Origin of the sequence: Streptomyces sp. H27-H5, assembly GCF_026627505.1 — a bacterium.
Classification (GTDB): Bacteria; Actinomycetota; Actinomycetes; order Streptomycetales; family Streptomycetaceae; genus Streptomyces.
On the sequence record NZ_JAPNLK010000001.1, the window covers coordinates 111,612 to 168,451 of the forward strand.

At 72.6% G+C, this 56,840-nt stretch carries 50 protein-coding genes and 1 pseudogene (2 of these 51 cut by a window edge); 14 read left to right on the forward strand and 37 right to left on the reverse strand.

The genetic code is table 11. From position 1 onward, the window contains the following. The 10 genes from OTB19_RS00580 to OTB19_RS00625 form a co-directional block, all read right to left on the reverse strand. Window positions 1-1,236: the 5' portion of a cytochrome P450 gene (locus OTB19_RS00580; protein WP_267795904.1), read on the reverse strand. The gene continues 12 nt to the left of window position 1, outside the view; 1,236 of the gene's 1,248 nt are visible here — the first part of the coding sequence; it begins with the start codon at window positions 1,234-1,236; its stop codon lies beyond the left edge, outside the window. A 24-nt stretch (window positions 1,237-1,260) separates the two neighbouring features. After that, complete coding sequence (locus OTB19_RS00585; RefSeq protein WP_267795905.1) at window positions 1,261-2,652, reverse strand: NAD(P)/FAD-dependent oxidoreductase; 1,392 nt, start codon at window positions 2,650-2,652, stop codon at window positions 1,261-1,263. Next, the gene (locus OTB19_RS00590; RefSeq protein WP_267795986.1) at window positions 2,645-2,887 is read right to left on the reverse strand and encodes a ferredoxin; all 243 of its coding nucleotides are present in this window, start codon (window positions 2,885-2,887) and stop codon (window positions 2,645-2,647) included. Before OTB19_RS00590 ends, OTB19_RS00585 begins: the two co-directional genes overlap by 8 nt. 106 nt (window positions 2,888-2,993) lie before the next feature. Next, complete coding sequence (locus OTB19_RS00595; RefSeq protein WP_267795906.1) at window positions 2,994-3,626, reverse strand: hypothetical protein; 633 nt, start codon at window positions 3,624-3,626, stop codon at window positions 2,994-2,996. A 153-nt stretch (window positions 3,627-3,779) separates the two neighbouring features. Further along, on the reverse strand, window positions 3,780-4,862 hold the full coding sequence (locus OTB19_RS00600; RefSeq protein WP_267795907.1) for a polyprenyl synthetase family protein: 1,083 nt from the start codon (window positions 4,860-4,862) through the stop codon (window positions 3,780-3,782). A 127-nt stretch (window positions 4,863-4,989) separates the two neighbouring features. After that, the gene (locus OTB19_RS00605) at window positions 4,990-5,808 is read right to left on the reverse strand and encodes an anti-sigma factor (RefSeq protein WP_267795908.1); all 819 of its coding nucleotides are present in this window, start codon (window positions 5,806-5,808) and stop codon (window positions 4,990-4,992) included. Beyond that, window positions 5,805-6,413, reverse strand: a complete 609-nt coding sequence (gene sigK, locus OTB19_RS00610; RefSeq protein WP_267795909.1) for an ECF RNA polymerase sigma factor SigK — start codon at window positions 6,411-6,413, stop codon at window positions 5,805-5,807. The genes OTB19_RS00605 and sigK overlap by 4 nt, the downstream gene beginning before the upstream one ends. Window positions 6,414-6,556: 143 nt before the next feature. Continuing rightward, window positions 6,557-7,054 (reverse strand): hypothetical protein, encoded by a 498-nt coding sequence (locus OTB19_RS00615; RefSeq protein ID WP_267795910.1) that lies wholly within the window; start codon window positions 7,052-7,054, stop codon window positions 6,557-6,559. A 97-nt stretch (window positions 7,055-7,151) separates the two neighbouring features. Next, entirely contained in the window at window positions 7,152-8,999 is a 1,848-nt protein-coding gene (locus OTB19_RS00620) for a VanW family protein (RefSeq protein ID WP_267795911.1), read from the reverse strand. A gap of 269 nt (window positions 9,000-9,268) precedes the next feature. Further along, window positions 9,269-10,876, reverse strand: coding sequence for a phospholipase D-like domain-containing protein (locus OTB19_RS00625; protein ID WP_267795912.1), 1,608 nt, complete (start codon window positions 10,874-10,876; stop codon window positions 9,269-9,271). Between the two features lie 255 nt (window positions 10,877-11,131). On the opposite strand from OTB19_RS00625, the gene OTB19_RS00630 reads away from it, so the two are divergent. Beyond that, window positions 11,132-11,455: a hypothetical protein gene (locus tag OTB19_RS00630; RefSeq protein ID WP_267795913.1), complete on the forward strand. Its 324-nt coding sequence runs from the start codon at window positions 11,132-11,134 to the stop codon at window positions 11,453-11,455. A 215-nt stretch (window positions 11,456-11,670) separates the two neighbouring features. Here the strand turns inward: OTB19_RS00630 and OTB19_RS00635 are convergent, their stop codons facing one another. From OTB19_RS00635 to OTB19_RS00670, 8 genes are all read right to left on the reverse strand, one after another. Beyond that, complete coding sequence (locus OTB19_RS00635) at window positions 11,671-12,378, reverse strand: formyltransferase family protein (protein WP_267795914.1); 708 nt, start codon at window positions 12,376-12,378, stop codon at window positions 11,671-11,673. Beyond that, window positions 12,375-15,536, reverse strand: coding sequence for a non-ribosomal peptide synthetase (locus tag OTB19_RS00640; protein ID WP_267795915.1), 3,162 nt, complete (start codon window positions 15,534-15,536; stop codon window positions 12,375-12,377). The genes OTB19_RS00635 and OTB19_RS00640 overlap by 4 nt, the downstream gene beginning before the upstream one ends. Next, window positions 15,533-16,756: an NAD-dependent epimerase/dehydratase family protein gene (locus OTB19_RS00645; RefSeq protein ID WP_267795916.1), complete on the reverse strand. Its 1,224-nt coding sequence runs from the start codon at window positions 16,754-16,756 to the stop codon at window positions 15,533-15,535. The genes OTB19_RS00640 and OTB19_RS00645 overlap by 4 nt, the downstream gene beginning before the upstream one ends. Then, on the reverse strand, window positions 16,741-18,777 hold the full coding sequence (locus OTB19_RS00650) for a fatty acid CoA ligase family protein (RefSeq protein WP_267795917.1): 2,037 nt from the start codon (window positions 18,775-18,777) through the stop codon (window positions 16,741-16,743). Before OTB19_RS00650 ends, OTB19_RS00645 begins: the two co-directional genes overlap by 16 nt. A 4-nt stretch (window positions 18,778-18,781) precedes the next feature. Next, a complete protein-coding gene (locus tag OTB19_RS00655; protein WP_267795918.1) occupies window positions 18,782-19,675 on the reverse strand; it encodes a hypothetical protein in 894 nt (297 codons plus the stop codon). A gap of 9 nt (window positions 19,676-19,684) precedes the next feature. Next, window positions 19,685-20,638, reverse strand: a complete 954-nt coding sequence (locus OTB19_RS00660) for a 3-oxoacyl-ACP synthase III family protein (protein WP_267795919.1) — start codon at window positions 20,636-20,638, stop codon at window positions 19,685-19,687. Window positions 20,639-21,167: 529 nt separating this feature from the next. Further along, entirely contained in the window at window positions 21,168-22,343 is a 1,176-nt protein-coding gene (locus OTB19_RS00665; protein ID WP_267795987.1) for an RNA polymerase sigma factor, read from the reverse strand. Window positions 22,344-22,351: 8 nt separating this feature from the next. After that, complete coding sequence (locus tag OTB19_RS00670) at window positions 22,352-22,759, reverse strand: YciI family protein (protein ID WP_267795920.1); 408 nt, start codon at window positions 22,757-22,759, stop codon at window positions 22,352-22,354. 267 nt (window positions 22,760-23,026) lie between these two features. Here OTB19_RS00670 and OTB19_RS00675 point away from each other — a divergent pair. Then, window positions 23,027-23,182: pseudogene (locus tag OTB19_RS00675) on the forward strand (TetR/AcrR family transcriptional regulator); the annotation flags it as partial. Window positions 23,183-23,367: 185 nt separating this feature from the next. Here the strand turns inward: OTB19_RS00675 and OTB19_RS00680 are convergent. Further along, window positions 23,368-24,753, reverse strand: a complete 1,386-nt coding sequence (locus OTB19_RS00680; protein ID WP_267795921.1) for a sensor histidine kinase — start codon at window positions 24,751-24,753, stop codon at window positions 23,368-23,370. Then, window positions 24,750-25,448: a response regulator transcription factor gene (locus OTB19_RS00685; protein ID WP_267795922.1), complete on the reverse strand. Its 699-nt coding sequence runs from the start codon at window positions 25,446-25,448 to the stop codon at window positions 24,750-24,752. Before OTB19_RS00685 ends, OTB19_RS00680 begins: the two co-directional genes overlap by 4 nt. A 71-nt stretch (window positions 25,449-25,519) precedes the next feature. Here OTB19_RS00685 and OTB19_RS00690 point away from each other — a divergent pair, with 71 nt between their 5' ends. The 3 genes from OTB19_RS00690 to argJ all read left to right on the forward strand — a co-directional run bounded on the left by OTB19_RS00690 (window position 25,520) and on the right by argJ (window position 29,095). Next, on the forward strand, window positions 25,520-26,704 hold the full coding sequence (locus tag OTB19_RS00690) for a UDP-N-acetylglucosamine--N-acetylmuramyl-(pentapeptide) pyrophosphoryl-undecaprenol N-acetylglucosamine transferase (protein WP_267795923.1): 1,185 nt from the start codon (window positions 25,520-25,522) through the stop codon (window positions 26,702-26,704). Further along, complete coding sequence (locus OTB19_RS00695; RefSeq protein WP_267795924.1) at window positions 26,701-27,723, forward strand: SDR family NAD(P)-dependent oxidoreductase; 1,023 nt, start codon at window positions 26,701-26,703, stop codon at window positions 27,721-27,723. Before OTB19_RS00690 ends, OTB19_RS00695 begins: the two co-directional genes overlap by 4 nt. Window positions 27,724-27,949: 226 nt before the next feature. After that, window positions 27,950-29,095, forward strand: a complete 1,146-nt coding sequence (argJ, locus tag OTB19_RS00700) for a bifunctional glutamate N-acetyltransferase/amino-acid acetyltransferase ArgJ (RefSeq protein WP_267795925.1) — start codon at window positions 27,950-27,952, stop codon at window positions 29,093-29,095. 66 nt (window positions 29,096-29,161) lie between these two features. Here the strand turns inward: argJ and OTB19_RS00705 are convergent, their stop codons facing one another. Beyond that, on the reverse strand, window positions 29,162-30,271 hold the full coding sequence (locus tag OTB19_RS00705) for a mechanosensitive ion channel family protein (RefSeq protein ID WP_267795926.1): 1,110 nt from the start codon (window positions 30,269-30,271) through the stop codon (window positions 29,162-29,164). Window positions 30,272-30,503: 232 nt separating this feature from the next. Further along, window positions 30,504-30,899, reverse strand: coding sequence for a hypothetical protein (locus tag OTB19_RS00710; RefSeq protein ID WP_267795927.1), 396 nt, complete (start codon window positions 30,897-30,899; stop codon window positions 30,504-30,506). A 451-nt stretch (window positions 30,900-31,350) separates the two neighbouring features. Here OTB19_RS00710 and OTB19_RS00715 point away from each other — a divergent pair, with 451 nt between their 5' ends. The 4 genes from OTB19_RS00715 to OTB19_RS00730 all read left to right on the forward strand — a co-directional run bounded on the left by OTB19_RS00715 (window position 31,351) and on the right by OTB19_RS00730 (window position 39,045). Further along, the gene (locus tag OTB19_RS00715) at window positions 31,351-32,388 is read left to right on the forward strand and encodes a terpene synthase family protein (protein ID WP_267795928.1); all 1,038 of its coding nucleotides are present in this window, start codon (window positions 31,351-31,353) and stop codon (window positions 32,386-32,388) included. Between the two features lie 14 nt (window positions 32,389-32,402). Beyond that, on the forward strand, window positions 32,403-33,761 hold the full coding sequence (locus tag OTB19_RS00720; protein WP_267795930.1) for a cytochrome P450: 1,359 nt from the start codon (window positions 32,403-32,405) through the stop codon (window positions 33,759-33,761). 188 nt (window positions 33,762-33,949) lie between these two features. Further along, complete coding sequence (locus OTB19_RS00725; protein WP_267795931.1) at window positions 33,950-36,850, forward strand: ATP-binding protein; 2,901 nt, start codon at window positions 33,950-33,952, stop codon at window positions 36,848-36,850. A gap of 551 nt (window positions 36,851-37,401) precedes the next feature. Continuing rightward, window positions 37,402-39,045, forward strand: coding sequence for an alpha/beta hydrolase (locus tag OTB19_RS00730; protein ID WP_267795933.1), 1,644 nt, complete (start codon window positions 37,402-37,404; stop codon window positions 39,043-39,045). A 90-nt stretch (window positions 39,046-39,135) separates the two neighbouring features. Here OTB19_RS00730 and OTB19_RS00735 read toward each other — a convergent pair whose 3' ends face one another. Further along, on the reverse strand, window positions 39,136-39,672 hold the full coding sequence (locus OTB19_RS00735) for a DUF5709 domain-containing protein (protein WP_267795934.1): 537 nt from the start codon (window positions 39,670-39,672) through the stop codon (window positions 39,136-39,138). A 432-nt stretch (window positions 39,673-40,104) separates the two neighbouring features. Between OTB19_RS00735 and OTB19_RS00740 the strand changes: the two genes are divergently transcribed. From OTB19_RS00740 to OTB19_RS00750, 3 genes are all read left to right on the forward strand, one after another. Next, a complete protein-coding gene (locus OTB19_RS00740; RefSeq protein WP_267795935.1) occupies window positions 40,105-40,524 on the forward strand; it encodes a TOBE domain-containing protein in 420 nt (139 codons plus the stop codon). Between the two features lie 511 nt (window positions 40,525-41,035). Then, the gene (locus tag OTB19_RS00745; protein ID WP_267795936.1) at window positions 41,036-41,941 is read left to right on the forward strand and encodes an SAM-dependent methyltransferase; all 906 of its coding nucleotides are present in this window, start codon (window positions 41,036-41,038) and stop codon (window positions 41,939-41,941) included. A gap of 5 nt (window positions 41,942-41,946) precedes the next feature. Continuing rightward, window positions 41,947-43,044, forward strand: coding sequence for a terpene synthase family protein (locus tag OTB19_RS00750; RefSeq protein ID WP_267795937.1), 1,098 nt, complete (start codon window positions 41,947-41,949; stop codon window positions 43,042-43,044). Between the two features lie 109 nt (window positions 43,045-43,153). Here the strand turns inward: OTB19_RS00750 and OTB19_RS00755 are convergent, their stop codons facing one another. From OTB19_RS00755 to OTB19_RS00795, 9 genes are all read right to left on the reverse strand, one after another. After that, entirely contained in the window at window positions 43,154-44,572 is a 1,419-nt protein-coding gene (locus OTB19_RS00755; protein ID WP_267795938.1) for a cytochrome P450, read from the reverse strand. After that, window positions 44,569-45,195: a GTP-binding protein gene (locus OTB19_RS00760; protein WP_267795939.1), complete on the reverse strand. Its 627-nt coding sequence runs from the start codon at window positions 45,193-45,195 to the stop codon at window positions 44,569-44,571. The genes OTB19_RS00755 and OTB19_RS00760 overlap by 4 nt, the downstream gene beginning before the upstream one ends. Then, a complete protein-coding gene (locus OTB19_RS00765) occupies window positions 45,176-45,535 on the reverse strand; it encodes a DUF742 domain-containing protein (RefSeq protein ID WP_267795940.1) in 360 nt (119 codons plus the stop codon). Before OTB19_RS00765 ends, OTB19_RS00760 begins: the two co-directional genes overlap by 20 nt. After that, window positions 45,532-45,939 (reverse strand): roadblock/LC7 domain-containing protein, encoded by a 408-nt coding sequence (locus OTB19_RS00770; protein ID WP_267795941.1) that lies wholly within the window; start codon window positions 45,937-45,939, stop codon window positions 45,532-45,534. The genes OTB19_RS00765 and OTB19_RS00770 overlap by 4 nt, the downstream gene beginning before the upstream one ends. A 6-nt stretch (window positions 45,940-45,945) precedes the next feature. After that, complete coding sequence (locus OTB19_RS00775) at window positions 45,946-47,484, reverse strand: sensor histidine kinase (protein WP_267795942.1); 1,539 nt, start codon at window positions 47,482-47,484, stop codon at window positions 45,946-45,948. A 464-nt stretch (window positions 47,485-47,948) separates the two neighbouring features. Next, on the reverse strand, window positions 47,949-48,773 hold the full coding sequence (locus OTB19_RS00780; protein WP_267795943.1) for a CAP domain-containing protein: 825 nt from the start codon (window positions 48,771-48,773) through the stop codon (window positions 47,949-47,951). 231 nt (window positions 48,774-49,004) lie between these two features. Then, the gene (locus OTB19_RS00785; RefSeq protein ID WP_267795944.1) at window positions 49,005-50,423 is read right to left on the reverse strand and encodes a HAMP domain-containing sensor histidine kinase; all 1,419 of its coding nucleotides are present in this window, start codon (window positions 50,421-50,423) and stop codon (window positions 49,005-49,007) included. After that, window positions 50,420-51,142 (reverse strand): response regulator transcription factor, encoded by a 723-nt coding sequence (locus OTB19_RS00790; RefSeq protein WP_267795945.1) that lies wholly within the window; start codon window positions 51,140-51,142, stop codon window positions 50,420-50,422. The genes OTB19_RS00785 and OTB19_RS00790 overlap by 4 nt, the downstream gene beginning before the upstream one ends. A 194-nt stretch (window positions 51,143-51,336) precedes the next feature. Continuing rightward, window positions 51,337-51,522: a hypothetical protein gene (locus OTB19_RS00795; RefSeq protein WP_266952790.1), complete on the reverse strand. Its 186-nt coding sequence runs from the start codon at window positions 51,520-51,522 to the stop codon at window positions 51,337-51,339. A gap of 7 nt (window positions 51,523-51,529) precedes the next feature. Here OTB19_RS00795 and OTB19_RS00800 point away from each other — a divergent pair, with 7 nt between their 5' ends. Continuing rightward, window positions 51,530-51,910, forward strand: a complete 381-nt coding sequence (locus OTB19_RS00800; RefSeq protein ID WP_267795946.1) for a hypothetical protein — start codon at window positions 51,530-51,532, stop codon at window positions 51,908-51,910. Window positions 51,911-52,032: 122 nt separating this feature from the next. Here the strand turns inward: OTB19_RS00800 and OTB19_RS00805 are convergent, their stop codons facing one another. From OTB19_RS00805 to OTB19_RS00820, 4 genes are all read right to left on the reverse strand, one after another. Further along, window positions 52,033-53,751, reverse strand: a complete 1,719-nt coding sequence (locus OTB19_RS00805; RefSeq protein ID WP_267795947.1) for an acyl-CoA dehydrogenase family protein — start codon at window positions 53,749-53,751, stop codon at window positions 52,033-52,035. 78 nt (window positions 53,752-53,829) lie between these two features. Beyond that, window positions 53,830-54,399, reverse strand: coding sequence for a PadR family transcriptional regulator (locus OTB19_RS00810; protein ID WP_267795948.1), 570 nt, complete (start codon window positions 54,397-54,399; stop codon window positions 53,830-53,832). Between the two features lie 104 nt (window positions 54,400-54,503). Beyond that, complete coding sequence (locus tag OTB19_RS00815) at window positions 54,504-54,893, reverse strand: hypothetical protein (protein ID WP_267795949.1); 390 nt, start codon at window positions 54,891-54,893, stop codon at window positions 54,504-54,506. Between the two features lie 124 nt (window positions 54,894-55,017). After that, window positions 55,018-55,809 carry an SDR family NAD(P)-dependent oxidoreductase gene (locus OTB19_RS00820; RefSeq protein WP_267795950.1) on the reverse strand — a complete coding sequence of 264 codons (792 nt, stop codon included), beginning with the start codon at window positions 55,807-55,809 and terminating at the stop codon, window positions 55,018-55,020. Between the two features lie 157 nt (window positions 55,810-55,966). Here OTB19_RS00820 and OTB19_RS00825 point away from each other — a divergent pair, with 157 nt between their 5' ends. Then, on the forward strand, window positions 55,967-56,656 hold the full coding sequence (locus tag OTB19_RS00825; RefSeq protein WP_267795952.1) for a TetR/AcrR family transcriptional regulator: 690 nt from the start codon (window positions 55,967-55,969) through the stop codon (window positions 56,654-56,656). Here the strand turns inward: OTB19_RS00825 and OTB19_RS00830 are convergent. Then, window positions 56,569-56,840: the 3' end of a hypothetical protein gene (locus OTB19_RS00830; RefSeq protein ID WP_267795953.1), read on the reverse strand. Its footprint extends 283 nt past the window's final position; only the last 272 of its 555 coding nucleotides appear in the window; the start codon falls outside the window, past its right edge — the gene reads right to left on this strand; the stop codon is at window positions 56,569-56,571. The two genes, OTB19_RS00825 and OTB19_RS00830, sit on opposite strands and share 88 nt — an antisense overlap.

The following is a 56,840-nucleotide window of genomic DNA, read 5'->3' on the forward strand; positions in this document are numbered from 1 at the left end:
TGCGTCGCAGGTGATCTCCAGGTGGCGCGGGCCGCGCAGTACCGCGTTCTGGCGGTAGGGCGGCGGGTCCTCGACGAGTCGGGGGTTGTCCAGGCGGCGGGCCAGCTCGCTGAGCGCGAGTTGCGCCTCCAGCCGTGCCAGCGGGGCGCCGAAGCAGCTGTGGATGCCGCTGCCGAGTCCCAGGTGTTGGATGTCCTTGCGGTACGGGTCGAACCGGTCCGGGTTCTCGAAGCGGTCCGGGTCCCGGTTGCCCGAGGCCAGCACCAGCCACATCGAGGAGCCCTTGGGGATGGTGACCCCGCGGACCTCGATGTCGACGAGCGGGGTGCGCTGCGGCAGGAGCTGCACCGGCGGCTCGAAGCGCAGCAGTTCCTCCACCAGCGGCACGGCGAGCTCCGGGTTCTCGCGCAGGTCCGCCAGGACGTCCGGGTGCCGCAGCAGCGTGAGCATGCCGTTGGTGATGAGGTTGACGGTGGTCTCGTGGCCGGCGATCAGCAGCAGGGCGGAGGTGCTGAGCAGCTCCATCGTGCTCATCGTGTCGTCTTGGCCGTGTCCGGCGGCCAGTTCGGACAGCATGTCGTCCTGGGGGTTCTTGCGCCGCTCCTCGATCAACCCGGCCAGGTACATGCCCAGTTCCATGCGGGCGTCGTGGGTGACGCGGAGCCGCTCGGCCGGGTCGGCGTCGGGGTCGGGGTCCAGGCCCGCGGCGATGGTGTCGGCCCAGCTGTGGAAGCGGGGCTCGTCCTCGCGCGGCACGCCCAGCAGCCGGCAGATCATGGTGACGGGGAACGGGTAGGCGAACTGGTCCACGAGGTCGATGCGGCCGGGGTCGCCGAGGTTGTCGATGAGTCCGCTGACGATGCCGTGGAGGTCGTCGCGCATGCCTTCGATGCGGTGGGGGGAGTGCGGCGGCCCGAAGGGGCGGTTGGTCATCCGTCGCAGTCGGTCGTGCTCCGGGGGATCGAGCTTCAGGAAGCTCGGCGGCAGCGCCGCCTCCTCGCCGCCGCCCCCGCCCTCGCCGTCGGCCAACGGGTCGCCGGCCGTCGCGGTCAGGTTGTGGGCGTCGGAGCTGAGCCGCGGGTCGTGCAGCAGGCTCTGGATGTCGTGGTAGGTGCTGATGACGTAGGGCCCGGTTCCGTCGTGGAAGACGGGGGTCTTGCGCAGCTCCTCGTACAGGGGATACGGGTTCGAGCGGTTCGAGTAGTCCAGGATCTGCTTCAGGATGCCTTCGGCCATGTCGGTCCTCCGGGGGCGTGCGGGTCAGTGCCCGGCGGGGGTGAAGGTCATCCGGCGGTCGGCCGGCGAGTACCCGCTGAGGGTGATGGTGGGGCCGTGCGTGGGCACGGAGGGGTCGGGGAAGTCGGCGGGGATCGGACGCTGCCCGTCGGAGCGTCGGTCGACCGTGGGGAACGGCGGCGGGAACGGCGCGGTGGCCTCGATCTGCTGCTCGTAGAACTGCAGCCAGCGGCAGTTGTCGAAGGTGACGGCGCCGATGACGCGTCCCTGGTAGCCGTAGACGCCGGTGAAGCGGCGCTCGGCGCGCGAACCCTGGGTGATCATGATCTCGGTGCCCATGGAGGGCACGCCGACCGACTTGATGTTCACCCCGAACTGCGAGGACCAGAAGGCCGGTACCCAGATGTGGGGGCGCCGGTCGCTGCTCTCGCTGAGCATGTTGTGCGCGGCCGTCTCGGCCTGGGCGACGGCGTTGCCCCAGTGCTCCAGCGACAGAAACTGGTAGCCGAACAGCGGGTGCGGGGAGCGGGCCACGTCGCCCGCGACGAAGACGTCGTCGGTGACGATGCCCCGGACGTCGAAGGCCCGGCAGCCGGCGTCGCAGGCGATGCCGCGCGGGCCCGCTCCGAGACCGGAGCCGGCCAGCCACTCCGTGTTGCGCTGGGCTCCGAGGGAGACGACGACGACGTCGCACTCCAGGGTGGTGCCGTCCGAGAAGTGGGCGGCGCGGACCCGTCCGGTCGTGTCGCCCTCCAGGCGGGTGACCATGACGCCGGTGCGCAGGTCGACGCCGTTCTCCCGGTGCATTTCGGCGGCGACGGCGCCGATCACCCCGCCGAGCGCGCCGACGAGGGGGGCGTCGCCGCGTTCGGCGACGGTGACCTCCAGGCCGCGCTCGCGGCAGGCCGAGGCGATCTCGGAGCCGGTGAACCCGGCGCCGATGACCAGGACCCGCCGGGGGCCCGCGTCGAGGTGCCGGGCCAGCCCCACCCCGTCGTCGCGGGTACGGAGCACGAAGACCCCGTCGAGTTCGCCCTCGGCCTCGTTCGGCCAGGGCCGGGCGCGGACGCCGGTGGCGATCATCAGCCGGTCGTAGGGCACCTCGTCGCCGTCGGCGAGCTTGACGCGCCGGGCCGCCATGTCGAGGCCACTGGCCGGGACGCCGAGCCGCCACTCGGCGTCGATCTCGCGGCGGCGGGGCAGCGCGGTGCGGTCGGCGGTGGCCTTGCCGAGCAGGACCTGCTTCGACAGGGGCGGCCGGTCGTACGGCTCGTACGGCTCGTCGCCGATCATGGTGAGCGTGCCCTCGAAGCCCTTGTCCCGGAGCGTTTCGGCGGCGCGCAGGCCGGCCAGGGACGCGCCGACGACGACGATCCGTCCCTCGCGCTTGAGCCGGTCCAGGGACCCGTCAGGCATGGGGGGCCTCCCCGCTCGCGGCGGTCCGGCCCGCGGCGGCCATGTCCATCTCGTCCACGAGGATCGCCTGCACGGGGCAGGCGGCGACGGCCTGGGCCACGCGCTCGCGCTGTGCGGACTCGGCTTCCGGGTCGTAGAGCAGTCCTTCGTCCCCGTGCATCGCGAAGACGTCGGGCGCGAGGAATGCGCACTGGGCGTACCCCTGGCACCGGTTCAGGTCGACGACAAGCCTCAACAAGGTGCGGTCCTTTCGGTGACCCCCGCGGCTACCGGATCCAGCGTGCGTGGCGGCGCCGGCGCCGGCGCGCCCGGAAAGCCATTGGGGTGACGGGCTGGATGCCTCACGCGGGACGGCGGCCCACCCGCAGGATGTAGACGCTGACGAGCAGGGACCAGGCCGGGAAGACCATCTCGAACCACGGCAGGGTGGAGCCGAACACCAGCAGGACCAGACCGACGGCGTAGCCGAGGAGGGTGAGCGGGCGCGGGAAAACCCCGAGCTTGCGCCCCATGGTCGAGGTGGCGAAGACGAAGACGGCGGCCATCCGCATCGCGTACGTCGTGAGCAGGGTGTACGCGAAGTGCCGGCCGAAGTCCTGGGGCTGGGTGGTTTCCAAAACCGTCCCGGCGGCCGCGGCGGCCCCGAACAGCGAGGCGACGAAGACCAGGCCGCTGCCCAGGAAGGCGGTGGCGACGAACCGGTCCTCGGAATCGCCGGTGTGCGCGCGCAGTGCGCCCATGAACCAGAGGAAGGCGATGCCGGCGAACGGCACGAGTTCCACGGCGGTGGTGACGGCGCTCCGTTGGCCCGAGGTGATGGCGATGTCGTCGCCGCCCGCCCCGGCGGGCAGACCGGTCCGGGCGAGCACGATCGCCGTGGCCAGCAGCAGGGCGAAGACGATCCCCGCGACGCCCGCGGCGCGCGGGGTGCTCAGGCTCTGTGCCGGGATCGTGCCCGGTGGTCCCTGTCTCATGGCTCCAGCAAGCCGGGCCCGGGCCCGGTGTGCCAGCGGGGCCGGGCGGTCGGGTGACGGGAGGGACGCGCCGGGGCGGTCGGTCGGGCGGGCCGGTCGGATGGACGGACGGACGGACGGCGAGGTTTGCCGGTGGGGTGTGCCGTGGGTGGGTCAGCCCCTCCGGTCCATGCTCCACATCGGCAGGGTGCGGAAGAAGGCGACGGCTTCCGGTCGCCAGTACTCGTCCCAGGAGGCGGCCTCGGCCGCGGCGGCCCGCGCGTGGGAGCGCATGGCGTCGCGCAGTTGTCGGTCGGCGCCGTTGCGGCGGGCGATGTCCCGGATCCGGGCGATGGTGGCGTCGGTGCAGTGCGGGTCGCCGAGCGCGGCTTCGACGAGGGCCGCCTCGGACCCGGTCGCGCGGGCCAGTACCGCGGTGACCGCGTAGGTGCGTCGGCCGGAGCGGATGTCGGCCCCCGTCGACTTGCCGACGCCCGCGTCCTCGCCGAACAGGTCGCGGTGGTCGTCGCGCATCTGCTCACCGATCCCCACCAGGCGTGCGTACCGGTGCAGCCGTTCGTGGTGCGGCGCCGGATCCTCGCCCGCGGCCAGCAGCCCCATGGTCAGCGGCGCCAGGAGGGAGTAGCGGGCGCTCTTGAAGTCGGTGACGGTGTGCAGGAACTCCTCGTCGGGCCGGGCGTGGGTGTCCCGCTCCAGGTCCACGATCTGTCCGACGACGGTCTCGGCTGCGGTCCGCAGGTGTACGCCCAGGAGGCTCTGGCGGAGTTCGGCGGGGACGTCGGCCTCCAGCAGGACCTGCATGGAGAGGAACGCCGCGAGGTCCCCGGCGAGCACGGCCAGGCCGAGGGCGGTGGGGGCGTGGTCGGGGAACTCGTCGCGGTAGGCCTGGTGGGTGGAGGGCCCGCCGCGGCGCAGGGGCGCCTCGTCGATGATGTCGTCGTGGACGAGTCCGTGGGTCTGCAACAGTTCGATGCTCAGCGCGGCCTCCGTCAGGCCCGGCACCTCGTCGGTGGTGACCAGCCGGGCCGCCTCGTGGAGGAGGACGACGCGCAGACGCTTGCCGCCGCGCAGGGACAGGTCCCGCAGGAGTTCCAGGCATCGGGGGGTGAACCGGCTCATCGGCGGGGTGTCGAGCCGTTCGCCGAGGGTGTCGAAGTACCGCGCGAAGTGCGCGTCGAACCGGCTGCGGTGTCCGGATATCCGTTCCAGGGTGGTGGCGGTGGCCGTGGCGTCCATGAAGATCAGTATCGGGTGTGCGCGGACGGCCCGGGCGGCCGGCGGCGATCGGCGCCGAGGCGCCCCGGGCCCGTCAGGCCGCTGTCGCCTCCCTCGCGCCTCGTGCGTCTCTTGCCTCTCAGGCCCCTCAGGCCGGGATGTCGATCACACCGACCGGTGCGGTGGTCGGGCTCACGGAACCGGCGGCCGATTCGACCGTGACGCCGACGGAGGTCGCCTGGTCGACGGGCCCGTCGAGGAGTTTGACGTGCCAGTTGCCGCCGCCCCGCAGGGTGCCGGCCGCGCGGGTGGTGCCCGCGTCGTCGTACCAGAGCTTGTACACCTGGCCATCGGGGAGTTTCGGCAGCCCCGAGGCGATGAAGGCGGCCTTGCTCTCGCTGCGGGAGACGATCACACAACCGGTGGCGCCGTCCTCGAACCGCGCGGCGCTGACCTTCGCGTCGGGGGCCGCGAGCACTTCGGCGAGCTCCTTGACGGGGCCGGTGCGACGGGTGGACTCGATGAGGCTGCCGCGCGCCTGCACGGCCTCCTGATGCTGCCACAGGGCGATGCCTCCGAAGCCGAGCGCCGCGGCCAGACACGCCGCGAGGATCCAGCGCCCGCGCCACGCCGCCCGGCCCGGGCGGGCTCCCGCGCGGCTCCCGGGCCGGGCCGCGCCCGGGGCGTGCGCGGCGGCGGGTGCCGGGTACGGCACGACGGCCGGCGGCAGGCCCGGCTCCTGGGGGGTGTCCGCGATCCGTTCCAGGACCGTGCGGCGCAGGTCGGCGGGGGGTGACATCGGAGGCGTGCCGCTGAGGTCGGCGACGACGGGGGTCAGCGCGGCGGCTTCGCGGCGGCAGGACACGCAGCCCGCCAGGTGTCGCGCGAAGGCGGCTTCCTCGTCGGGCGGCACGGCGTGCAGGAGGTACGCGCCGAGGGGGGCGTGGGGGTCGGGCGCGATGCTCATCGGGATGCCTCCAGACAGTCGCGCAGCCGGTGCAGTCCGTCGCGGAGCCTCGACTTGACCGTGCCTTCGGGCGACTCCAGCGACCGGGCCACCTCCCGGTAGGTCATCCCCTCGTAGAAGGCCATCCGTACCGCCTCCCGCTGGGGGGCGGTCAGGCCGTCCAGGCAGCGTCGTACCTGCCGGTACTCCTCCCTGCCCTCGACCTCGTCCGCCACCTCGTCGAAGGCGGGCATCCGATCGAGGAGCGCCGCCTTCTCCTCGCGCGCGCCGCGTGCCTGCGCGGAACGTACGCGGTCCACGGCCCGGCGGTGGGCCAACACCATCACCCAGGCCTTCGCGGTGCCGAGTTCCGGGCGGAACCGGCCGGCGGTGCGCCACACCTCGATCATCACCTCCTGCGTCACCTCCGCCGCCTGGTCCTCGTCCCGCAGGACCCGGCAGACCAGCCCCATCACGGGGCCGCACATGGCGTCGTAGAGGGGGGCGAAGGCCTCTCCGTCGCCCTGGGCCACCCGGAGGAGCAGCTCGTCCGGCCCGTCGGCCGGGCCGTCGCTCACGTCGTCCGGGCTGTGCGCCCTTTCGGTCCTGTCCGTCCTGTCCGCCATCAGAAGTCCCGTGCTCCTTCCGGTGCACCGGCTTCCGATCCCATCACCGTTGAGGGCCGGGCGCATCCGGAGGGCCGGGGAAAAGAGCGACGAGGGCCCGCGGTGCGGGCCCTCGTCAACCATCCGTCGTGCGGGAGAAGCAGCTACCAGCGGTGGTTGTACGAGCAGTCCCAGTGCCCCTTGACCCAGTCCTTGTCCCAGTGGCCGGGGACGTACTCCCACTTCCAGTGGCCCTGGCCACCACGCCGGGAGTCATCGTGGCCCTGGCCTTGACCTTGACCTTGACCTTGACCCTGGCCCTGGCCCTGGTCCCGGTCCCGGTCCCACCTGCCGTTGCCGTTCCCGTTGCCGTTGTCGTGTCCGTTGCCGTTGTCGTGTCCGTTGCCGTTCCCGTTGTCGTGCTTCCAGTGGTCCTTTACCCAGCGCTTCTCCCAGTGACCCTTGACCCAGCGCTTCTCCCAGTGAGCCTTCTTCCAGACGCACTGCTTGCCGCGGTCCCCGGTGACGGAGGCCGCGACGGTCTGTGTCGCGGCCGGCGCGGCCATCGCGGGCGCCGCTGCTCCGAGCGCCGCACCGCCGACGAGTACGCCGGTCGAGGCCACGGCCACCGCCATGTGTCTGACACGGATGGGAACGGACATGGATCCCACCTCCTCGCCCTCACCCGAGTGAGAGCAGTGAGTGATGTGACACAAGTAATTCGATGCAGCCGGTGGGTCTGGATGGGATGAGTTCGCGTCAGGTTCCGCGCGGCCCGTTCGTGGCGGAGGACGCGCCCGCCTGCGCGGTGGCCGGAGCCGCCGGGGCGGACGAGCCCGCCGGTGTCGTCGGCGCGGTCGGCGCACCCGAGGGGGCGGGGCTCTGCGGGGTACAGGTGACCTCGTCGCGCGGGGTGTAGTGCGTCTTGTACGTCTCCCGCTTGGCCTCCTGGCCGCCCTGCACGAAGACGCGGTCGACGGCGACGTCGAAGCCCTCCAGCGGAGTCTGCACCTCACAGGTGGAGCCGGAGCCGGTGCGCTTGCCCGGGGGCGTGATCGCGGTGCGCGGGCCCTGGGTGGCGCGTATCTCGTCGTACTTCTTCGTGCCGAGGAAGCTGATGGTCAGGGAGGTGTCGGTGGACCGGGCCTGGATGTAGATCGCGTGGCCGGAGTCGTTCTTCCAGCGCAGGTCCAGCGTGCCCCAGGCGACGGTGGCCTCGCGGCCCTCGGGGTAGCGCTCGATGTAGAACGAGTGGGCGCCGTGCTCCAGCGGCTTCACGCCGGCGAAGAACAGGGCGTTGTACATGGTCGTGGCGACGGCCGAGACGCCACCGCCGGGCGACTTCACGTACTGGCCGTCATTGATCATGATCCCGTCGACGAACCCGTTCTCCTTGGTGCGTTCGCCGACCGTCTTGTTGAAGCTCCAGGTCTCGCCGGGCATGACGACGGAGCCGTTGATCAGCTGCACGGCCCGGCCGATGTTCGTGGTGCGGTAGGGCGCGGCGGGGAAGTTGACCGTGAAGGACGACATCTTCTCCTTGATCCCCAGGCGCTGCGCGTCCTCCGCCGTCAGGGCCGGGTGGATCGGGGTCCCGCTGAGTTCGGCGGTACGAGCGGCGGCGCCGGTGCGGGTCAGCAGCGGTTCGACGGCCGCGCCGAGGGCCTTGTCCGTGACCTTGGTCCCGCTGCGTCCGTCGGACGCGAGGACCGCCCGGTCGGCGGAGTCGAGCCGGAAGGTGGCGTTGCGCGGCTCGGGAGTGACGGCGTCCACCTGGCGGGCGACCGCGGGGTCGGCCAGCAGGGACTTGGAGTCGAGCCGGGGCTTGAGGCGGCCCTGGCCGTCGGCCGCGACGTCGAGGTGGCTGCCGAGCACGGCCGGGGATATGGATATCGGCTTGCCGGCGAGGTTGAGGGTGACCGGACCGGACATCGCGGGTGCGGCGAACTCCCGCAGCGCGCGATCGGTCTCCTGGCGCCCTATGGCCGGGTCCGTCCGGTCGACGGGGAGGACGACGGGACCGGCCTGCGGTCCCAGGTAGGCGGCGCGCACGGTCTGCGGCACGTCCTCGGTGCGCAGGGCGACGCCGGTGACGGGCTGGGTGACCCGGGGCTTGCCGTCGCTGAAGGCGATGTCGCCGTCGCGGGCCTTGCGGTCGCCGGCGGCGAGCCGGTCGACCGCGGCGGCGCTCTTGGCGTCGTCCATGCGGGTCACGGGCTCGACGGCGCGCTCGCGGGTCGGGGCGAAGAGTCGCCCGATGACCGTGAACGGATTGGATCCGGTGTGGGCGGCCTGGTCGACGGTGGCCCCGGTGTCGAGGGACAGACCGAAGGAGGCGGGGGCGATCCGCTCCGTCCGGTCGCCGATCCGCAGCTCCAGGGGGGCGCTCGCGGCCGGGCCGAGCGTGCGGTCCAGGGCCGCCGTGGCCTCCGTGCGGCTCATTCCGCCGATGTCGACACCCTGGACGTGTGTGCCGTCGGCGACGGAGTCGCCGGTCACGACCAGGGCGGTGGCGTAGAGGCCGCCGAAACCGAGTACGGCGGCCCCGCCCGCCAAGGTCAGGGCGATCCGCAGGTTGCGGGGCGTCCGGCGGTTGTCACGTCGCATGTCTCTCCCGGTGGCCGTGGTTCTGGTACGCGGTGGTCCTGGTACGTCGAAGGGGCGCCTGGCACCCACCCGAGAACCTGAAACGCGCCAGAACAGTGACCAGCATGAAGGAGATACCTGCCAAATCGGGCAAAATGTGCCCGTTCTCACGCTGCCCTGGTCGCCTGGTCCGACGCACGTGGCGGACCTGCGCGGAACGACGAGGACGGCCGCCCGCGCGTGGTGCGGGGGCGGCCGTACACGGAGCCGGAATCGGTCGGAAGCGCTGGTCAGGACGGGCAGACGCCCTGCTCGTAGTCGACGGTGGCGGTCGCCCGCGAGTACTGCCACTGCGGGCTCAGGAGCTGCTCGGTGAGCTGCCGGGCGGCCGCGGGGCTCTCGACGACGTACCCGAAGTCCTGGAGCCACGCCGGGTAGAGGTTCTTCGAGCCGATGTAGAAGGCGGCGTCGTCCACGGAGATCAGCTTGTGGTGCTGCGCGTAGGGCCGGCCGTCCGCCCAGGTCGCGCCGGGGGCGGCGCGGAAGGTGGCGAGCTGGAGGTTCGAGCACATCGTCGTGCGGGCGGCGGCACGGTCCCCGGTGACCAGCGCGAGCCGGTCACGGAGCGTGTCGCTGATCTCGGAGAGGGACTTGATCTGCGAGTAGCCGCCGCTGCCCACGGCGCCCCGGTTCGCGGGGTCACTGACCACGATGCGCACCTTGACCCCGGCGGCCAGTTTGGCGGCGAGGGCGTCGTAGACGCGGATGTCGTAGCGGGGCAGGGGCGGGCAGGTCGCGTTCAGGTCCTGCTGGGAGATCTCGATGTGTCGGTTGGCGCCGGAGATCAGCGCGCGCAGCGCGCTCTCCTCCGGATTGACCGTGTCGTAGTCGCGGTCGGCGTTGGTGTTGTCGTGGAGTCCGACGACGCACTTGGTGTCGGGGGCGGTCGGCAACTGGGGCCGGAACGTCGACGTGGGGTCGTTGCGCATGATGCCGACGCCGAGCCCACCGACGGCGAGGGCCGGGACGTCGCCCTGGGGCGCGGGCGCCGCGGCGGGCTTCGGCAGCGAGGGCAGACAGGCGGCGCCGTTGGAGGAGGCGAACCAGACGCTGGAGATGTTGCCCTTGTTCTGGCAGGTCCAGGACCACAGCTCGTCCAGGTAGCGCCCCGCGGAGGCGGCGGCCGGCCCCTTCAGTGCGAGGTCGACGTCGGCCACCGGGTGCGTGGTCTCCAGGTAGTCGTCCTTCCAGCTGTTGATCCCACCCGTGATCACCGACTGGCCGTCGACCAGGAGGATCTTGGAGTGGTTCCAGGAGAAGGCGGTCTTGGAGGTCGTCATGGAAGCGACGTTGAGGTCGACGTTCCGCGCGTCCTCGCCGAGTCGGGCGACGAGTTCGTCCCGGTACTTCGACGGCACCACGTTGAGGTGGTAGATCGGGGCGGCGCCGACGAGGATGCGCACCTTGAGCTTGTTGCCCCGCGCGGCCGAGGCCTTCAGACCGGAGACGAGGGCATCCTGGAAGGCGCCGTTGGGGAAGGGGGCCAGGGTCGATATGTCGACGGTCTGCTTCGCCTGGGCGACGTTCTCGGTCATCTTCGCGAGCAGGCGTTCGGTACCGGGTCGCCGCGCGCACCCGACGTCACCCCAGCAGCCGGGGGTCTGGAGCAGCCAGTCGCTCCCGCCGGGCGTCGAGGCGTCGAGGGCGTTGCCGTCGGTGCGTTCCCACACGCGCCCTTCCAGGCCGGGTGAGACCCGCCGGAGTTCCTGCTCGATCGCGTCGAGGTGCGGTGTGGTGGCGGCTGCGGCCGGCGCGGCGGGCAGGAGCACGAGGAGCGCGGCCGCGACGGCGGCCCGGGGAGCGAGGCGGGCGGACCGCGGAGGCGTGGGGCGGAGCAATGTGGGTTCCTTGCGAGAGGGGTGGCCGTCGCCGCGCCCGACCACGACGGGTCCCGACGGGGCGACTGGCAAGATCAACTCGCGGACGCTATCAGTCCGATAGGCACCGCATTGGGCACCGGACATCGGATTCAGCCACGGGCTCCCTGCCGTATTTCTGGCGCTGTGTACGCGTTTTGCCGGACCGCTCCGCCCTTGTCCGCGCCGGCACCTCCCGGCGCCCCGGGGCGCCGCCGCCGTACGGGGAGGGGAACCTTGTCCGCATTCCGCCTGCGCGGCGGCGGGTTCGGCCCGCGCGCGGGCCAGCCCCTGAACGGGACGCGCGGCGGGCGCGGCGGGTCGAACGTGTCCCGGCGGACCGGCCCTCGTTGGCCCGGCATGACCTTCGCCGGCCGCATGGCCCTCACCGCCGCCCTGTCCGTCGCCGCCCTCGGCCTCGGCATGGGCGCCGCCCACGCCGACACCCCACCCGCACCCCTCACTCCACCCACCGCCCTGGACCCGCTGCTGACCAGCGGTGACCTGGGCCAGACCGCCAATGAGCTGGGCGGACAGCTCGCCGAGAGCCTCAACGACTGACCCGGACGACCGACCCCGGTCCTGCCGCGGATCCAGTCCTGAGGGCCCTGGGGGTACCGACGCCCGGATTCCGCCCCCGGAGCCCGCCGCCCGGAGCCCGCGTCCCGCGACCGCCCACACCGTACGACCCGCGTTCCCCGCGCACCCCGCGTTCGCGCACCGTACGAACCGCGTCGGAGGCCGGGGGGCGCGGGTCGTACGGTGCGTGCGGACGACTACGCCGGCAGCGGCGCCGGGTCCCGGCCGTCGCCCCGTACGGCGGCCACGGCGCGGGCCACCTCCGGGGCGTGCACCGCGAACGGCCCCAGGTCCGTGGCCCGGGCGAACGCGGGATGGTCCCGGTGCTCCGACAGCTGCTCCAGTGCGCGCAGGCCGTTGTAGGTCCGCGGTCCGTACGGCCGCACGGTCCCGGCGGGCAGGCCCGATCCGGCGACGACCGCCGCGAGCGTCTCCTCGAAGAGGGCCTGGCAGGCCCGGATCCCCCGCAGCATGACCTGATGGTGCCGGTCGTCGGGGCCGATCGGGAAACGCAGGTCCGCCAGGACCCGCCCGGTGTCTATGCCCGCGTCGACCTCGTGCAGCGTGGCGCCGTACTCGGTGTCGCCGTGCAGCAGGGCGAAGAGGAGCGCGACCGAGGGCAGACCCCGGTGGCGCGGGAGGAGGCCGTTGTGGATGTTGAGGATCCGCAGGCCCAGGGAGAGGACGGGTGCGCGAAGGATCCGACGGTTGTTCAGGGACCAGACGATGCCGTCCGTGGAGGCTCGGGCAAGGTCCGCGGCCCGTGTGTTGACGTCGGCGGCGAGGTGCGGGGCGCCCGCGGCGTCCCCCGGGTCCTCGCAGCAGACGAGGTCGACGGCGTGTCCCCGCGCGGCGGCGTGGGTGACGGCACGTCGTACCAGGGCTCCGTCACCTATGAAGATCACGCGGGTACCTCTCTCCGGGCGGCTTCCACGTGGGCGCAGACGTGGTCGAGGGTGACGTCGCGCACGAGGGATTCGAGGCGGCTCATGAACCAGCGCCCCTGGGCCTCGGTGAGCAGGTCCGAGGAGACGGCGTCGAGCATCTCGACGAGGGCCAGGGAGTCGCCGCCCAGGAGTTGGAACTCCGCGCCCGCCGTGAGGGCCCCCGCGTCCACCCCGAGGATCGCCGCCCAGTGACGGGCGACCCGGTCCCGGAGCGCGGTGGGTCCCGCCGTCGCGGGATCCGCCTCCGGCCCGCCCGCCGCGAAGGGGTCGGGCAGCGCGTCGAGGTCCGCCTTGCCGCTGACCGTGCGGGGGATGTCGGCGACGGTCGTGATCCGCGCCGGGACCAGATGGGCGGGCAGCCGCCGGGCCAGCTCCGCGCGCAGCACCGCGGCCAGGTCCGGGTCGTCGACCCACTGTGCCCGCGGGGCGCCGGGGTCGTCCGGGGCCGGGGCGGCCACCGGCTCCTCCGGGGTCGCCGACACCACGTAGGCGCACAGCACCGGCGTGGTCGTGCCGGGGCGGCTGCGCGTGGCCACGACGGCGCGGCTCACCGCGGGGTGTGCCTCCAGCGCGGCGACGATCTCGGCGGGCTCCACCCGATGCCCGGCGATCTTGAGCCGCCCGTCGGCGCGCCCGGCGAACTCGACCGCCCCGCCCGGCAGTCGGCGCCCGAGGTCGCCCGTGCGGTAGGAGCGCACGCCGTCGGGGCGGGTGCCGAACGGGGAGGACGTCCCGTCGGGAGGACCGAGGTAGCCGCGGGCCACCTGGAGGCCGCTGACGACGATCTCACCGGTCCGGCCGTGGTCCTCCTCCCCCGTGCCGATCACCCGGCCGTCCTCGGCCACCAGCTCGACGCGGGTCGTGGGACCGGCGGTGCCGAGGGGGATGGTGGCCGTCGTCTCGCCGCCGTCCACGACGTGCGCGAGGCAGGCCACGGTGGCCTCGGTGGGTCCGTAGCCGTTGACGATCCGGCAGTCCGGGCCGAAGACGGCCCGTGCCGAGCGCACGGCGGCGGGCGTCAGCGGCTCGCCGCCGAGCAGCAGGGTGCGTACGGCTGCCCGGTCCGCGAAGAGCGCGAGGTGCGAGGGGGTGAGCGCGAGGGTGTCGGCGCGGTGGTCGTGCACGAGACGGCGCAGGCTCGCCCGGGAGGGGGCCTCGGGGGCGAGCACGGTGGTCGCGCCGGCGGCCGGCGGCAGGAACAACGCGAAACACGAGATGTCGAAGGCGTAGGAGGAGGCGAAACCGAAGCGGGTGTCCTCGTCGACCCGGCACATGTCGGTCATCCACCGGACGAAGCCCGTCAGGCCGCCGTGCTCGATCCGCACCCCCTTGGGACGCCCGGAGGAACCGGATGTGTGCATGACGTACGCCAGATCCCCGGGCCCGGGAGCCGGGGGCAGTTCCCCGCCCGGCGCGCCGGGAGCGTCGAGGACGTCCTCGGTCAGGATCACCGGGCACGGTACGGACACCGTCAGCGCGTCGGCGAGGTGGCGCTGGGTCAGGCAGAGCCGGGCGCCGCACTCCTGGAGGACTTCCTTGATCCGCTCACCGGGGTGGGCGGGGTCGAGGGGCACGTAGGCGGCGCCCGCCTTCAGGATGCCCCAGAGGGCGGTGACGCCCGCCGGCGACCGGTCCACGATCAGTCCGACGAGGTCCTCGCGGACGACGCCGCGGTCGGCCAGTTCGCGGGCGACGGCGTCGGAGCGGCGATCGAGTTCCGCGTACGTGACCTCTCCCTCGGGCCCGTCGAGGGCGACCGCGTGGGGTGCCCGGGCGGCCTGCGCGCGGAACAGGTCGACCACGGTGGTCCCCGTGGCCCCGGTGGTGGGCGGGACCGGTCGGGGCGGGAAGGTGGTGGACGGGACGGTCGGGGACGACGGCTCGGGCGTGGGTGCGAGACGGGCCAGGGCCCGGTCCAGGAAGCGTTCCGCGCGGGTCGCGAGATCGGGGCCGCCCCGTACCCCCATCGTCAGCTCGGTCCCCGCCGGGGTCTCGGCCGCGACCAACGAGACGGGTACCAGGGGCGCGTGGACGGGCAGGGCATAGACCGTCTTGGCCGTGAAACCCCCTCCGCTGTAGTCCTCCGGGGCCAGTCGGCCCAGGTGGGACACGACGGCCGAGGCGAGGTGGCGGTCCGCGCGGCCGGTGGCGGCCTGGCCTGCGCGCAACAACAGGGCGGAGGCGGCGAGCGGCAGCGGGGCGAGGGCCGACTCGAAGCCGGAGGCCAGTTCACGCCCTTCGGCGAGGGCCCGCAGCAGGGTGAGGTGCGAGCCGGTCCAGTCGTCGCCGGGGCTGAGGTCGAGGAACAGCGGCAGCGTCAGATTGCCGGTGGCCGTGACGCCGGGGCGGTGCCGGCGCAGGTCGACCGGGACCATGACCCGGCCGGGCCGGCCCGAGGCGTCGGTCACGGCCTGGGCGAGGCGGGCCGTGAGGGCCGAGTGGTGACCGGGCAGGGTCCTGCGCAGCCACAGGGTCCGCGGGGGGCCGGCCGCAGGGCGGCCGAGGGGCGACGGGCGGTCGGGCGGCAGCGTGGGACGGCGGTCGCCGGCGCCGAGCCGACGCAGCAGTCCCCGGTCGGTGTCGGGGGCCAGGGCGGGTCGCGCCTGGTCCCCGCGCAGCGCCCGGAAGACCTCGCGCACCCAGATCAGGGCGCCGTGGCCGTCCATCAGGGCGTGCGAGACGCTGAACACCAGCGTGGTGCGGGTGCCCGGCGCCGCGCCCTCTTCGTCGGCGGACGGGGTGGCCCGGCCGGGCACCACCAACACCTCGCAGCCGGGCGGGTCGGTCCGCCGCGCGGGGCCGTACAACAGGGCGGCCGTGTCCGCCGTCGCGACGTCGAAGGCCGCGGCGGAGCGGGTGTCGGCGTACCGGACGCGGGGCAACGGCCCGTCGGCGTGCCACAGCGGACCCCGCCGGGCCAGCCGCGAGCCGGGGACGGCTTCGGCGGCCCGGGCCAGCGCGGCCCGGAGGCGCTCGGGGGCGGGCACGCCCTCGCCTTCGACGAGAATGCGCAGCGCCATGGCGCCGCGGGCGTGCTCGGCGGCGAGGTAGAGCCGCTCGGTGGGCGAGACCGGCCGCCGGTAGCGGTGGCCGGCGGTGGGTCGGGGACGGTTCATCGCGGGGTGCCTCCTCGCTCGGAACGGGCGGGTGCGGTGCGGGTACCGGCGGTGGCCGGCGGTACGGACGAGGGCCTTCCCGCGGACCCGATCGCCCGCACGGACCCGGGCGCGGTGGTGTCGGAACGCCCCGGCGCGGGGCGGGACCCGGCTTCGTCGGAACGCCCGGGCGCGGGGCGGGTCCACGCGTCCACTCCGCCGATGTCCTCCACCCACCGCACCAGTTCGCGGACGCCGTCCGCCTGCCCGCGCGGCGCCTCGTGGCCGAGGTCGCGTCGGGCCGCACCGGTGTCGTACGTCGTGGATCGGGTGAGCAGGGCCATCATGTAGCGGCTCATCGGCGGTGTGGTCCCCTCGGAACCGGGCCGCAGCCGCCACAGCGTCTCGACGGCGGCGGCGAGCGCGCGGCCGACCGGCAGCGGGATCCGCGGTCCCGGCGGTGCGCAGCCGAGGAGCCGGCCGACCTCGGTGAGGAAGGCCCACAGGTCGGTCCGCTCCCGGTCCGCGACGAAGTACGCCCGGCCGCCCACGCGTTCGGCCGGTGCCGTGGCCGCCCGCAGGCAGGCGTCCACGGCGTTGTCGCTGTGGCACAGCGAGACCAGGACCCGCTTGCCGCCCGACAGGTCGGGCAGCCGGCCCGCGTGCATCGCGCCGATCATGCGGGGCAGGAAGCCGGCGTGGTCGCGCGGCCCCCAGATGCCGCGCGGGCGCAGGGCGACGGTGGTGAACCGTTCGGTGTGGGCGGCCAGTACGTCCTGTTCGGCGCGCGCCTTCGTCTCGCAGTACAGGTTGAAGAAGCGGTCCGGGTAGGGGGTGGACTCGTCGATGTCGAGGCGGTCGCCCTCGCGGATCCGCATCAGCGCGCTGGGGCTGGAGACGAAGACGAACCGGCCGGCGCCGGCGGCCCGCGCGGCGTCCATGAGCCGCCGTGTGCCGGCGACGTTCGCCTCGTGGAACTGGGCGCGGCTGCCGTGGTCGACGACCCGGGCGGCGCTGTGCAGCACGGTGTCGCGGTCCTCGGCGGCGGCACGCAGCGAGTCCTCGTCCGCCAGGTCGCCGACGGCGAGTTCGACCCCGGGCAGGGAACCGAGCCGTGCGGTGTCGCTGCCCTCGCGTACCAGGGCGCGTACGTGGTGGCCCTCGCGCAGGCAGGCGTCGACGAGGTGGCCGCCGAGGAAGCCGGTGGCCCCGGTGATCAGGATGTTCACAGGGTCCGCCACCAGGTCGCGCCGTAGAGCATGGTGAGGGCGACGGCGGCCGCCCGCCCGTGTCCGGCCGCGCGGGCCCGGGGCAGGGCGAGGGGGATCTGCGCGGCGTGCACGCCGACGCTGAGGACGGCGTCGATCCACCACAGCCAGTGCAGGACGGGGACGTCGGGCGCTGTGTCGGTGGCGGCCAGGACGGCTCCGCCGAGCAGGTAGGCCCAGCCGGCGAGCGGGATCAGCTTCGGGGCGCCGGCGCGGGACCACGGGGGTGCCGGGGGCGCGAGGCGGCGTTCGGCCCACCGGCCGAGTTCCTCGCGGCCGATCTTGGCGTTGTGTCGGATGTCGACGGGGAACCCCGCGTGGCGCAGGAACGGCGCGGACCCGAGCTCCGGGAGGTGGTGGGTGGCCGATGCGCGCAGTTCGACGACGAGGTCGCGCCAGGCGTCCGCGTCGAGGGGGGACTCGGTCTCCACGCAGACGACGGGCTGCTGCGCGCCGGGCCGGCCGATGCCGACGAGTGCGCTGCGGCGGACCAGCGGGTGTGCGTTGAAGACTCCCTCGCAGAGCACGGTGTGGAGGTCGTGCCCGGTGGCGCGCACGCGCTGCGCCGCTCGTCCGCAGAACCACAGCCGACCGCTGCCGTCGAGGTATCCGAGGTCCCCGGTGCGGTGCCAGAGGCGGGGCGCGGCTCCCACCCCGTCGGACGGCCAAAGGCCCGCGCGGGTCGGGTCATCGGGCGCCTTCTCGGACACCTTGTGGAGGGCGTCGGCCTGCGGGGCGGCGTGGTAGCGGGGGCTGACGGAGTCCCCGGCCACGAGGATCTCCCCGACGCGCCCCGGCTCCGGGTCCGTGTCCGACCCGGGGGCGAGGGCCGGCATCGGGCCGTCGGTGACGGGCGCGATCCGCAGGAGGGTGCCGGGTACGGGCCGGCCGACGCAGGTTCCGGCGGCCTGCGCGGCCCGGGCGGCCGTTTCGGCGAGGATCTCCTCGGACTCGATCGAGGTGATCGGGAGGGCCTCGGTGGCCCCGTAGGTGACGTGGATCCGGGCCTTCTCGTCCAGGACGTCCCGCAGTACGGCGACGACGGAGGGCGGTACGGGCGCCCCGCCGGACACCACGCAGCGCAGGTCGGGCAGGGGGTGCGGGCGGGTCGTGAGATGGTCCGCGAGGCGTCGCAGCAGGGCGGGCGAGGCGAACATCGTGCTGACGGCGAATCGTTCCAGCGCGTCGACGAGGAGGTCGGGATCGGCGTGCGCGACCTTCGCCGGCGCCAGCGGGGCGAGGACGATCGTGGATCCGTAGACCAGGTCGAGCATGCCGTAGAAGGGCAGGGTGACCAGGGAGACGTCGTCGCGGGTGCGCCCGTGCGCGTCCTCGATGCCCCGGGCGATCGCGAGTGCCATGCGGTGGGTGTACTCGACCCCCTTGGCGGGGCCGGTGCTTCCCGTGGTGAAGCCGATCATCAGCAGGTCGTCCCCGCCGACGGCGGGGGGCGCGGTGCGCGGGCCGGGGGCGGACCGCAGGCGCGCCAGGGTGTGACCGCCCCACAGGCGGTGGCGGCCCAGCGTGACGGGGATCCGCACGGCCTCGAAGGTGCGGCGGCCCAGGACGCGCACCAGGTGGGCGAGCGGCGGGCCGATGAAGGCCTCGGCGCCCACGGCCCGATAGGAGTGGAGCATGCGGCGCGGGCCCATGCCGGGATCGACGACGACGGGGACGGCGCCGATCCGGAACAGGGCGAAGACCAGGGCGAACAGCTCGGGTCCGGGCGGGGCCATCAGCACCGTCCTGGTGCCCCGGCCTATGCCCGCGTGGGTCAGGCCGTGGGCGAGTCGCTCGACCTCCTGCTGCAACTCACCGTAGTTCAGGGTGCGGTAGCGGGGGCGGCCGTCGGGTTCGCGGCCCCCGTCGGGGTGGATGACGGCCGGCTTGTGCGGGAAGGCCCGGGCGTTGCCTTCCAGACGGGCGGCCAGGCCCTCGGCGGCGCCGAGGGCCGGCGCCCGGGTGTCGGTGCGTCGTCGGCTCGCGGTGGTCACCGGATCACCGGCCTTCGGGGCGGTAGCTCGCGCAGGCCGCGCTGGGGCCGGCGCCGGCGGTGACGAACAGCAGTTGGTCACAGTCCTCGGGCAGGCCGGTCGCCATGGCGTGGAGGTAACCGAGGACGGGGGCCGCGGTGTGCGGCTCTCCCGTCTCGCCGGGGGGAAGGGCGTCCGCCTCGGTGCCCGGGCCGATCACCAGGGTGCGGTCGAGGTCGAGCCCGTACGCGGCGGCGTAGTCGGCGACGGCGGTGGCGGCGAGTTCGGCGCGCCGGCGGTCGTGGTCCGGGGAGCGTCGCACGGTGATCAGGGTCCGGCCTTCGGCGCCCATGGCGGCGGTGTCCAGGTAGCCCTCCGTGTCGGTGGGGCCGTCGGCCGTGTAGTGCCGTACGGGGCCGAATCCGGCGTCGGGGTCGGCGCTGCGCTCCAGCAGGAGGGCGCCGGCCAGGTCCGCGTACGGGTAGTCGGGGTCTCGGCGTGCGTCGCCGCCGGGGTGTACGTCGGCGGCGGTGACCAGGAGGCGTTCGGTGCTGCCCGTGTCGAGGAGGGATTGACCGACCTGGACCGCGTTCAGCACGCCGCAGGCGCCGTTCATGAGGTCGAAGGAGAAGCCGGCGGCGGGATCCACGAGGTAGTCCAGGCTGATCCCGACCTCCTTCTGCACCAGGGCCGCGAGCGCCGGTTCGAAGGTGTTGGACTCCCGGTAGACGCCCACGTTGACGAGGACGCCGACGGCGGAGGGGGACAGACCGGTCTGGTCGAGGCAGTCGCGGGCGGCCCGGCCGGCGAGTTCCACGGAGGAGGCCGCTCGGGTGTCCGCGGCGTGGTCGCCGGTGGCGCGGCCGTCCGCTGTGCCGTGGCTGTCGACGGTGGCGGTGCCCGCGGCGGTGATGATCATGCCCATGGTTCAGACCCCCAGGTGGGTGACGGTGGCCGACAGGGCTCCGGTGACCACACCGGAGGCGGCGGGCACCATCAGGAAGGTGGCACCGCGTCGGGCGGTGCCCGCGGCGAGGTGTTCACGCAACGTCAGGAAGTGTGAGGTGGTGGCGGTGTTGCCGTACCTCTCCACGACGGCGAGCGAGGTGGGCATGGGCGTGCCGAACTCCGCTTCGCCCGTCTGGTTCACGTAGTCGATGAATCGGGCGCCGACCTGGTGCTGAATGATGTAGTCGAATTCCTCGGCCGCGAAATCCCGACCGTTCTTGGACAGCAGATCACCGTGGAATCGGGGCCAAAGGGCGAGCCGGTCCTTGTTGTGCATCTTCTTGTTGTCCGTGTAGAGCGCGATTCCCCCGGTGCGATCGCTCGGCATTCCCATGCACAGGTGCGAGTACTCCGCGCAGGTCATCAGGTCGATGTAGTGGATCCGGTCGGCCGCGTCCGCGGACCGGTCCATGACGACCGCGGCGGCGGAGTCGCCGACGGAGAGGGAGGCGAACTGCGGGTCGTACGAGTCGCCGATCTCGCGGGCCGCCGTCTCGGCGACGCGGGTCGCCTGCTCGCCGCTGACGACCATGCCGTTGCGGACCGCCCCGGAACGGATCATCCGGTCGAGGACGTACACGCCGGTCATCATCCCGGCGCAGGCATTGGAGACGTCGAAGTGCAGGGCGGAGCGGGCGCCGAGCTCCCGGGCGAGGGAACCGGCGAAGGAGGGTTCGAAGTAGAAGCGGTCGGCGTCCTTGAAGCGGGTGATCGACGCCGATATGACGATGTCCAGGTCGGCGGCCTCGTACCGGGATGCCGCGAGGCATTCGCGCGCGGCGCTCAGGGCCATTCCGAACGAGTCCTCGCCGGTCTCGGGACGCGGGTCGTAGGTTCGCCTCTCGGCGACTCCGGTGATCCTCTCGACGTCCACGCCCCGAAGGTTCGGGGTTCGGCCGATGAGTTCCCGAGTGGTCAACGTGGTGGCCGGCATATGGGATCCGATGGATTCCATGCGGCTGTATAAGTTGTGCGAGCTCAATTTTCACTCCGTAATGGGCGCACGCGGGCAGCACATATCGCTCCGGCGGAAAGGCGCACTGTTCCGCTGTCATTCGCTGGTGACAGACAGCGAAGTTACCGTAGCGTACGGATTTGTCAGTCCTGTTACGCGCCCACCCGAAAGCGGACCGACGTGGCGAATATCGGCCATTCACGCGCGGCGGGACATTCCGCCGCGTCCAAGGCCGCACGCACCGTGTGCGGGCCCGCCGCGACCGCCCTTCCCGGGCCGCCCCGCCCTGCCGGCCCGCTCCCCCGCCGCACTGACGCCCGGGCGGCTCCCTTGGGTACACGGCTTCGAAAACCTGTCCGGAATCACACGGTCCGTCTTGACCGTCCCCGCCCGGCCGCGCGACCGGCCGATCGTCCGCCGGCGCGACCGGCGGTCGGACCGCGGCGCGTCAGCGACGGCCGAGGGCGTTGAGCCGGGCGGCCTGGCGGGTCAGGTGGTCGCGCTCGGCGAGGTTGGGTGCCTTGGCCGCGGCCTCGGCGTACAGCCGCGCCGCCGTCACCGGGTCGCCGTCGCGCTCGTGGAGGTACGCCGCCACCGCGGCGTGGCGGGGCAGGGGGTGTCCCTTGCCGGAGAAGCCCGGGGCGGACCGGTCCAGTTCGGCGAGCGCCGCCAGGCCGGCGCGCGGTCCGTCGGCCTCGCCCACGGCCACCGCGCGGTTGAGGCGGACGACCGGACTGTCGGTCAGCCGCACGAGTTCGTCGTACCACTCGACGATCTGCACCCAGTCGGTCTCCCCGGCGGTGGGCGCGTCGGCGTGGAGCGCCGCGATGGCGGCCTGGGCCTGGAACTCGCCCAACCGGTCGCGGGCGAGGGCCGCCTGCAGGATCCGGACGCCCTCGGCGATCGAGTCGGTGTCCCAGCGGCCGCGGTCCTGCTCGGCGAGCGGCACCAGGCTGCCGTCGGACGTGGTCCGGGTGGCGCGCCGGGCGTGGTGGAGCAGCATGAGGGCGAGCAGCCCCGCCACCTCGGGGTGGTCGATCACGGTCGCGAGCTGCCGGGTGAGCCGGATGGCCTCGGCCGCGAGGTCGACATCGCCGGAGTAGCCCTCGTTGAATACCAGGTAGAGGACGCGCAGCACGGTGGACACGTCGCCGGTCCGGTCGAAGCGCACGTCGGAGACGGTGCGCTTGGCCCGGCTGATGCGCTGCGCCATGGTCGCCTCGGGGACCAGGTAGGCCTGGGCGATCTGGCGGGTGGTCAGCCCGCCCACGGCGCGCAGCGTGAGCGCGACCGCGGACGACGGCGTCAGCGACGGGTGGGCGCACAGGAAGTACAGCCGCAGCGTGTCGTCCACCGCGGACGCGGGTCCCGCGGCCGGCTCCTCTTCGACGAGGTCCTCGCGCCGGCGGCGGGCGGCGTCCGATCGGGTGGCGTCGAGGAACCGGCGCCAGGCCACGGTGACCAGCCAGCCCTTCGCGTCCCGCGGCGGGTCGGCCGGCCACACGCGGACCGCCTCGACCAGCGCGTCCTGCACGGCGTCCTCGGCCGCCGCGAAGTCTGCTCCGCGGCGGACGAGGATCCCGATCACGCTCGGGGTGAGGCTCCGGAGCAGGGCCTCGTTCATGGGCGAGGTCACTCCGTGATGGTGGGCGGCGCGGCCAGGAACGGGCGGACCTCCAGCCACTCGTGGATCGGCCTGCCACCCGCGCCGGGGGCGGCGGACAGTTCCCCGGCCAGTTCGACGGCGCGCTCGTGGTGGTCGACGTCGATGATCATCCAGCCGGCGATGAGGTCCTTGGTCTCGGCGAACGGACCGTCGGTGACCGGCGGGCGGCCCTCTCCGTCGTAGCGGACCCACTCCCCCTCCGGGGCGAGCGCCTGACCGTCGACGAACTCGCCCGTCTCCTCCAGCCGCCCCGCGAAGTCGTGCATGTACTGCACGTGGGCCGTGATCTCCTCCGGGGTCCACTGGGCCATGGGTACGTCGTTGACCGCGGCCGGGGCGCCCCGGTAGTGCTTCAGCAGCAGGTACTTCGCCATGATGTCTCTCCTCTGTGCCGGTGCGACCATTCTGGCCGCGTTCATGGCAGGGACGGAGCCGGGCACGGGTTCTCGACATCCTCGCCCGAACTTTTTTCAGTTCTCTCGGAAGAGCCCTCGCAAGAGCCCTCGGCAGCCGCCTCTCGGGCCGCACTCGTCGTCCGGCACGTCGGTGGCTCGTCGGTCGGCTCGTCGTCCGGCGGTGGATCGTCGCACGCCCTGTTCGCGGGGCCCCCGGAGGCACTGGGGCGGCACCTGGTCCTCACCATGGTCCGGCTGCGCGACCGGCTCCGGGGGGATCCGCTGCTGCGGGTCGTGTTCTCGCTCGGCAACGACGACGAACGCACCCTGCTGCGCGAGCGCTTCCGCGAGCAGGTCACCGACCGGCTGGCCGCGCTCCTGACCGGCCCCGACCCGCAGGTGCGCGCCGAGCTGATCACCGATCAACTGATCGGCCTGGGCGTGACCTTGAGCCTGCACCGGCCGGACGGCGCGGGGGGCCGCACACCCCCCCGACCGACTCGCGGACCTGTACGCCCCCGGCCTCCAGTGGCTCATCGACGGCGACTGAATCCGGGTCCGGACCCGGAAGTGCCACGGCGGCCCGATCAGGCGCCGAAGGTCAGCCGGAACAGGGCCCCTCCCCCCGGCGCGGCCTCCGCCGTCAGTTCGGCCGCGTGCGCCCGGGCGATCTGCCGCGCCATCGCCAGGCCGAGCCCCGACCCCGGCAGGGCCCGCGCCGCCCCCGCACGGTAGAACCGGTCGAAGACGTACGGCAGGTCCTGGGGCGCGATGCCCGGACCGTGGTCCCGTACCGTCAGCTCGGGCCGGCCGGCCCGCACCGTCAGCTCCACCTCCACCGGGACGCCCGCCGGGCTGAACTTCGCCGCGTTGTCCAGCAGGTTCCCCAGCAACCGGCTGAGCCGGGCGGGCACCCCGGGTACGACGACCTCGTCGGTCGAGCGCACCACGATCGGCACGGAGGCCCAGTGCGCCCGCGCGACCTGCACGCAGTGCTCCACCAGCCGGCCCAGCCTGACCTGTTCGACGAGCGGCTGCGGCTCCTCGTCGCGCGCCAGCTCGATCAGGTCGTTGACCAGGCCCGTCACCTCCCGCAGCTGCCGGCCCAGGGCGAGGGAGGCGCGCTCGCGCTGCTCCGTCGTCAGCCGCTCGCCGCGTGCGAGCAGTTCCGCGTTGGTGCGCAGCGCCGTCAGGGGGGTGCGCAGTTCGTGGGAGGCGTCCGCGACGAGGCGCCGTTGCGCGGTGACGGACTGTTCCAACTCCCCCAGCATGGTGTTGAAGGTCCCGGCGAGCCGGGTGATCTCGTCTTCCCGTCCCGGCGGCGGCAGCTCGATGCGGTGGCGCGGGTCCCGGGTGGCCGCGATCCGTTCGGCGGTGGCGGTGAGCCGGGTCAGCGGTGCGAGTCCGGTCCGCGAGACCCAGTACCCGAGCACGGCGGCGAGCAGCACACCGGCCGCGCCGATCACCACCAGCCACCGGGCGGCGTCGGAGATGCCGGCTTCGACGGTGTCGGCGCGCAGCGCGACCTGGAGCGCCTGTCCCTTCGTGTAGTCGGTGGTGAGCATCCGTGTCGGGTGTCCGGCGTGGACGATGCTCGTGTAGTACGGGGCGCGACGGCCGGCGGCGACGGCCCTGGTCCCCGCGTCCACGGGCAGCATGTACGGCCGGGCGGGATCCTTGGCGGGATCGACCGGCACCACCTCCGCGCAGGCGGGCGCGGCCAGGAAGCGGCACTCCCCGGCCAGGGTGTCGGGTCCGGAGTCGGGGTTGCGTTGGGCGGCGAGCCGCGCGGACTGGGTGAGGCTGAGGTCGAGCTGGTCGTACAGGGCCCCGCGGACGACGAAGAACGCCGCGGTGCACACGCCGACGGCGACCAGCGCGACGGCCGAGGTGACGGCCAGCGCCAACCGGGTCCGCAGGGGGCGGCGCCTGCGCCATGGGGCGCCCAGCCGGCGCCGGCCGGCGCCCGTCACGCGGCGTCCAGCCGGTAGCCGACTCCGTGGACGGTGTGCACCAGCCGCGGCTCGCCGCCGGCCTCCAGCTTGCGCCGCAGGTAGCCGACGTACACGGCGAGGGAGTTGGAGTCCGGTCCGAAGTCCCGCCCCCACACCAGTTCCAGGATGAGTTCGCGCGGCAGGACCTGCCCGGGGTGGCGCAGCAGGAGTTCCAGCAGCGCGGCCTCGGTGCGGCTGAACTCCAGCGGGCGCCCGGCCCGTCGCCCGGTTCGGGTGGCCGGGTCGAGGACGAGGTCGCCGTACGCGAGGGGGTCGCCGGCGTCGTCCTGGGCGGGCGCGGCCCGCCGCAGCAGTGCCCGGACCCGGGCCACCAGCTCGTCCAGGGCGAACGGTTTCACGAGGTAGTCGTCGGCGCCCGCGTCCAGCCCGTCGACCCGTTCGCTCACCGAGTCCAGCGCGGTCAGGACGAGTACGGGTGTCCGGTCGCCCATCGCGCGCAGTTGCCGGCACACGCCGAGGCCGTCCAGCACCGGCATCATCACGTCCAGGACCAGGGCGTCGGGTTCCCAGGCCGCGACCTCGGACAACGCGGCCAGCCCGTCGGCGGCGCCGCGCACCTCGTACCCCTCGACGGCCAGGCCGTCCTGCACGGCGGCCCGCACCTCGGGCTCGTCGTCGACCACCAGAATCCGCTGTCTGCTCATGGAGCTCATGGGCAAAGCCTGCCAAAGGCCGCGGCGGAACCTCTTAGAACCTTCTTAGGGCACACCGGAAGTCTGCCGCCATGACCACACGAGACTCCTCCCCGGCTCCCCTGTCCGTCGTGATCGGTGCCGGCGGCACCGGTGGCCACATCTACCCCGGGCTCGCTCTCGCCGAGGCCCTGCGCGCGGCCGTCCCCGGCGCCGTGGTCTCGTTCATCGGGACCGAGCGCGGCCTGGAGACCGAGCTGATACCGCGCGCCGGCTACCGGCTGCACACCGTCGACATGATCCCCTTCGATCCGGCGCTGGGCGCCAAGCGCTACCTGCTGCCCGCCGCGCTGCTGCGGTCCGCCGGGCAGGCGCGGGCCGTGATCCGGGCCCAGGGGGCGCACGCCGTCGTCGGCATGGGCGGCTACCCGAGCGCGCCCGCCGTGCTGGGCGCCCGGCTGGCCGGACTGCCGGCCCTGATCCACGAGTCCAACGCGGTCCCGGGGCGCGCCAACCAGTTCGCGGCCCGGCTCACCCCGCACGTCGCGGTGGCCTTCGACCGCAGCCGGGAGCACCTGGCGGGCGGGGAGCGGGCACTGACCACCGGGATGCCGATCTCCGCCGCCCTGGCCGGTCTCGCCGAGTTGTCCGGTCACGGGCGGGCGGTGCTGCGCGCCGAGGCCCGGCGGGCGTTGGGCGTGCCGGACGGGCGTCGGCTGGTGGTGTTCAACGGCGGCAGCCTCGGCGCCGTCCGGCTCACCGGGGCGGCCGTCGGGCTGGCCGGGCTCTGGCAGGGGCGGGACGACGTACAGCTGCTGATCAAGACGGGTCCCGCGGCGCTGCCGGACGCGGTGGCGGACCTCGCCGCGAGCGGCGGGCAGCGGATCGCGCGCGCCGTGCCGTACCTGGACCGGATGGACCTCGTGTACGCCGCCGCGGACCTCGTGGTGTGCCGGGCCGGATCGGCGACGGTCGCGGAACTCGCCGCGACCGGCGTCCCGTCCGTCCTGGTCCCGTACCCGCACGCGCCGGGCGACCACCAGACCCACAACGCCCGGGTGTTGTCCGACGCCGGCGCCGGGCTCCTGCTGGCCGACGCCGCCGCCACCACCGAACGCCTCGCGGACCTCGTGGGTCCGCTGCTGGCGAACCCGGCCCGGCTGTCGGCCATGGCCGGCGCCGCCGACCCCGGCCCGCACGCGCGGGCCGCCGAACTGCTGGCCGCGGAGGTCCTCCGCGTCGCCGGCGTCACCCTTCCCCTCCTGGAGCGAGCATGAGCACCACGAACAGCATGAGCACCACGAACAACTGGGACGGCCGTACGGTCCTGGTCACCGGCGCCGAGGGATTCATCGGCTCGACCCTGGTCGACCTGCTGGTGGCCCGGGGCGCCCGGGTCCGCGCCTTCGTGCACTACAAGCCGTACGCCGAGAAGGGCCACCTGGCGCGCTACCTCGCCGAGCCGGACGGCCCCGTGGAGATGTGGGCCGGTGACATCCGCGACGCGGGCCGGGTGAGCGACGCGGTGGCCGGCTGCGACACCGTGTTCCACCTGGCGGCGCTGATCGGGATCCCGTACAGCTACGCCTCGCCCGGCGCGTACGTCCAGACGAACGTCACCGGCACGGAGAACATGGCCGAGGCCTGCCGTCGGCACGGGGTGCGCCGGCTGGTGCACACCTCGACCAGCGAGGTGTACGGCACCGCGCTGACGGCCCCGATCGCGGAGACGCACCCGCTCCAGCCGCAGTCCCCGTACTCCGCTTCGAAGATCGGCGCTGACATGATGGCGCTCTCCTTCCATCACGCCTTCGAACTCCCGGTGACGGTGGTGCGGCCGTTCAACACGTACGGTCCGCGCCAGTCCGCGCGCGCCGTCATCCCGACGATCCTCGCCCAACTGCACTCCGGGGCGGACGAGATACGTCTGGGGTCCCTCTCCCCCACGCGGGACTTCACGTACGTCACCGACACGGCGGAGGGCTTCCTGGCGGTCGCGGAGTGCGACCGGGCGCTGGGTGAGGTGGTCAACCTCGGGACGGGTCGGGAGATCTCCGTCGGCGACCTGGCCCAGGCCCTGATCACGGCGTCCGGCCGCGAGGCCCGTGTCGTGGTCGACCCCTCCCGCCTGCGGCCCTCCGGCAGCGAGGTCCAGCGCTTGCTGTCGGACAACTCCCGGGCCCGCGAGTGGGCTTGCTGGGAGCCGCGGGTCTCCCTCGCGGAAGGGCTGCGGCGCACCTCGGACTGGATCGCGGCCAACCTCGCCCTCTTCGCCCCGGACCGCTACCAGGTCTGACCGGACGGGGTGCTCCCGGACGCCCCGGAGCACCCCCGCCCCGGGGCGCGACCGCCCGGCCTCCCCGGTGCGGCGACACCCCGGCACTGGTCGCCGTTCAGCCGAGACCCCCAGGTCAGGGCGGTGTGCGAGCGCCGGGACGCGGGCCCGTCGGCGGCTGTCAGGTTGCTACCATCACGGCGATCAGAGGAACTGGCCGACCAACGGAACGAACCGGAGATCTCGCGTGTCGGAGCTGAACCCCATCGGATTCCACACCTTTGTCGCGAACCTCGGCGTCAAGGACACCACCCGCGACTTCACGGTGGTGGTCTCCGAGCACCCCTGCGCCGCGGCGGCCGTGTTCACGCAGTCCCGGTTCGCCGGACCGAGCGTGCTCCTCAGCCGCGAGCACGTGGCCGACGGATCTGCGCGCGCGGTGGTCACCGTGTCCAAGAACGCCAACGTCGCGAACGGGGAACGCGGCGTCCGGGACGCCGAGGAGGTCGTGGCGCTGACCGCGGCCCTGGTGGGCTGCGCGCCGCAGGAGGTGCTGATCGGATCGACCGGGGTCATCGGGCGCCCGTACCCGATGGAGACGATGCGGGCGGGGATCCCCGGTGTACGCGCGGGCGAGGAGCCCGACTTCGACTCCGTCTCCGAGGCGATCATGACCACGGACACCCATCCGAAGCTCGCGCGGGCGCGGATCGGATCGGCGACCCTGGTCGGAGTCGCCAAGGGCGTCGGCATGTTGGAGCCCGACATGGCCACGCTCCTCACGTACTACTTCACCGACGCGGCCCTGCCCGCCGCCGAACTCGACGCCGTGTTCCGGCGGGTGATGAACCGGACCTTCAACTGTGTGAGCGTGGACTCCGACACCTCCACCAGCGACACCGCCGTGATCCTCGCCAACGGAGCGGCCGGAGAGGTGGACCCCGCGGAGTTCGAGGCGGCCCTGTACTCCGTGGCGGAGGACCTCACCAAGCAGGTCGCCCGGGACGGGGAGGGCGCCACCAAGCTCATCGAGGTGGTCGTGGACCGGGCGCGGGACGAGGGGCAGGCCCGCCGGGTGGCGAAGGCGATCGTCAACTCGCCGCTGGTGAAGACCGCCGTGCACGGGTCCGACCCCAACTGGGGGCGGGTCGCGATGGCCGTCGGCAAGTGCAAGGACGACACCGACATCGACCCGGACCGGGTCGTGATCCGATTCGGCGACCTGGTCGTCTACCCGCAGGCCGAGCCCGACCTGGCCGGGCTGACCGAGGTCATGAACGCGGACGAGGTGCTGATCCACGTCTCGCTCGCGACCGGCACCGCGGCCGCCCGCGTCTGGGGCTGCGACCTGGGTGACGGCTACGTCCGGATCAACGCCGACTACACCACCTGACCCGCCGCCCCGGTCACCCGGCGCGCGGAGGACCGAGCGCCGGGCGCCGGCCCTCGCCGGCGTCTGCTACCGCGCGCTGTCCATCGGCACCGACGGCGGGACCTCCCGCTGGTGCGGGATCGATGCGGTCGGTGACGGCCGGAAATCGTCCTCGGGGCGCAGCGCGACCGTGCGGGTGGGCGCGGGGATGGAGATGCCCTCCGCCCGGAAGCGCCGGTGGAGCCGCTTGATGAACTCGTGCTTGATCCGGTACTGGTCGCTGAACTCCCCGACACCGAGGATCACCGTGAAGTTGATCCGGGAGTCGGCGAACGTGTGGAAGCGGACGGCCCCTTCGTGGTCGGGGACCGCCCCGTTGATGTCCACCATCACGCTGTCGACGACCTCCAGCGTCACCCGTTCCACGTGCTCCAGGTCGCTTTCGTAGCCCACCCCGACCTGGACCAGGATCGACAACTGCTGCTCGGGCTGGGTGAAGTTGGTCATGTTCGTGCGCGCCAAACGGCCGTTGGGGATGATCACCAGGTTGTTCGACAGGTTGCGCACCACGGTGTTGCGCCAGTTGATGTCGACGACGTAGCCCTCCTCCCCGCTGGTGAGACGGATGTAGTCACCGGGCTGCACCGTCTTGGAGGCGAGGATGTGCACGCCCGCGAAAAGGTTGGCGAGGGTGTCCTGGAGGGCCAGGGCGACCGCGAGTCCGCCGACGCCCAGCGCGGTGAGCAGGGGCGCGATGGAGACGCCGACCGTTTCTAGGGCGACGAGGAACCCCATCGCGAAGACGACGACGCGTGTGATGTTCACGAAGATGGTCGCCGATCCGGCGACTCCGGTCCGCGACTGCGCCAGGGACTGCACGAGCCCCGCGACGACGCGGGCGGCGGCGAGCGTGGCGATGAGGATCAGCAGGGCGGTGAGGGTCTGGTTCACGAAGCCCGAGACCCTCGTGGTCAGGGGCAGGGTCGAGGCCGCCACCGCCGTGCCCGCGATGACCGCCGCGCCCGGCGCGAGGGTGCGCAGCCCGTGGACGATGATGTCGTCGCCGCTCCAGCGCGTCCTGAGGGCGTGCTTGGCGAGCCAGCGCAGCAGGGCCCGCAGGAGCAGACCGCCCGCGCCGCCCGCGGCCAACGCGATGCCGGCCACCAGCCAGTCGTGCAACACGAGGGTCCGGTTCAACGGGCGCCTCCCGTCGCGCGGCGGGCCGGGGAGGGAGCGACGGGCGCCGCCGGGCGTCGTATCGGGTGTGTCGTCACCTTGTCACCTGTCAGTTTGTCGTGCAAAGAAGCCCGTTCGGGCGTGTGTGCGGTCCGGAACGGGCTGCCATCCTGCCGCATGGGGACGGAAGGCGGCGCAGGTGGGGCGGTCGGAGCCGCTCGACGGCCAGAGCGGAACGCTCCGGCCGGCTGGATCAGGGGGTGGGGAAATCGGTGGCGCGGACGATCCCGTCGAGTTCCGTGTCGATCCAGGCCCGCTCGGTGTCGGGACGGGTGTTGTCCACGACCGCCCAACCCCGGGCCCCGTCGGGGGCGGCGAGCTCCACCAGGCGGTGGTCCAGGTGACCGGTGATCATCACGGCCATCAGGGACAGGTACTCGCGCTGGAGATCCGGCGGGAGGTGGCGTCCGGCGGGTACTTCCCACGCGGTCCGCAGGTCGTCCTCCAGCAGCGCGCAAGTGGTGCGCACCGCCGTGATGAGCGCCTCGAACCGCTCCCCGTCCAGGCGCGCCCGCAGGACCTCCAGGTAGGAACCCAGAACATCGGCCTCGTGGTCGTCGTCCGGCTCCGCCGGATGATGCTCGGTCATGCCCCACCCCTGCCCGGACGACCGCGTCCCCTCGCAGTGTAGGGAGCGCCCGACAGGTGGACGGCGGTCTTCGGCCACCCCGCGGTCTTCCCCACCACTCCGGCCGCACCCGACCACGGTGCGGTCCCCGGCGGCGGACCGCGGCGAACATGCCCTTCGCATATTCGTTGTGAATACGCGTTCGGCAACGCCTGGATGAATTCCACATCATCCCTCGTCCTACATTGACAGTGCGCTGCGCCCTGCGGGTTAATTACCTCAGGCGTGGCCAGATGTGGTCGCGCGTGGCGGGATCACGTCAGTCCGCGACCGGTTCATTCCGGCGGCGGGGCGTGCCCCCCGTGACGACGTCGCAGCAGAGGGGTGTTCCGATGCTCGTGTGCACGCGAGTGCACTGACGATCGTACATTGAGCGGGTATTGGCGAATCCGACTCTTCCGTGGGGGGATCAATGGCCCAGCTCAACTTTTTCTCCGTTCCCGATTTCCACCTTCCGTTCGGGAACTCCAAGCATCCACAGGCCGCGCGAGCCAACAACGAGGCCACGTCGTGGGCCCTGCGTCACGAGCTCGTCACCGATGCCTCGGAGCAGTTCGCGGGGATCGGCTTCGGCCATCTCGCCGGCCGCGTCAGCGGTGAGGTGCCCTATGAGAAGGTCGTCCTCCTCGCCGAGTGGATGGCCTGGTCCTTCGTCCTGGACGACCAGCACGACCACCTCATCAGGACGGGCGAGTTGGCGGCCTGGCGGCCCGTCACCGACACGATCACCACCTACCTGGCCACGGGCAGGACGGGCGCGGCGTCCTCGCGGCCGAATCCGCTGGTCACCGGGTTCATCGACCTGTGCGACCGGATCCTCGCCGGCATGTCCGAGGTGACCGCAGCCCGCTACCGGGCCCATGTCCCCCTGATGTTGGGCTCCTTGGACCAGGAGGCGGGAAACCGCGGGGACGAGGGGCACCCCTCCGTCGAGGACTACATCCTGATGCGGCGTCACAGTTCGCAGATGCTGCCGATGATGGACATGGTCGAGGCGGGCCTGGGCATCGACGTGCCGCCGCACCTCCACGAACTGCCGGAGTTCCAGGCCCTCATCGCGAGTTCGGTGGACATCATCTCGTGGGGAAACGACGTGTTCTCGCTGCCGAAGGAGTACTCCTGCGGGGACAACAACAACCTCGTCTCGCTCATCTCCGCGTGGGAGGGGCGCAGCCTCGGCGACGCGGTCCGGGCCGTCGAGGGGCGCATCCAGACCCGCATCGAGGAGTACCTGTCCGGAAAGGAGCGCCTGTTCCAGGTCATTGACGCCCGGGGTGACGTCGATCCCGCCGTGCGGGCCACCGTCTCCCGCTGCGTGCGCAGTTATGAGGACTGGATGATCGGCGCGGATCTGTGGCAGCGTTACGAGTGCACGAGGTACCGCGACGAACGGTTCGCGGCCGGGCTGGAGTCTGCGTACATCCGCCCGGATCTCGTCTCGGTGGCATGACAGGGAGTCGACCCATGGCTACGCAAGTGGAACATTCCGGCCCTGCGGTCAACGCCCCCGTCGCACCGGGGCGGTTACCGCTCCTGGGTCACGCACTACAGTTGTGGCGACAGCCGATAGCGTTCCTGGAGTCGTTGCGCGAACACGGCGACATCGTGCGCCTCGACATCGGCACGTGGCCCGTGCACGTCCTCACCAGCCCGGAGCACGTGCACGCCGTACTGGTGCAACAGGCGCAGCGCTTCGGCCGCGGACGGATCTTCGACCGGCTGCGCCCGGTGTTCGGCAACGGCATCGTGACGACCGACGGCGAGTTCCACCGCAAGCAGCGCCGGATGATGCAACCGGCCTTCCACCGCAACCACATCACCGACTACACCGAGGTGATGAGCCGGCAAGCGGAGGCCATGTCCGCGTCGTGGACGGCGGGGCGGGAGATCTCGATGGTCACCGAGGCGCGCGGGTACGCGATGTCGTCGGTGGCCGAGATGATCTTCTCCGGTGAACTGAGCCGGCCTGCGGTCACGGAGGTGCACCGCTCGTTGCCCATCGTCCTGGAGGGCATGCTGGTCCGCGCGGTCATGCCCAAGGCCCTGGACCGCCTTCCGATCCCGTACAACCAGCGGTTCGACGCGGCGGCCGGGCGTCTGCGCCGGACCATCGACGAGGTGATCGCGCAGTACAGCGCAGAGAAGGGCGCGGAGGGTCACGACCTCCTCTCGCTGCTGCTGTCCAGCGTGGACGCCGAGTCGGGCGCGACGATGGCCGCCGAGCAGGTGCGCGACGAGGTGCTCGCCATCATGCTGGCCGGCACGGAGACCTCGGCCACCACCCTCGCCTGGGTCTTCCACGAACTCGGCCGCCATCCGGAGGTGGAGAGGCGCCTCCACGAGGAGGTCGACGCGGTGGTGGGCACCCGCCCCGTCCGCGCCGACGACATACCCGAACTCACCTACACGAACCACGTGTTCCAGGAGGCACTGCGGCTGCACTCACCGCTCCTGTTCACCAGGCGGGCACTGTCACCCCTCACCCTGGGCGGCGTGGCGATCCCCGAGGGAGCCGAACTGGCCTACAGCCCTTACGCGTTGCACCGGGACCCGGCGCTGTTCCGGGACCCCACGGTCTTCGACCCGGACCGCTGGCGACAGGAGGGGAACGAGCGGGGGCGGACCCAGAAGTACATCCCGTTCGGGGCGGGGCAGCACAAGTGCATAGGCGACTCGTTCGCGGTGACGGAGATCCTGACCGCCGTGGCGAGCGTGGCGTCCCGCTGGCGACTGGTGCCCGCGCCCGGCGTGACGGTCCGTGAGGTGCCCGCCGGGATACCCCAACCCAGCGAACTGCCCATGATTCCCGTGGCGCGGCACTAGCGGGATCCGACCGATCGCTTCCTGCAAGGCGGCTTCTCGCCAGTCCCTGACGTGCCCCCCGGGGAGCGTCAGCCGAGGATACAGCGTTGTCCTCGAACGAGTGGCGAGATGCCGCAATAATGTGCTTAAGCAGCAACAACTCGCTTCTTGGCCCGTACACTCGGCCGCACGCGCCGGAGGGGGCAAGAATGTCAGACGTCACGGACCCGCAGGGGTGGGCTTCCCAACCTTTACTTGAGCGGGAATCCGAAGTTCTCGCGATCCACCGCGCGGTGGACGAACTGTGCGGCACCTCGCGCACCGGCCCCACCACTCGTCGTGGTGGCGTGCTGACCTTCGCCGGAGCGGGTGGCATCGGCAAGACGACCCTGCTCACGGAGGCCCGTCGGCATGCCGCCGAGCGGTCCTGCACCGTGCTGTTCGCACGGGGCGGCGAGCAGGAGAAGCAAGTGCCGTTCCACGTGATGCGGCAACTCATACAACCCACGTTCGCCGCCATGACCGAGGAGGAGCGGCGCGACGTTCTCGGCAACTGGTACAGCATCGTCGCGCCGGCGCTCGGACTGACCGCCGCCCCGAAGGGCCCGACGGCGCCCGACCCGCAGGGTGTGCGCGACGGCCTGGACTGGGTGGTCACCCACCTGACCGTGCGCAGCGCACCCGTGGTGCTGGTCGTCGACGACGCGCACTGGGCGGACGCGGAGTCCCTGGCCTGGCTGACCGCCTTCGCGGCGCGGGCCGAGGAACTGGCCATGCTGATCCTCGTGGCCTGTCGGCCCAACGAGATCCCCGCCGACGCCGCCTCGCTGCGGGCCCTGATGAGTCGCCAGGGAACACGTCCGCACGAGCTGGCCACGCTCACCACGAGCGCGGTGGCACGCATCGTCCGCGACGCCCTCGGCGAGAGCGCCGACGACGTGTTCTGTCGAGAGTGTTGGGCGATCACCGGCGGAAACCCCTTCGAGGTCGTCGAGTTGGCGATGAAGGGTCGCGATCGTGGGCTGAAGCCCCACCAGGACAACATTCCGCAGCTCCGCGACCTGGCCTCCGCCGTCAAGGGCAGCGGGCTCATCGACCGCCTCGAACAGCTCGGGCCGTCCACGGTCCGGCTCGCGTGGGCCGCCGCCGTCCTGGGTACCGCCGTCCCGATAGGCATCGTCGGAAGCGTGGCGGCGCTCGGTGAGGCGCAGGCCGCGGAGGCCATCGACCAACTGCGCAACGCCCGCATCCTGACCGTCCTCACCAGCCTGCGCCGGCAGGAGGTCGTCGAGTTCTTCCATCCGCTCATCGCGACCGCCGTGTACCGGTCGATTCCGCCGGGCGTGCGCGTCGGCATGCACGGGATGGCCGCGCAGGCCATGGTCGACGACGGTTTCGGCGCCGCGGCCGCCGCCCGCCACCTGCTGGAGATGCATCCCGAGGGCGACCCCTGGGTGGTGCAGCAGCTGCGCCAGGCCGCACGCGAGAGCTTCTCCGCGGGAGCCCCCGATGCCGCCCGCCGCTACCTGGCCCGCGCGCTGCGCGAGCCGCCGGACATGGAGGACCGGGCCGAGGTGCTGTTCGAGCTCGGCTCCGCCAACCTGCTGCACGATCCCGCGACGACCATCAACCAGCTCCGGGCCGCCCTGGAGGAACCCAAGACCGAACAGGCGCTGCGGGAGGCGATCACCTACCGTCTCGCCCAGGCACTCGCCCACACGGGACAGATGGCGGAGGCGGCCGGGCTCCTCGCGGACGAGGCGCGGCTGTCCACGAGTTCCCGCACCCGACTGCGCATGCAGGCCGAGCAGTTCAAGTGGAACTCGGTCCGGTTGGACGAGGAGAACTCACCCGCCCGGTCCCGGCTCCTGGCCCAGTTCGCCAAGCGCCTGAGCGGCCGCGGTCTGCCCGAGCGGCACATCCTGGGGCTGCGGGCCTGGGACGCCGCGATGCGCGGCGAGCCCGTCGGCACGGCTCTGGACTACGCGGAGCAGGCGCTGACCGGCGGCATGAGCTGGACCGACCAGGACTTCGGGTTCGAGGTGCCGGCGGTCGTGGCCGTCACGCTCATGTACTGCGATCAGCCGGGCCGTGCGGAGGAGCTGTTCAACACCGGCATCGTGGAGTTCGAGGGGAAGGGCTGGCGCGGAGCGCACCTGTCGTTCGTCTACACCCTGCTGGGTTACGTGCGCTACCGGCGCGGACGGCTCGCCGAGGCCGAGGACTTCGTGCGCAACGGCTTGCAGATCGCCGACCGCGTCGGGCACGGCATCCCGGCGCAGTGGTACGCGATCGGCACGCTCATCGAGACGCTGCTCGCCCGAGGGAACACGGCCGAGGCGCAGCGGGTCGCCCAGACCTACAAGCTGGCGGAGGGTCTGCCCAAGGCCGTGGTCTATCCCGACCCACAGGCCGTCTGGGGCAAGCTCCTGCTGGCGCAGGGACGGATCGACGAGGCGGAGCAACAGCTCAGCGCGGCGGGCAAGCGGCTCGACCTGCGCGGCACGCGCAATCCGTCGTGGAGTCCGTGGCAGCTGGACCTGGCTCTGGCGCAGGTCACCCACGAGCCCGACCAGGCACGCGCCACGGCGACCGAGGCGTTGGCGCGGGCCCGCGCGTTCGGGGCGGCGAGCGTGATCGGGCAGTCCCTGCGCGTCCTGGCGACGACCATGGACCCGTCCCGGGCGGCCCTCCTGTTGCAGGAGGCGGTGGGTCATCTCGAACAGTCGCCGGCCGCGTGTGAACTCGCGCACGCGCTCGTCGACCACGGTACGGCGCTGCACACCCTGGGCGATCCGCACCAGGCGGCCCAGCAGCTGTACCGCGGCATGGAGACCGCTGCGGCCTGCGGTGCCGACGCGCTCGCGGCCCGGGCCCGCTCCCAACTCGCCTCGGCGGGACTGCGCCCGCGCCGTCTGCACACCTTCGAGCAGGACACGTTGACGATCGCCGAGCACGCGGTGGCGCGGCACGCCGCGCTCGGGCTCGACAACGCGGCGATCGCGCGGGAGTTGGGCACGGACGTGCGGACGGCGTCGGAGCTGCTGTCGGCTTCCTTCACCAAGCTGGGCACCGATCGCCTCGGCCTGCGGAGGGCGCTGGGGATCTGAGGGGCGGTGCGGGGGGTACCGACGGGCGGCCGCGGCGCGGCCGCCCGTCGCCGCGTGCACGTCCGTCCTCGCGCGTGCACGTCCGTCCTTGCGCGGGTGCGTTTCCTCGCGTGCGCGCCTGCGGCTGCGTCCGCCCGCGCCGCGGTGAAGAGCACGGCCGCTTCCTTGATCTCGCGCGAGCGGGGCCCGGGGACCGGCGTGCACGAGCCCGCTTCCCGTCCGGCCGCACCCAGCGCGCGCCCGACCACCTGCGACGTGACGATCGGGGGGAGAACGCCGCGGCCGGAAAGGACTCGCGCAGTGAGCACTCGCACACCAGACGAACACGCTCCCCTGAGCCGGAGTACCGGTGACCACGGCAGTGCCCGGCCGTCGTCCCGTACCCGCCCCTCGTCCGGCGCCACCCCGTCGCTCACCGACGGGGCGCACCCGGCCCGCGCGATGACGCCACCGCCATGGTGCTGAGCGTGATACCCCCCCGCGTGCCGCTCCCCGGCAGTGGCGGGTTCCCGGGAGACGGACGGTACGGCGAGAGCCCGCGGAGCGGACGCGTGGTGCGCCGGGGACTCTCCCTGACCGGTGCCGTGCTGGCGACGGTCTTCTACTGCCTGTCCCTGACGCCGGCCCTGCTGCCCCGCCCGTGGTGGCTCCAGGGGGTGGAGGCGGGGGTGACCGCGGCCCTGGGGTACGCGCTCGGCGCGGTCCTCGGCACGGTCACGCGGGCGCTGGCCGGGCGCAGGCTGATCCTTCCCGCCCGGTCCCCGCAGCGCGCCGCGTGGTCGGCGGTGGCCGGGGTCTGCCTGGTCACCGTCGTCGTGACGACCGCGTTCAGCGTGTCCTGGCAGGGCGACATGCGCCGGGCCGTCGGGATGCGGCCCCAGGTGGTGTGGTGGCAGTGGGCGCTGGTGCCCGTCCTCGCGGGCCTCGTCGCCGGGCTGCTCCTGTGTGCGGCGCGTGGCCTCAGGTTGGCCGCCCGCACGGTGGCGCGGCCGCTGACGTGGTTGGTCCCGCGCTCGGTCGCCTACGGCACGGGGATCGCCCTGGTCGCCTTCCTCGTCGTCGGTTTCGTCCAGGGCTTCCTGCTCAAGGGCGTCCTCCACGTGGTGGAGAACGGGGCGTCCCTGGCGGACCAGGGGACGAGCAGGGGCGTGGTCCGCCCGACCTCCACGACGCTGTCGGGAGGCGACGGCTCGTACACGCCCTGGGACACCCTGGGGGCGAAGGGCCGCGACTTCGTCGGCGGGGCGAGCACCCGTGCGGACATCGCGCGTTTCACCGGGCGGGACGCCAAGGATCCGGTCCGGGTGTACGTGGGTCTGCGTACGGCGGACTCCCTCGACGAGCGGGCCCGGCTCGCCGTCCGCGAACTGGAGCGCGCCGGGGGGTTCGAGCGGGACGTGCTCGCCGTGATGGGCACGACGGGCACCGGCTGGGTCAACGACCAGGGAAGCCGGCCGCTGGAGTACCTCTGGTTCGGCGACAGCGCGTTGGTGGCCATGCAGTACTCGTACCTGCCCAGTTGGGTGTCCGTCCTCACCGAGGACGAGGCGGCCGACGCGAGCAGGGCGCTGTTCACGGCGGTGTACGACAAGTGGCGGACGCTGCCCGCCGAGACCCGGCCGAAGCTGCTCGCGTACGGCGAGAGCCTGGGTTCGTACGCCATGGAGAACGCCGTCGGCGGCACGCTGAAGGGCCTGACGAGCCGCACCGACGGAGCGTTGTTCGTCGGCCCCACGTACGCCAACCCGCTCTGGAGGACGCTCACGGACGGCCGTGCCCCCGACAGCCCGTCGTGGCGGCCCGTGGTCGGCGACGGGGCACGGGTGCGCTTCGCGCAGGTCCCCTCGGATTACGCGATTCCGGCCGCGCCGTGGACGGGCCCGCGGTCGGTGTACCTCCAGAACGGTTCGGATCCCGTGGTGTGGTGGTCGCCGGAACTCGCCTATCGGCACCCCGACTGGCTCGACGACCCCAGGGCGCGGGACGTGTCGCCCGCGATGCACTGGTATCCGGTGCTGACGTTCTGGCAGGTGGTGTGCGACCTGGCCGGCGCCGACGGCGTGCCCGAGGGGCACGGGCACCGTTACGGCACGATGCCGACGACCGCCTGGGCCCAGATCACCCGGCCCCCGGGCTGGACGCCCGAACGGACCGCCGCGCTCGCCGCGCACCTGGGCGGCCGGCCCCGGCACTGAGAACGCGCGCGGGGTGTCCGCCGCCGGCAGCCGGCCGGCGCCCCGCGCGTCGGTGTCCGCGAGGTCCCCGGACCCTGGCGGCCGGGAGGGTCAGCCAGTGGGCTCCGCCTCCGTTGCCGTTGCCGTTGCCGTCTCCGTCTCCTCCTCCGTCTCCGGGGGGTCCTCCCAGGACAGGATGTGGTGCCGGCTCTCCGAGGTCCCGGCGGCCACATTGCGTCCGACCACGTGCATGGCCGCCTCCTCGGCGGACTCCTCCCCCGCGTCGTCGCCCGCGTCGAAGCCCATCACGTCGGTGTTGCGCCGCGAGCCCGCCTCCGTCACGGAGACCAGCCGACCGACGCCGTCCTCGTCGAGGAGGAACGGCGCGCGGGGCGCGTCGCCGATCTCGGGCACCTCTTCGGCGAGTCGTTCTTCGAGCGACTGGCCCTCGCTCTGTTCGCGCCCCGTGGTGCCGTGGCGCGTCACCACGCTCGGGCGGTCCGCGGCGGTCCGGTAGCCCTCGTCGAGCCCGAGATCGGCGTTCGGCTCGTCGAGCGCGTTCTCCATGTCCGGCTGCCCCTCGGACGTCTGGTCGGTGTCCTGGGGCTGGTACACGTCGTCGCCCTGGCCATTCGTTTCATCGACCATGGTTCTTTCCCGTCTGGGTTGACGAGCCTCGGCCAGGACCGGAGCGGCGTACTCGCCGGTACGTCCGTTCTCCGCTCCCCGGCGTGTGACCGCCCGCACCGTCCATGCGCCGCATCTCCCTCTCGCGTACCGACCGGCCATGGTCAGAGCGCTCAGGCTCTCCTCCCATCATGGCCGTACTCCCGCCGGCTGACGAACGCTGCACCGGTGGCGCCCGGGGCCCCGGCCCGGTACGTCCGGCAGCGGGCGGAGTTCCGGGCCGTGCCGGCCGCGCCGGGGTGGTCGGGGTCCCGCTCGTTCACCCGGACAGGGCCGTTCGACCGGCGGACGCCCCGCCGTCCCCGGTGGTCGGCCCGTACTTCAGTAGCGTCGGCGACGAGGCGGCCCACTCACGGCGCCACCGTCCCCCGACATCTGTGAGGCGTTTCCCCCATGAGCCTGAGCATCCGCAACCAGTTGGCCGGCACCGTCACCTCCGTCACGACGGGCGAGGCCATGGCGACCGTGAACGTGCGCCTGGCGGGCGGCCAGGACATCACCGCGGCGATCACCACCGACGCGGTCAGGGACCTCGGGTTCACCGAGGGCTCCGCAGTCAAGGCCCTCGTGAAGTCCACCGAGGTCTCCCTGGCGACCGCTCCGGTGGAGGGCATCTCCATCCGCAACCAGATCCCGGGCACCGTCACCGACGTCGCCACTGGTGGCGCCATGGGCTCCGTCAAGGTGACCGTGGAGGGCGGCGAACTGACCGCCGCCATCACCAAGGACGCCGTCGAAGCCCTCGGTCTGACGGCCGGGACCTCCGTCGTGGCCCTCGTCAAATCGACCGAGATCTCCCTCGCCACCGCCTGATCACCGCACGGCACGCGTCCCGCGGCGCGCCGGCCGGCCACCGCTTCTCCCCCGGGGATGGTCATGGACGGGCCGACTGTCCACCGGTTCCCGGCCACGACCGCGCCGGACGGCGCTCCGCGCGACGCTTCCCGGGCCGCCGCCCGGGAAGGTCCGGCCCACGGCCTCACCGCCCCCGCCCGCCCCGCCGGCGAACGACGGCCCCACGCGACACGGGTTCGACGCCCGCCCGGCCCCCGGGATCCGGGGTTTCGCGTTCACGTTCGGACAGACACGCGTCACACCACGACGTGTCCGCCCCACCGTCCCGACCCGTCACGTACGAGGTCGGGACGGTTCACCCGCCTGCAGAATCATTCCTTCACCAACTCCCGTGATTCAAAGCGCTCTTGTGTGCAGACGGAACGGCCGGTAAGTGCCACGATGATCCATGCTTCAACCGTCAGTCGGGGTGACCGAAACCAGTTGTCGGCCCCCTCGGCAGCCCTACGCCACGAAGGGGCGGGCAGACATGAGCGCTACACCATTCACTTCTCCCTTAGGCAGCGGGCAGGGCCTGGACGATGAGCAGGTGCGGCTCTACTACGGCCGCAAGACCGCGGACATCCTCCACAAGTACGGCCCGGGTCCGCGTGTCCACTTCCACTTGGGGATGTTCGGGCACGACACGCACCCGCACACCACGGTCCCCCAGGACGTGATCAAGCAGCGCATCGTGGGCGCGCAGGAGGAGATAGTCGAGCACGCGGCCCGCTCCTGGGGCGCGTACGAGCGGCCACCCCGCACCCTCCTCGACATCGGCTGCGGTCTCGGCGGCGGCTCCCTGTACTGGGCCCAACGCCACCGCGCGAGGGTCACCGGCCTCACCATCGCGGCCGAACACGTCCCGCTGATCCGGCACTTCGCACGACAGGCGGGCGTAGGCGACCGGGTCCGCGCCCACGTCGCCGACATCCACACCCACGACGCCGTGCGGACCTACGACGCCGCCTACGCCAACGAGAGCAGCGGCTACATGGACCGCACCCGACTCTTCGAGGTCGTCGCGAGAGCCCTTCGGCCGGGCGGCTGGTTCGGCATACAGGAGCACTTCGTGTGCCGGCCCGAGTGGCGCGGCTTCCTCGACGACTACTACAAGACGCGGCTCGGGACGCGCGAGGAGTACGTGAGCGCCGCGTCGGCGGCGGGCTTCACCCTCGAACGGGACGAGGACGTCACCGACGGGGTGGCGGAGTTCTGGGTGCAGTCGATGGCCTGGAACACCTGCGAGCTGGACCGGGTCCGGGCCGGCGGCGCCCCGGCGGCATGGACCCTGAGGCGCCTGGAGGAATCGACCGTGGTGCACAGCAGACTCTTCCGGCTCTGGCGCGACCACGCGGTCGAGACCCGACTGCTGCTGTTCCGGAACGGGGGCTGAGGACCATGACGAGCATCGATCGCCCTTCCCGGATCGGCAGGCCGCTGCCGGCGTTCCACTGCCCCCTCGACACCGGGCTGGTCCACCCCCGGGCGAAGGAACTGGAGGCGCTGGCCGTCGACTGGCTGGACTCCCACGGGATCCACACCGATCCCGTCGAACGGGCCTGGAGCCTGGCCACGCACAGCGCCGACTTCTCGTGCCGCATCGTCCCGCACGGGGACGATGCGGCCCTGCTGCTGTTCATCGAGTGGAACTACTGGGCCAACGCCGTCGACGACTGGCAGGACTCGGGGGCGGACGACGTCCGCACGGCGGCCGTCGCCGACCACGGCGCGCGGCTGCTGCGGACCATCGAGACACCGGGGGCCGGCGTCCTGCCCGACGGGCCGATGACCCGCGCCCTCGACGACCTCGTGACGCGCACGCACGCGCTGCTCACCCCGTTCGAACTGCGCCGGTTCACCGAGGGGACGCGTGACTGGCTGCTCGGGGCGGCCTGGGAGGCGGCGAACGCCGAGCGGGGCCTGATGCCCGGCCTGGCGGACTTCGCGGCCCTGGGAACCCTGGCGAACGGCACCCGCTTCTCGCTCACCTGGGCCGACGTGGCCAACCGGGTCCGGTTGGCCCCCGAGGTGTTGTACGCGCCGGCGGTGCGGGCGCTGACCGACGCCGCGGGATTCGTCGTCAGCGCCGACAACGACCTGTTCTCGTACGACAAGGACGATCACATGGAGCCGCGGGAGGTGAACCTGATCAACGTGATCGCCCACCAGGAGGGCCTGACACCGGCGCGGGCGGTGCCGGTGGCGGTGGCGCTCCGGGACCGGGCGATGGGCCTCTTCCTGCGACTGCGCGAACAGGTGGCCCGCGACGCGGACGAACCGCTCGCCCGCCACCTGGAGGGGATGGGCCACTACATCGCGGGCTGCCTCGCGTGGCAGGACCGGGCGCCGCGCTACGCCAGTCCGCGCAACCGCAACGAACTGCCCGTCGAAGGGGCCCGGTTCGACATCCGCTACAGCGACGTGCCGAGCGACGACCGGACGGAGGCACCGCCGTTGCCGGCCCTCGCCTGGTGGTGGGACCTGCTGGACGGGTGAGGAGGCAGCCCGCGCCCGCGAGCCCGGCCTGATCCGAAAGACAGGCCCTACGCGCCGGGGCCCGCGCCGTTCGTGGCGCGGGCCCCGGTGCGGACGGGCCGGATCGTGCTCAGCCGAGTCCGAGCAGCCGTCGCCACCAACTCGGCCTGCGATGGGTGGCGGAGGCCGCGGGCATCGCCGCCGGCCGCGGCGGGACGGGCCCGGTCGGGGCGTGCGGGGGGTGGCCGACGGCCAGCTCCGGGAAGGGGTGGGGGCCGCTCTCCGCCCCGCCGTCGTCCAAGGGGCGGGGTGTGAACCGTACCGGCAGGGCCAACAGGTGTCGGGACATGAGCGTGCCGCGCCAGCGCAACTCACTCTCAGGCACCCCCAGTTGGAGGTCGGGCAGCCGACTGAGCAGTACTTCGATGCCGGTGTCGGCGATGGCCCGGCCGATGTCCTGGCCGGGACACTCGTGGGGGCCGCTGCTGAAGGCGAGGTGCGAACGGTTGCCGTGCACGGACGCGTCGGGATCAGGCCGGATCTGCGGATCGGCGTTGCCCGCCGACAGGCCGAGCAGCAGCATGTCGCCGGCCTTGATGTCACGCCCCCCGAGTCGGGTGTCCCCGGTGGCCCACCGCCCGATGATGGTGTTGATCGGCGGGTCGTCCCACAAGACCTGTTCGAGCGCGTCGGGCAGCGTCATGTGACCGCCGGAGAGGCTGGCGCGGAAACGCCGGTCGGTCAGGACCGTCCGCAGGGTGTTCGCGATGAGGTTCGCGGTCGTCTCGTACGCCGCGATCAGCACGACGCGCAGGTGCATGAGCACCTCCGTGTCGGTGAGGTCCGCCGGATGCTCCAGCAGCCAGGAGGCCAGGTCGCGGGCAGGCACCGACTTGCGGGCGTGGACCAGTTGTTCCAGGGTCGCGGTGACGTACCGGTCGCTCTCCAGAGCCGTCTCGGTCCCTTGCAGCATGTCGCGGGCCGCCTTGACCAGGCGGGGGCCGTGCTCGTCGGGTGCGCCGACGAGCTGGGTCATGACGAGCATGGGGAGCTGGTCGGAGAAGGCGGCGACCAGGTCGGCGCGTCCGTCGGCCGCGATCCGGTCGATCAGCTGGTTGGCGAAGCGGGTGACGTGGCGGCGGATGCCTCGTCTGTCGAAGCGCAGCAGGGACTCCACGACGGCGCCGCGCAGCCGCTCGTGGACGGGTCCGTCGGTGAAGTTGCACACCGGTACCCACGCGACCATGGGGCCCAGCGGGGTGTCGGCCGGCACCCTGCCCTCCCGCATGTCGCGCCAGCCCCGCGGGTCGCGGGCGAACCGCGAGGGGGTGCGGGCCACGTCCAGGTTCTCGCGGTGCCCGAGGACGAGCCAGGCCCGCAGTTCGCCCTGGACGAGGACCGGGGCGACCGGGCCGTGTTCCGCGCGGAGCTTCTCGTACAGACCCGCCGGGTCCGACGCCGCCTCCGGTCCGTCGAGCCGGTGCAGCCCGCCGGGGGCCGCCGCGGCGTGCGCGGGGCACCCGGGCGGCGGGGTGGGGTTGGTGCTCACAGTGCCTCCGTGGTTGCTGCCTGGGAGTGCAGGTAGCGCATGAGGGTCAGCAGGACGTCGCGGGCGGAGCCCCGGCGTCTGGCGTCACAGACGAGGATGGGGACCGCGGGGGGCAGGTCCAGGGCCTGGCGGAGTTCTTCGAGCGGGTGCTCGGGCGCGTCCGGGAAGGAGTTCACGGCGACGACGAAGGGCACACCGCGCTCTTCCAGCCGACCGATCACGTCGAAGCTGATCTCCAGCCTCCGGGTGTCGAGGAGGACGACGGCTCCGAGCGCGCCCTCGAACAGTCCCCGCCACAGGAACCAGAAGCGCTCCTGTCCCGGGGTGCCGAACAGGTAGAGCACGAGTTCGTCGTTGATGCTGATCCGGCCGAAGTCCATGGCGACGGTCGTGGTGGTCTTGCGGCCCACCCCGCGCGTGTCGTCCACGCCGATGCCCGCCTTGGTCATCGTCTCCTCGGTGGTCAGCGGCCTGATCTCACTGACCGCGCCGACCATGGTCGTCTTGCCCACGCCGAAGCCGCCGACGACGACGATCTTGACGGCGGTGGCCGTCGACTGCGGGAGTATGTCCTCGTGCCGGGGTCCGGCGACGGCCGGCAGGTCAGAGCTTCTGTAGTCCATCGATCACGGCCTCGATCAGAGCGATGTCGGGAAGTTTGGCGACGGGCACGGGCGGGCGGACCAGGACCTGTTTGCCCGCCAGGAGATCGCCGATCAGGACGGTGACCACGCTCACGGGCAGGCCCACGTAGGCCGAGATCTCGGCCACCGACAGCGGTGCCTGGCACATCCGCAGGATCGACGCGTGCTCGGGTTGCATCTCCGGGCGCGCGCCCGCCTTCGCGACCACGAGCGTGACGAGGTCGAGGCGGGTGGAGGTGGATGAACCGCTGCGGCCACCGGTGATGACGTAGAGCCGCTCGGGACTGTCCTCCTCCCAGCCTGCGGGGGGCTCGCTCACGCGGGGTGCCCGTCGTGCCGAGGCGGAGTGCTCAGGTGTTCTCCAATCCGGCTCACCAGGTCGCGCATCTGCGCGCCCATCAAGCCGGCGTCGACACCCTCGTCCGCCAGTACCGCCAGGTAGGAACCGGAACCGGCGGCCATCAGGTAGAAGAAGCCGCCGTCCATCTCGATGACGACCAGCCTCATCCGCCCTTCGGAGCGGGGCAGTTCGGAGGCGACGGCGCCGGCCAGGCTCTGCAGGCCCGCGCACGCGGCCGCCAGCCGGTCCGCCGTGTCGGTCTCGGCCCCGTACTGGGCCACGCACAGGCCGTCCGCGGACAGCACGATCACGTGGCGTGTCTGTGGGACTCCGGAGGCCAGGTCCTTGAGCATCCAGTCCAGGCTGCTGACTCGCTGTTGCATCACTGCTTACGTCCCTTTGTTCGCTGGGCCCGGGCCATCGTCCTCGCCGCCGGACGTGCCGGACAGACCGTTGTGGAATGCCTCCAGCCACATGCCGGGCGCCGCCTCGTCCGCCGGGGTCCGGGAGGGGAACCCGTACGGTGCGTCGGGCGCGACCTCCCGGTCCTTGCGCCGCCGCTGCGGCAGGCCGGTGGGGGTGCGCTCGGTGACGACAACGGCGTCGTCGCCGCGGCCGGGTCGGGCCTGGGGCACCGGGCGGGCCGCGGGCGGCGGGGGCGGCGCGGAGGTCTGCGCCGAGAGGTGGTCCACGGGGTGCTGCCGGGGGCTGGGGGCGGCGGCCCGCGGACCGGAGGACGCGCCGATGCCGTGGGCGAGCCCGGTGGCGGCCGACGTCGTGGTGATCAGGTCCTGGGGAACGATGAGTACCGCGCGCACCCCGCCGTAGGCCGAGGACCGCAGGGAGATCTGGAACCCGTAGGCCTGCGCGAGTCGGCCGACGACCGCGAGGCCCAGGCGCGGGGTTTCGCCGAGGTCGTTGAGGTCGATGCCGGTCTGGGCCTGGGCGAGCATCCGTTCGGCCCGCTTGCGGGCCTCCTCGCTCATGTTCACCCCGCCGTCCTCGATCTCGACGGCGATGCCCGACTGCACCTCGACGGCGGTCAGGTGCACGCGGGTGTGGGGCGGCGAGTACCGGGTGGCGTTGTCGAGCAGCTCGGCCAGCGCGTGGATCAGCGGTTCGACGGCGGGGCCGACGACCGCGACCTCGGAGACCGAGTGGAGTTCGACGCGCTGGTAGTCGATGATGCGGGACATCGCCCCGCGCAGGACGCTGTAGAGGGGGACGGCCCGGCTCCACTGGCGGCCGGGGCGGGCCCCGCCGAGTACGGAGATCGAGTCGGCGAGTCGACCGACCAGGGCGGTGCCGTGGTCGAGTCGGAGCAGGTCGCCGAACACGTCGGGGTTGCGGCCGTGCCGGTCCTCCATCTCGCGCATTTCCTGGGCCTGTTGGTGAACGATGGCCTGCACGCGCCGGGCGATGTTCACGAAGGCGCGCTGCGCCGACTCGCGGAGGTTCTCCTCCGCGTCGACGGCGTCGACCACACGGGCCAGCACCGTCCGCAGGGCGCTCTTGAACTGCGGCGTCATGGAGGTGTCCGCGCTCCAGCGCGAGGTGTGCCTGCCGTTGCCGACGAGCGAGTTCAACACGTCGTCGGGGAACTCGCCCCGGCGCAGCCGGTCGATCACCTCGGGCAGCAGTACGTCGGCGAGGTGGATCGTCTCGGCCTCCTGGCGCCGCAGGGCGGTGAGGAGTTCCGTGACCTGTGCGCGGCGGGCGGCCGCGGAGCGGCCGCGGAGCACCGCCTCGACGACCGCCGCGACCGTGCAGGCGCCGCCGATCGCGATCCACACCACGGGGGCGGACCCCGAAGCGGAGACCAGCGCGCCGACCAGGCAGGTCGCGGCCACGACCACGATCGCGGGGAGTGTCCAGCTTATCCCGGCCTCGAATGAGGAGGCCGCGGGTGGGGAATGTTCTTGCGCCATCAAGTTCCTCGAGCCATCGAAAGAGGGGATCTTATGACCGATGGGCGGGAGCTTAACGGGGCCAACTCGGCTGGTCCGGAGTTTCGTTGTTGTTCATCAGACGGAGGAACGATAATGCGCCATGACGTGGACGGAGGGGAAAGATGTTCGATACGACCCCCGTTCGGAAAGGTCGCTGTTGAGAACACCGTGCACGGTCAACGCAATTGAATCGGCGCGCGATGATTCGAACATTCTTTGCGGAGCGTTCAGGTCACGACGCCCGGGTGACCTGACGCCATTCGGTGGGATCGGGTAAGGGGCCGCACACGGAAGGGCCGTCCGCACCGGGGGAGCGGTGCGGACGGCCGTGGTCGTCCTCCGGTCGCCGGCACGGCGGGGCCGTGGGGGAGACCGGATGCGCGGAGAGCTTCATTCGTCGGGGTCGCGGCGCCGGGGTTCCTTCGCCCGGCTCGCGGGTGCCGCTACTGGGGGCGGGCGAAGTCCTGGGTCCACCACGGGCCTCCGGCCTGCACGACGCCGACGCCGATCTCGGTGAAGTTGCAGTTCAGGATGTTCGCGCGGTGCCCGGGGCTCTTCATCCAGGAGTCCATGACCGCGGTCGCGTCCGCCTGCCCCCTGGCGATGTTCTCGCCCGTCGCGGACCACTTGTAGCCGGTCGCGCTGATGCGGCCCGACATGGTGGATCCGTCCGGTCCGGTGTGGGAGAGCTCGCCGGAGCGGGCCATCACCTCGGTGTAGGACTGGGCCGCGGAGGTCAGTCTGGCGTTCGCCGTCAGGTCGCCGCAGCCGGCTTCCCGGCGTTCGGCGTTCACCAGGCTGATGATCTGGGCGACCGTCCCCGAGGGAGGCGGGACGGGGTCGGCCGGGGCGGGCTTCCTGGGTTTGCCGGCCGGCTTGACGGGGGCCGGTGCGGGGGCCGCCTTCTTCTCCGTCGTGTCGCGGGTGACGGCGGCCGTGGGGGTCGTCGCGGAGGCCTTCGGCGAGGCGGACGAGGTGGTGGGGCTCGGCGAGGCGGACGCGGAGGCGGAGGGGGACGCTGACTCCGTGGGCCGCGCGTCCTGCGGCGTCGCGGAGCCGGGCACGGAGCCGCCGGCCGGGAGGGCGTCGGCGCGGACGTCGGAGTCGGCCGTGCGCACGTTCCCCGCCGAGTCGCCCGTGAGGTCCAGGGCGAGCACCCCCACCGTGCCGGCCGCCAGGGTCCCCATGGCGGCCAGGACCACGCGCCGGGCCCGCGGGTGGCGCGCGGCGCGGTGGCCGGCGGGTATGCGGGGCTGGGGGGTTCGCATGGCAGGGGCCTCCGTACAGGCGGGTGTCGCACACGCCGGGTCGCGCCACGGGCGTGCTGCCGCGCCGGTGTCGGGCGGCTCCGTACGACTGTACGAGTCGCGCGGGCCGCCGGACGGTCTCTGAAGGGAGCCCGCAGGTGCCCTTAAGGAACTGCTCAGACTCCGGTGCCGCGGGCCGGGGCCGGACCATGTGGGTGTCCGCCCGTGCGGCCGGTGCCGGTGCCGACGGGGTCAGTCCGGCTGTTGTCGTGTGCCGCCGTGTCGGCGCCGACCGCGCAGGGAACGTCGGGCGGTGTCGGTGGAGCCGGTGGAGAGGCCGAAGGTGACGCGTACGGACGCGCCTCCCAGGGCGGCCCGTCCGATCCGTACGGTGCCTCCGGTCGCCGTCGCCGCCCGCCGGACGATGTCCAGTCCCAGGCCCGTCGAGCCGGTGCTGCTCCCCCGCGTCAATGCCTGGTCCGGGTCGGGGATGCCGGGGCCGGCGTCCTCGACCAGCAGTTCCACGGCCTGCGCGGTGCGGTCCACGACGATCGCGAACGCCGTGCCGTCGGTCGTGTACCGGAAGACGTTTCCCACCAGGGCGTCCACGACGGCGGCCACGTCGTCGTGGGCGAGGTCGACGGTGGTGTCCTCCTCGGTGATGCGCAACGAGCAGCTTCGTCCCTGTTGTTCGGCCAGTACGGCCCAGAAGCCCGCCCGGCGCCGGATCACCTCGGCGGCCTCGCACCGCTCCCCCGCCGTCTGCCCGTGGGCCACCGGCGTCGCGGCGCGCGTGTCGGCCGCCTCGCGCAGGGCGCGTCCCATCGGTCCCATGGCGAGCGGGGTGCGTGCGGTGGTGATGATCGCCTGGAGTTCCGCCTCCAACGCGCCGACCGCGGCCTCGACCCTGCCCGACTCCAGGCTCGGGCCCATCCGTTCGGTGGCGAGGTGCAGGGCCGTCAGCGGGGTGCGCAGACGGTGGGAGAGGTCCGCGACGAGTTCCCGTTCGATGGCGAGGAGTTCGGTCATCCGGTCGGCCATGGCGTTGAAGGCCACGCCGGCGTCGCGCAGTTCCCTCGGCCCCATGGGGACGACGCGGGTGCTGAGGTTGCCCTCCCCCAGCACGTAGGACGCCTGGGCGAGTTCCTTCGAGGACCGGACGACCTTCGCGCCGAGGCGGTCGGCGACGAGTACCGAGCCGATGAGCAGGCCGACCGCCAGGACCAGCATCACGGTCCACGAGGCGGCGACGCCCCGGGTCAGGTCGTCCTCGGGGACGAAGTTCTCGACGACGGCGACCCGGTCGTGCGGGAGCACGACCGGCTGGAGGTAGATCCAGCCGCCGCCGGGCACGTCCTGGGAGATGGACTCCCGTCCCTGCTTCGCCCGTTCGAGCAGTTCGGCGGGGGCGTGGCTGGTGCCGAGCTCGCGGGCGTCGGGCAGGTGGATGGCCAGGTGGTCCGCCCGGTCCAGGCCCGCCATGGATTCCCGGAGGTCGTCGGGGTCGGTGGTCAGGGTCAGGATGGGCGCCATGGCGGCGGCGGGTTGTTCGGCGGCCGTGATGCTCTGCTCCCGGGCCAGCGACATGACCAGTACGGCGAGCGGGATCAGGAACGAGAGGGCGACCATGGAGGTGACGGCGAGGGCCACTCCCGCCAGGGAGCGTCTCACCGGGGTTCCACCATTTTGATGCCGACTCCCCGCACGGTCCTGAGATAGCGGGGTGCGGCCGCGCTCTCGCCGAGTTTGCGACGCACCGCCGACAGGTGCACGTCGACCGTCTGGTCGTCCACGTAGGGTTCGCGCCACACCTCGCTCAGGAGCCGGCGCTTGGAGACCACCTGTCCGGCGTGGTGGGCGAGGAATGCCAGGAGATCGAACTCGCGGCGGGTGAAGCGGAGTTCCTGTCCGGCGAGGACGGCGGTGCGGGCCACGGGGTCCAGCGTCAGTTGGCCGACGGACACGGGCCGCATCAGGTCGGCCGGGCCGGCAGGCCGGGGACCGCCGGCCGGATCCGCGGTGTGTGGCGCGGTCGTGCGGCGCAGCACCGCGGAGAGACGGGCCACGAGTTGACCGCCCGAGAACGGTTTGACCAGGTAGTCGTCGGCGCCGGCGTTGAGCAGCCGGATGATCTCCGCCTCGTCGTCGCGTGCGGTGGCGACCACCACGGGCACCGGGGATATGCCTCTGATCATGCGGAGTGCGTCGCCGCCGTCCAGGTCCGGCAGGCCGAGGTCGAGCACGACCGCGTCGAACGACGTCCGGGTGATTTCCCGCAGGGCTCCGAAACCGTCGCCGGTGTTGTGGACGGCGTACCCCTGCTCGGTGAGTATTTCGATCAGGAACGCGCGAATGCGGGGGTCGTCCTCGACGACGAGTACACGGGGCATGCGGGACACCTTATCCAGCGGTCCATTTGACCGGAATCGAGGAGCCGGGTGTCATTCTCCACAGCCTTCCGACATTCCACCGGATGTCGGTCACGGGAATGTGTTGCCCTTTCCGGTGACGTTCAGGGCGGCCGGATGGTCCGTCACCACGTCGGCGTTTGACCGCGACGGGCCGCCCGGCGCCGCCTGCCGCGTCAGAAGGACGTCTCCCGGACGGTGGCCCGCGCCGACGGCACGACGGTCGCCGTGATCTGCGAACGGTGACCGCTGCCGCTGAAGGTGACGGTCAGTGTGTCGTCGGCGGACTGGGCGGTGGCCACCTTGAATCCGGGCGCCGGGACCGCGGAGATCAGGCACACCCCGTCGTTTCCGTACCGCACGGTCGCCTTGCCGCCCGTCGACGGGATCGTGTGCGGTCCCGACCCGCCCCGTTCGCAGCTCTGGGCCGGGGTGGTGCGTGGGGTGCCGCTCGGGGTGGAGGGGGCGCTCGCGCGGCTGCTCGACACGGACGGGCGGGGCGTGTTCGCGGCGGTGGGGGACGGCGAGGAGGCCTGCGGGCCGGGAGCCGAGGGCGAGGTGGAGGCGCTCGCGGAGACGGACGCGGAAGCGGAGGCGGTGACCGGCGCCGGCGGGCTCGGCGAGGGGAACACGGTCGGCGCCGACCGGGCGACCGGGGGCTTCGGGCGGGTGGAGCCCGTCACGAAGTCGACGGTGGCCATGACGGCCGTCACGCTGGCGGCCGTACAGGACACCCATATGAGCAGGTAGCGCGGAAAGCGGAAGCGGTGCACGCCACCATAGTGACGGAGGCGCGGCCCGGTCGGTGACCCGGTACGCGCTCCCCCGCCGCCGGGCTCACCGACCGGCGGTGCGCCCGGCGGCGGCGCCGGCTACGGCGCCATCTCGTACGTCCCGGACACGGCCTCGACGCGCGCCCACACGCGGGCGGACCGCGCCTCGTCCACGACGGGGCGTCGTACCGCGCCGAGCGCCCAGTCCTGCTGCTGCTCGGTGGCGGAGTCCTTGCCGTGCAGCTCGACGGCGTGGGCGGAGAAGTCGCGCACGAGGACGGAGAACAGTTCGTCCAGCACGTCCTCGTCCAGGCCCGTGAGGCGGGCCTGCTCCAGGATCAGCTGGCCGTGGACCACGAGGGCGAACAGTTGGCCCACGGCGAGCAGCAGGTCCAGGTCGCGGCTCTGCTCCTCGTCGGGGGCTGCGGTGGCGACGAACTCGCACAGCGCGTCCGCCTGCTCGCGCAGCCGCGCGACGTTCGGGACCTCGGCGTACGCGTCGTAGGCGGCGCGCCAGTCGTGGAAGCGCACGGAGCCCAGGCCCCGGGCCGGGCCCTGGCGGAAGAGGAACGCGTCGTCGGCGGCGTCGAGCCGGGTCGGGACGGGTGCGTAGTCGGCCGGGTCCAGCAGGTGGTTGCGCATGAACTTGAGGATCAGCGCGAGGTTGACGTGGACCGTGCCCTCCAGCTTGGGCAGCCCGCGGATCTCGACGGCGGCCTGGGCGAAGTACGTGTCCTTCTCGAAGCCCTTGGCGGCGATGACGTCCCACAGGAGGTCGATTACCTTCTCGCCCTCCGTGGTCACCTTCATCTTCGTCATCGGGTTGAAGAGCAGGTACCGGCGGTCGTCGGGGCCCGCGGAGCGGAAGTAGTCCACGGCGCGGTCGCTGAAGAGCTTCATTCCCACGAGGCGGACGTACGCGTCGCTCAACTCGCGCCGCACGTGCGGGAAGGCGGTGACGGGGCGCCCGTAGAGCACGCGGTTGTGCGCGTGGGTGACGGCCTCGTACATCGCGTGTTCGCAGATGCCGATCGAGGCGGTGCAGAGGTTGAACTTGCCCACGTTGACCGTGTTGAGGGCGGCGTCGAAGGCGGCCCGGCCGGTGTGCAGGACGTCCTGCGGGGTGACCGGGTAGTCCGTCAGACGGAACTCGCTGACGTACTTCGAGGAGTCGACGACGTTCTTCACGAGGTCGTACGACGGGTGGCGGCTGTCGGCCGCGAAGAAGACGTACCCGTCGGGGCCCTCGACGTCGGTGCGGCGGCCGAAGACGGAGACCAGGCCGGCGGCGTTGCCGTTGCCGATGTAGTACTTGGAGCCGCTCGCCCGGAATCCGCCGTCGCCGTCGGGCTCCAGGAGCATGTCGGTGGAGTAGATGTCGGCGCCGTGCGTCTTCTCGGACAGGCCGAAGGCGAAGACCTCGCCCTGGTCGAGGAGTTCGGCCGCTCGGCTGCGGGCGTCGGCGTTGTCGCTCTGCCAGACGGGCCCGAGACCGAGGATGGTCACCTGCCACGCGTACCAGTAGTCGAGACCGTAGAACCCGAAGATCTCGTTGAGGGCGGCGATCCGGGCGGTGTCCCAGCGCCGGTCGTCCTGTCCGGAGACGGACGCCGGGGTGAGGAAGGTGGCGAACAGGCCTTCCTTGGCGGAGAACGCGAGGAAGTCCCCCAGCCAGGCGCGGGACCGGTAGTCCTCGATCAGCCGGCGCTTGCCGCGCTCCTCGAACCAGTCGACGGTGGCGCGCAGCAGCCTGCGGGTCTCGGGGTCGAAGTGCTGCGGATCGTAGGTGCGCGGGTTGAACAGCAACGGGTCGGCCATGGAGGTTCGCCTTCCGAGGGGTCGGGGGTGCGGCTGGGGAGGTGCGGTGTCGGGATGCGGAGCGTGGGGTGGGCGCGGTCAGGCACCCGGGTGGGAGGTCCCGCCGATCCGGTGGACGGTGGCGAGTACGTCGTCGAGCCAGGCGACGGTCATCCGCTCGTAGGCGATGCCGCCGCGCAGCACGACGTGTTGCAGTTCCTGGCCGGCGTCGGGCGGCGCGGGGGCGTCGGGCCCCGTGAAGTCGCGCCGTTCCCCGGCGAGGTAGTGGGCGAGGCGGTCGGCGTGTACCTGGCGGTGCCGTTCCACCTCGCGCGTGAGCGCGGCCGGGTCGTCGAAAGCCGCGCCGCGGATCTTCACGGCGAGGTCGTGCCGGAGGCTCTCGGGCTCGATCGGCTCGTGCAGCCACCCGGAGAGCGCGGTGCGCCCGGGACCGGCGACGGAGTATTCCTTCTTGTCCGGGCGGCCCTGTTGCGGCACCTCTCGGACGGCGAGGAGGCCATCGCTCTCCATGCGCTTCAGGACGCGGTAGATCTGCTGGTGGGTGGCGGTCCAGAAGTAGCCGATGGACCGCTCGAAGCGCCGGGCCAGCTCGTAGCCGGAGCCCGGCTTCTCCAGCAGCGAGACGAGGATCGCGTGTTCGAGCGCCATACCGCGATCCTTCTATGCAACTCGTTGCATAGACAAGTCGCAGCGCCCGGGTGAGACGTGACTCACCCGGGACGCCCCGTCTCGCCGTGGCCCCGGGGGCGGGTTCATCCGCGCTGCGACGCCGCCGCCCGTCGGTCGGCCTGCACGAACGCGGCGGCCGTGAAGACGATGGTGGTCGCGAAGGCGACGCCGAGGGTCAGGTGGTAGCCGGAGGAGACGACCCCGCTGTCGAAGCGCTTTCCGGCGGTGGTGCGGCACATGATCGCCGGCGGGACGAACCGCACCTCGTGCGTGGACACCACCGCGTCCCGCGGCCGCTGGGACGTGTGGCGGCACTGGTGCATGGGGGTGGAGTCCGCCCCCTCCCCCACCTCGCTCACGGTGAGACCGATCAGCAGGAGGGCGAGGACGTAGAGGACGCCCGTCACGACGGCGGCGGAGACGGCCATGCGCCGCACGAACGACGAACGTCTGCCGCGCACTGGTCTGGTCATGGCGCCCACTGTAGGCACGCGCCCACCCCTCACCGGCCATCGGGTTCTTCAACCAGGTTGCGTCCGGGGCCACTTCACCCGCTTCCCGCTTTCCGGGTACGCGGCCGGCCACGGCGGTGTCCGCTCACCGGCTTCCGCGCTGCGCCTCGACGATCCGGCTCACCGTGCCGTCCACGCCCGCGCGGCGCTGCACCTTCTCGGAGAACGCCGGGAACTGGCCGGCGATGGCACTGAGCAGCCTCAACTCGAAGGGGGCCACGTTGACTTCACACAGGTCGCGCTCGACGGCACGGGTCACGCCCCGAGCCACGTCCTCCGGCGACACCGTCCGCACCCCGCCGGGAGGAGTCGATCCCGTCGCGGCGAACATGCCCGCGTCCCGTACGTATCCCGGTTGGACGAGGGAGAGTCCGACACCGGTGCCGCGCAGGTCCTGGCGGAAGGCCAGCGCGAAACCGCGGAGGCCGAACTTCGAGGCGTTGTAGAGCGAGGAGGACTTGGTGGCGGCCTTCCCGGAGATCGAGCCGACGAGCACGATGTGACCCCTGCCGGTCTCGACCATGCGGGGTGTGAGCAGGCGGGTCAGCATGACGGGGGCGCGCAGGTTCACGGCCAGGGAGCGGTCGACCTGCTCGGGCGTGTAGTCGAGCAGGTCGCCGCTGGACGGAAGCGCCGCGTTGGCGATGAGGATGTCCGTCTCGGGGCACGCCTCGGCGAGACGCGTGAGGTCGTCGGGGTCGGCGAGATCGGCGAGGACGGCCCGGGCGCCGAGTTCGTCGGCCACGGCTTTGAGGGCTTCCTCCCGGCGTCCCGTGATCACGAGCTTCGCGCCCTTCGCGGTGAGCGTGCGGGCCAGCGTCAGGCCTATGCCACCCGTGACGCCGGTGAGGAGAACGGTCGATCCGGTGATGCGCATCCAAGATCTCCTTCTTGTTCGTTCGAACGAACGATAGAGAGTGGGCCTGGGCGTGTCCACGTCGAAAACCGGACTGCGTGGATTCGCCTGGGGGCGGGCCGTCGTTTGCGACAATCCCCCTGTTGATCGACGGCCGCGAGGAAGCGGGGTGGAGCACGTGGCTCGGCAGGCAGAGGACCGCGCACCGGACGGCCGCGCGGAGCGCGGACGGCAATCGCGGGTGAAGATCGCGGACGCCGTGCTGGCGCTGCTCGACGAAGGGGAGACGCACTTCGCCGCGGACCGCGTGGCCGAACGCGCGGGCGTGTCCCGCCGGCTGGTGTTCCACCATTTCGCGGACATGGCCCAGCTGATCGAAACCGCCATCGCCCGGCGCCTGGAGCAGCTGATGGAGCAGATCCAACCCCTGCCGACACAGGGGTCGCGCAGCGCCCGGGTCGCGGCCCTCACGGAGCAGCGCGCCAGGATCCTGGAATGGATCACGCCGGCTCAGCTGACGACCATGCGCCTGGAGCGGCGGTCCGAGCGGATCGACGAGGTGACCCGACAGGTGCTGGACCTGGCGCGCGAGCGCTTGGCGACCGTCTTCGCCGAGGAACTCGGCCGGGCACCGGCCGGGCGGGGTGCCGACCTGCTCAACGGTCTGGACGCCGTGACCACCTGGGGCGCCTGGTACCACTGGCGCAGCAGCGGACTCGACGTCGACGCGGCGCACCGCGCCATGGAGACCTCGGTGCACGCCCTTCTGGCGGCGACCGATCAGGCGGCGGATCGGGCGGGTTCGACGGATCGGGCGGATTCGGCGGATTCGGGGCGGTGCCCCCCGGCCGCCGGGGGCGGCGCGTGACCGTGGCCGGACAGCCTCGCGTGCAGGGCGGGCCCGCCCGCCGCCACGAGGACGAACAGGCAGCCGGCGGTGACGAGGCTCGGCTCGGGGAGCCATGCGCCCAGGATCCGGTCGAGGAGCAGCGCGACGGCCACGAGCAACACCTTGGCCGCCAGGAGCGAGAGAACCAGCCGCTTGTCGCGGG

What these genes read in the sequence shown, in the direction of transcription:
- OTB19_RS00670 (WP_267795920.1), bottom strand. Translation starts at nt 22,759, where the DNA reads ATGGCGAAGTACCTGCTGCTGAAGCACTACCGGGGCGCCCCGGCCGCG.
- OTB19_RS00685 (WP_267795922.1), bottom strand. Translation starts at nt 25,448, where the DNA reads ATGAGCTCCATGAGCAGACAGCGGATTCTGGTGGTCGACGACGAGCCC.
- OTB19_RS00775 (WP_267795942.1), bottom strand. Translation starts at nt 47,484, where the DNA reads ATGGCGCAAGAACATTCCCCACCCGCGGCCTCCTCATTCGAGGCCGGG.
- OTB19_RS00600 (WP_267795907.1), bottom strand. Translation starts at nt 4,862, where the DNA reads ATGGACGCCACGGCCACCGCCACCACCCTGGAACGGATATCCGGACAC.
- OTB19_RS00760 (WP_267795939.1), bottom strand. Translation starts at nt 45,195, where the DNA reads ATGGACTACAGAAGCTCTGACCTGCCGGCCGTCGCCGGACCCCGGCAC.
- OTB19_RS00595 (WP_267795906.1), bottom strand. Translation starts at nt 3,626, where the DNA reads ATGAGACAGGGACCACCGGGCACGATCCCGGCACAGAGCCTGAGCACC.
- OTB19_RS00640 (WP_267795915.1), bottom strand. Translation starts at nt 15,536, where the DNA reads ATGAACCGTCCCCGACCCACCGCCGGCCACCGCTACCGGCGGCCGGTC.
- OTB19_RS00810 (WP_267795948.1), bottom strand. Translation starts at nt 54,399, where the DNA reads ATGGCGCTCGAACACGCGATCCTCGTCTCGCTGCTGGAGAAGCCGGGC.
- OTB19_RS00585 (WP_267795905.1), bottom strand. Translation starts at nt 2,652, where the DNA reads ATGCCTGACGGGTCCCTGGACCGGCTCAAGCGCGAGGGACGGATCGTC.
- OTB19_RS00815 (WP_267795949.1), bottom strand. Translation starts at nt 54,893, where the DNA reads ATGACCAGACCAGTGCGCGGCAGACGTTCGTCGTTCGTGCGGCGCATG.
- OTB19_RS00780 (WP_267795943.1), bottom strand. Translation starts at nt 48,773, where the DNA reads ATGCGAACCCCCCAGCCCCGCATACCCGCCGGCCACCGCGCCGCGCGC.
- OTB19_RS00695 (WP_267795924.1), top strand. Translation starts at nt 26,701, where the DNA reads ATGAGCACCACGAACAGCATGAGCACCACGAACAACTGGGACGGCCGT.
- sigK (WP_267795909.1), bottom strand. Translation starts at nt 6,413, where the DNA reads ATGGCGGACAGGACGGACAGGACCGAAAGGGCGCACAGCCCGGACGAC.
- OTB19_RS00770 (WP_267795941.1), bottom strand. Translation starts at nt 45,939, where the DNA reads ATGCAACAGCGAGTCAGCAGCCTGGACTGGATGCTCAAGGACCTGGCC.
- OTB19_RS00740 (WP_267795935.1), top strand. Translation starts at nt 40,105, where the DNA reads ATGAGCCTGAGCATCCGCAACCAGTTGGCCGGCACCGTCACCTCCGTC.
- OTB19_RS00745 (WP_267795936.1), top strand. Translation starts at nt 41,036, where the DNA reads ATGAGCGCTACACCATTCACTTCTCCCTTAGGCAGCGGGCAGGGCCTG.
- OTB19_RS00735 (WP_267795934.1), bottom strand. Translation starts at nt 39,672, where the DNA reads ATGGTCGATGAAACGAATGGCCAGGGCGACGACGTGTACCAGCCCCAG.
- OTB19_RS00620 (WP_267795911.1), bottom strand. Translation starts at nt 8,999, where the DNA reads ATGCGACGTGACAACCGCCGGACGCCCCGCAACCTGCGGATCGCCCTG.
- OTB19_RS00820 (WP_267795950.1), bottom strand. Translation starts at nt 55,809, where the DNA reads ATGCGCATCACCGGATCGACCGTTCTCCTCACCGGCGTCACGGGTGGC.
- OTB19_RS00655 (WP_267795918.1), bottom strand. Translation starts at nt 19,675, where the DNA reads ATGATCATCACCGCCGCGGGCACCGCCACCGTCGACAGCCACGGCACA.
- OTB19_RS00720 (WP_267795930.1), top strand. Translation starts at nt 32,403, where the DNA reads ATGGCTACGCAAGTGGAACATTCCGGCCCTGCGGTCAACGCCCCCGTC.
- OTB19_RS00725 (WP_267795931.1), top strand. Translation starts at nt 33,950, where the DNA reads ATGTCAGACGTCACGGACCCGCAGGGGTGGGCTTCCCAACCTTTACTT.
- OTB19_RS00805 (WP_267795947.1), bottom strand. Translation starts at nt 53,751, where the DNA reads ATGGCCGACCCGTTGCTGTTCAACCCGCGCACCTACGATCCGCAGCAC.
- OTB19_RS00615 (WP_267795910.1), bottom strand. Translation starts at nt 7,054, where the DNA reads ATGTCCGTTCCCATCCGTGTCAGACACATGGCGGTGGCCGTGGCCTCG.
- OTB19_RS00790 (WP_267795945.1), bottom strand. Translation starts at nt 51,142, where the DNA reads ATGCCCCGTGTACTCGTCGTCGAGGACGACCCCCGCATTCGCGCGTTC.
- OTB19_RS00690 (WP_267795923.1), top strand. Translation starts at nt 25,520, where the DNA reads ATGACCACACGAGACTCCTCCCCGGCTCCCCTGTCCGTCGTGATCGGT.
- OTB19_RS00605 (WP_267795908.1), bottom strand. Translation starts at nt 5,808, where the DNA reads ATGAGCATCGCGCCCGACCCCCACGCCCCCCTCGGCGCGTACCTCCTG.
- OTB19_RS00715 (WP_267795928.1), top strand. Translation starts at nt 31,351, where the DNA reads ATGGCCCAGCTCAACTTTTTCTCCGTTCCCGATTTCCACCTTCCGTTC.
- OTB19_RS00750 (WP_267795937.1), top strand. Translation starts at nt 41,947, where the DNA reads ATGACGAGCATCGATCGCCCTTCCCGGATCGGCAGGCCGCTGCCGGCG.
- OTB19_RS00710 (WP_267795927.1), bottom strand. Translation starts at nt 30,899, where the DNA reads ATGACCGAGCATCATCCGGCGGAGCCGGACGACGACCACGAGGCCGAT.
- OTB19_RS00665 (WP_267795987.1), bottom strand. Translation starts at nt 22,343, where the DNA reads ATGAACGAGGCCCTGCTCCGGAGCCTCACCCCGAGCGTGATCGGGATC.